The sequence below is a fragment of the Sedimentisphaera cyanobacteriorum genome, assembly GCF_001997385.1.
In the GTDB taxonomy this organism is placed as follows: Bacteria; Planctomycetota; Phycisphaerae; order Sedimentisphaerales; family Sedimentisphaeraceae; genus Sedimentisphaera; species Sedimentisphaera cyanobacteriorum.
The window spans coordinates 2825902-2883572 of sequence record NZ_CP019633.1 but is presented as its reverse complement, the minus strand read 5'-3'; the positions used below and the strand labels follow the sequence as shown (position 1 = coordinate 2883572).

General features: G+C 45.8%; 59 protein-coding genes (2 of these 59 only partly in view). 21 read left to right on the top strand and 38 right to left on the bottom strand.

The features are described 5' to 3' along the window. The 25 genes from L21SP3_RS11510 to L21SP3_RS11385 all read right to left on the bottom strand — a co-directional run. Positions 1-199, bottom strand: the start of a protein-coding gene (locus tag L21SP3_RS11510) for an RHS repeat-associated core domain-containing protein (RefSeq protein WP_077541671.1). It extends 605 nt beyond the left edge of the window; the window shows 199 of its 804 coding nt (coding positions 1-199); it begins with the start codon at positions 197-199; the stop codon falls past the left edge of the window. Between the two features lie 44 nt (positions 200-243). After that, positions 244-594, bottom strand: a complete 351-nt coding sequence (locus L21SP3_RS11505; RefSeq protein ID WP_077541661.1) for a hypothetical protein — start codon at positions 592-594, stop codon at positions 244-246. Positions 595-603: 9 nt separating this feature from the next. Next, positions 604-1212, bottom strand: coding sequence for an RHS repeat-associated core domain-containing protein (locus L21SP3_RS11500; RefSeq protein ID WP_077541669.1), 609 nt, complete (start codon positions 1210-1212; stop codon positions 604-606). 2 nt (positions 1213-1214) lie between these two features. After that, complete coding sequence (locus L21SP3_RS11495; protein ID WP_123785194.1) at positions 1215-1898, bottom strand: hypothetical protein; 684 nt, start codon at positions 1896-1898, stop codon at positions 1215-1217. Next, a complete protein-coding gene (locus tag L21SP3_RS11490) occupies positions 1889-2218 on the bottom strand; it encodes a hypothetical protein (RefSeq protein WP_077541665.1) in 330 nt (109 codons plus the stop codon). The genes L21SP3_RS11495 and L21SP3_RS11490 overlap by 10 nt, the downstream gene beginning before the upstream one ends. A 33-nt stretch (positions 2219-2251) precedes the next feature. Beyond that, positions 2252-3396, bottom strand: a protein-coding gene (locus L21SP3_RS11485; protein ID WP_390612105.1) for an IS3 family transposase whose coding sequence is annotated in 2 segments (ribosomal slippage) — positions 2252-3135 and positions 3135-3396 — 1146 coding nt in all. Because the reading frame shifts where the segments join, the coding sequence is not laid out codon by codon here. Between the two features lie 51 nt (positions 3397-3447). Further along, positions 3448-3924: an RHS repeat-associated core domain-containing protein gene (locus tag L21SP3_RS11480; RefSeq protein WP_077541663.1), complete on the bottom strand. Its 477-nt coding sequence runs from the start codon at positions 3922-3924 to the stop codon at positions 3448-3450. Between the two features lie 45 nt (positions 3925-3969). Next, complete coding sequence (locus tag L21SP3_RS11475; RefSeq protein ID WP_077541661.1) at positions 3970-4320, bottom strand: hypothetical protein; 351 nt, start codon at positions 4318-4320, stop codon at positions 3970-3972. Between the two features lie 60 nt (positions 4321-4380). Then, positions 4381-5379 carry an RHS repeat domain-containing protein gene (locus tag L21SP3_RS11470; RefSeq protein WP_077541659.1) on the bottom strand — a complete coding sequence of 333 codons (999 nt, stop codon included), beginning with the start codon at positions 5377-5379 and terminating at the stop codon, positions 4381-4383. A gap of 39 nt (positions 5380-5418) precedes the next feature. Then, complete coding sequence (locus L21SP3_RS11465) at positions 5419-6036, bottom strand: hypothetical protein (protein WP_077541657.1); 618 nt, start codon at positions 6034-6036, stop codon at positions 5419-5421. Next, positions 6036-6962, bottom strand: coding sequence for an RHS repeat domain-containing protein (locus tag L21SP3_RS11460; RefSeq protein WP_077541655.1), 927 nt, complete (start codon positions 6960-6962; stop codon positions 6036-6038). Before L21SP3_RS11460 ends, L21SP3_RS11465 begins: the two co-directional genes overlap by 1 nt. Next, positions 6928-7578, bottom strand: coding sequence for a hypothetical protein (locus L21SP3_RS11455; RefSeq protein WP_077541653.1), 651 nt, complete (start codon positions 7576-7578; stop codon positions 6928-6930). Before L21SP3_RS11455 ends, L21SP3_RS11460 begins: the two co-directional genes overlap by 35 nt. Beyond that, positions 7575-8120, bottom strand: a complete 546-nt coding sequence (locus tag L21SP3_RS11450) for a hypothetical protein (RefSeq protein ID WP_077541650.1) — start codon at positions 8118-8120, stop codon at positions 7575-7577. The genes L21SP3_RS11455 and L21SP3_RS11450 overlap by 4 nt, the downstream gene beginning before the upstream one ends. A gap of 6 nt (positions 8121-8126) precedes the next feature. Further along, the gene (locus L21SP3_RS11445) at positions 8127-8828 is read right to left on the bottom strand and encodes an RHS repeat-associated core domain-containing protein (RefSeq protein WP_077541648.1); all 702 of its coding nucleotides are present in this window, start codon (positions 8826-8828) and stop codon (positions 8127-8129) included. After that, positions 8829-9482 carry a hypothetical protein gene (locus L21SP3_RS11440; protein ID WP_077541646.1) on the bottom strand — a complete coding sequence of 218 codons (654 nt, stop codon included), beginning with the start codon at positions 9480-9482 and terminating at the stop codon, positions 8829-8831. After that, complete coding sequence (locus L21SP3_RS11435; RefSeq protein ID WP_077541644.1) at positions 9482-10273, bottom strand: RHS repeat-associated core domain-containing protein; 792 nt, start codon at positions 10271-10273, stop codon at positions 9482-9484. The genes L21SP3_RS11440 and L21SP3_RS11435 overlap by 1 nt, the downstream gene beginning before the upstream one ends. A gap of 48 nt (positions 10274-10321) precedes the next feature. Then, entirely contained in the window at positions 10322-10900 is a 579-nt protein-coding gene (locus L21SP3_RS11430; RefSeq protein ID WP_077541642.1) for a hypothetical protein, read from the bottom strand. 19 nt (positions 10901-10919) lie between these two features. Further along, positions 10920-11930: an RHS repeat-associated core domain-containing protein gene (locus L21SP3_RS11425; RefSeq protein WP_077541640.1), complete on the bottom strand. Its 1011-nt coding sequence runs from the start codon at positions 11928-11930 to the stop codon at positions 10920-10922. A 92-nt stretch (positions 11931-12022) separates the two neighbouring features. Beyond that, positions 12023-12607 carry a hypothetical protein gene (locus L21SP3_RS11930; protein WP_123785193.1) on the bottom strand — a complete coding sequence of 195 codons (585 nt, stop codon included), beginning with the start codon at positions 12605-12607 and terminating at the stop codon, positions 12023-12025. A gap of 37 nt (positions 12608-12644) precedes the next feature. Then, on the bottom strand, positions 12645-14018 hold the full coding sequence (locus L21SP3_RS11415) for an RHS repeat-associated core domain-containing protein (RefSeq protein ID WP_077541636.1): 1374 nt from the start codon (positions 14016-14018) through the stop codon (positions 12645-12647). After that, the gene (locus L21SP3_RS11410) at positions 14006-14683 is read right to left on the bottom strand and encodes a hypothetical protein (RefSeq protein WP_077541634.1); all 678 of its coding nucleotides are present in this window, start codon (positions 14681-14683) and stop codon (positions 14006-14008) included. Before L21SP3_RS11410 ends, L21SP3_RS11415 begins: the two co-directional genes overlap by 13 nt. A gap of 12 nt (positions 14684-14695) precedes the next feature. Next, the gene (locus L21SP3_RS11405) at positions 14696-19690 is read right to left on the bottom strand and encodes an RHS repeat-associated core domain-containing protein (protein WP_077541632.1); all 4995 of its coding nucleotides are present in this window, start codon (positions 19688-19690) and stop codon (positions 14696-14698) included. A gap of 97 nt (positions 19691-19787) precedes the next feature. Then, positions 19788-20072, bottom strand: a complete 285-nt coding sequence (locus L21SP3_RS11400) for a hypothetical protein (protein ID WP_077541630.1) — start codon at positions 20070-20072, stop codon at positions 19788-19790. 584 nt (positions 20073-20656) lie between these two features. Then, positions 20657-21046 carry an acyl carrier protein gene (locus tag L21SP3_RS11390; RefSeq protein WP_077541626.1) on the bottom strand — a complete coding sequence of 130 codons (390 nt, stop codon included), beginning with the start codon at positions 21044-21046 and terminating at the stop codon, positions 20657-20659. A gap of 29 nt (positions 21047-21075) precedes the next feature. After that, a complete protein-coding gene (locus L21SP3_RS11385) occupies positions 21076-21543 on the bottom strand; it encodes a 3-hydroxyacyl-ACP dehydratase FabZ family protein (protein ID WP_161488198.1) in 468 nt (155 codons plus the stop codon). Positions 21544-21846: 303 nt separating this feature from the next. Between L21SP3_RS11385 and L21SP3_RS12405 the strand changes: the two genes are divergently transcribed. From L21SP3_RS12405 to L21SP3_RS11365, 5 genes are all read left to right on the top strand, one after another. Continuing rightward, positions 21847-21924 carry a PEP-CTERM sorting domain-containing protein gene (locus L21SP3_RS12405; RefSeq protein ID WP_118084585.1) on the top strand — a complete coding sequence of 26 codons (78 nt, stop codon included), beginning with the start codon at positions 21847-21849 and terminating at the stop codon, positions 21922-21924. Positions 21925-22212: 288 nt separating this feature from the next. Further along, a complete protein-coding gene (locus tag L21SP3_RS11380; RefSeq protein WP_077541622.1) occupies positions 22213-22539 on the top strand; it encodes a hypothetical protein in 327 nt (108 codons plus the stop codon). A gap of 51 nt (positions 22540-22590) precedes the next feature. Then, on the top strand, positions 22591-23130 hold the full coding sequence (locus L21SP3_RS11375; protein ID WP_161488197.1) for an RNA polymerase sigma factor: 540 nt from the start codon (positions 22591-22593) through the stop codon (positions 23128-23130). Then, on the top strand, positions 23117-23593 hold the full coding sequence (locus tag L21SP3_RS11370; RefSeq protein ID WP_077541618.1) for a hypothetical protein: 477 nt from the start codon (positions 23117-23119) through the stop codon (positions 23591-23593). The genes L21SP3_RS11375 and L21SP3_RS11370 overlap by 14 nt, the downstream gene beginning before the upstream one ends. 4 nt (positions 23594-23597) lie before the next feature. Beyond that, positions 23598-24431 (top strand): hypothetical protein, encoded by an 834-nt coding sequence (locus L21SP3_RS11365; RefSeq protein WP_077541616.1) that lies wholly within the window; start codon positions 23598-23600, stop codon positions 24429-24431. A gap of 82 nt (positions 24432-24513) precedes the next feature. Here the strand turns inward: L21SP3_RS11365 and L21SP3_RS11360 are convergent, their stop codons facing one another. The 8 genes from L21SP3_RS11360 to L21SP3_RS11325 all read right to left on the bottom strand — a co-directional run bounded on the left by L21SP3_RS11360 (position 24514) and on the right by L21SP3_RS11325 (position 32617). Further along, positions 24514-25809 (bottom strand): UDP-glucose dehydrogenase family protein, encoded by a 1296-nt coding sequence (locus L21SP3_RS11360; RefSeq protein WP_077541614.1) that lies wholly within the window; start codon positions 25807-25809, stop codon positions 24514-24516. Positions 25810-25959: 150 nt separating this feature from the next. Continuing rightward, complete coding sequence (locus L21SP3_RS11355) at positions 25960-27105, bottom strand: LptF/LptG family permease (protein ID WP_077541612.1); 1146 nt, start codon at positions 27103-27105, stop codon at positions 25960-25962. A gap of 31 nt (positions 27106-27136) precedes the next feature. Continuing rightward, positions 27137-27364: a hypothetical protein gene (locus tag L21SP3_RS11350; protein WP_077541610.1), complete on the bottom strand. Its 228-nt coding sequence runs from the start codon at positions 27362-27364 to the stop codon at positions 27137-27139. Next, on the bottom strand, positions 27361-27804 hold the full coding sequence (locus L21SP3_RS11345) for a DUF6677 family protein (RefSeq protein ID WP_077541608.1): 444 nt from the start codon (positions 27802-27804) through the stop codon (positions 27361-27363). Before L21SP3_RS11345 ends, L21SP3_RS11350 begins: the two co-directional genes overlap by 4 nt. Before the next feature lie 45 nt (positions 27805-27849). After that, a complete protein-coding gene (locus L21SP3_RS11340) occupies positions 27850-29955 on the bottom strand; it encodes a nucleoside triphosphate pyrophosphohydrolase family protein (protein ID WP_077541606.1) in 2106 nt (701 codons plus the stop codon). 412 nt (positions 29956-30367) lie between these two features. Then, positions 30368-31060, bottom strand: coding sequence for a choice-of-anchor E domain-containing protein (locus tag L21SP3_RS11335; protein ID WP_077541604.1), 693 nt, complete (start codon positions 31058-31060; stop codon positions 30368-30370). Positions 31061-31262: 202 nt separating this feature from the next. Beyond that, entirely contained in the window at positions 31263-31766 is a 504-nt protein-coding gene (locus L21SP3_RS11330) for a PEP-CTERM sorting domain-containing protein (protein WP_161488196.1), read from the bottom strand. Positions 31767-31834: 68 nt separating this feature from the next. After that, on the bottom strand, positions 31835-32617 hold the full coding sequence (locus tag L21SP3_RS11325) for a hypothetical protein (RefSeq protein WP_077541600.1): 783 nt from the start codon (positions 32615-32617) through the stop codon (positions 31835-31837). A 740-nt stretch (positions 32618-33357) separates the two neighbouring features. Between L21SP3_RS11325 and rpsU the strand changes: the two genes are divergently transcribed. From rpsU to L21SP3_RS11250, 16 genes are all read left to right on the top strand, one after another. Beyond that, a complete protein-coding gene (gene rpsU / locus L21SP3_RS11320) occupies positions 33358-33531 on the top strand; it encodes a 30S ribosomal protein S21 (RefSeq protein ID WP_193432576.1) in 174 nt (57 codons plus the stop codon). 86 nt (positions 33532-33617) lie between these two features. Next, the gene (locus L21SP3_RS11315) at positions 33618-33929 is read left to right on the top strand and encodes a hypothetical protein (RefSeq protein ID WP_077541596.1); all 312 of its coding nucleotides are present in this window, start codon (positions 33618-33620) and stop codon (positions 33927-33929) included. Between the two features lie 351 nt (positions 33930-34280). Next, positions 34281-38825, top strand: coding sequence for a glutamate synthase large subunit (gltB, locus tag L21SP3_RS11310; RefSeq protein ID WP_077541594.1), 4545 nt, complete (start codon positions 34281-34283; stop codon positions 38823-38825). Then, a complete protein-coding gene (locus tag L21SP3_RS11305) occupies positions 38818-40230 on the top strand; it encodes a glutamate synthase subunit beta (protein ID WP_077541592.1) in 1413 nt (470 codons plus the stop codon). The genes gltB and L21SP3_RS11305 overlap by 8 nt, the downstream gene beginning before the upstream one ends. A gap of 131 nt (positions 40231-40361) precedes the next feature. After that, on the top strand, positions 40362-41411 hold the full coding sequence (queA, locus tag L21SP3_RS11300; RefSeq protein WP_077541590.1) for a tRNA preQ1(34) S-adenosylmethionine ribosyltransferase-isomerase QueA: 1050 nt from the start codon (positions 40362-40364) through the stop codon (positions 41409-41411). 13 nt (positions 41412-41424) lie between these two features. Next, the gene (gene abc-f, locus L21SP3_RS11295) at positions 41425-43386 is read left to right on the top strand and encodes a ribosomal protection-like ABC-F family protein (protein ID WP_077541588.1); all 1962 of its coding nucleotides are present in this window, start codon (positions 41425-41427) and stop codon (positions 43384-43386) included. Positions 43387-43396: 10 nt separating this feature from the next. Then, a complete protein-coding gene (locus L21SP3_RS11290; protein ID WP_227806774.1) occupies positions 43397-43942 on the top strand; it encodes a chromate transporter in 546 nt (181 codons plus the stop codon). Continuing rightward, positions 43939-44484 carry a chromate transporter gene (locus tag L21SP3_RS11285; RefSeq protein WP_077541584.1) on the top strand — a complete coding sequence of 182 codons (546 nt, stop codon included), beginning with the start codon at positions 43939-43941 and terminating at the stop codon, positions 44482-44484. Before L21SP3_RS11290 ends, L21SP3_RS11285 begins: the two co-directional genes overlap by 4 nt. A 188-nt stretch (positions 44485-44672) precedes the next feature. Continuing rightward, complete coding sequence (locus L21SP3_RS11280) at positions 44673-44888, top strand: hypothetical protein (RefSeq protein WP_077541583.1); 216 nt, start codon at positions 44673-44675, stop codon at positions 44886-44888. A gap of 52 nt (positions 44889-44940) precedes the next feature. Then, the gene (locus tag L21SP3_RS11275) at positions 44941-45867 is read left to right on the top strand and encodes an RluA family pseudouridine synthase (protein ID WP_077541581.1); all 927 of its coding nucleotides are present in this window, start codon (positions 44941-44943) and stop codon (positions 45865-45867) included. 1196 nt (positions 45868-47063) lie between these two features. Further along, complete coding sequence (locus L21SP3_RS11265; protein ID WP_077541577.1) at positions 47064-47708, top strand: hypothetical protein; 645 nt, start codon at positions 47064-47066, stop codon at positions 47706-47708. A gap of 55 nt (positions 47709-47763) precedes the next feature. After that, a complete protein-coding gene (locus tag L21SP3_RS11260) occupies positions 47764-48372 on the top strand; it encodes a type IV toxin-antitoxin system AbiEi family antitoxin domain-containing protein (RefSeq protein ID WP_077541575.1) in 609 nt (202 codons plus the stop codon). Positions 48373-48434: 62 nt separating this feature from the next. Further along, the gene (locus L21SP3_RS11255) at positions 48435-49160 is read left to right on the top strand and encodes a nucleotidyl transferase AbiEii/AbiGii toxin family protein (protein ID WP_161488195.1); all 726 of its coding nucleotides are present in this window, start codon (positions 48435-48437) and stop codon (positions 49158-49160) included. Between the two features lie 75 nt (positions 49161-49235). After that, positions 49236-49382, top strand: a complete 147-nt coding sequence (locus L21SP3_RS12040; RefSeq protein WP_161488194.1) for a hypothetical protein — start codon at positions 49236-49238, stop codon at positions 49380-49382. After that, a complete protein-coding gene (locus L21SP3_RS11925; RefSeq protein WP_123785192.1) occupies positions 49379-49639 on the top strand; it encodes a hypothetical protein in 261 nt (86 codons plus the stop codon). The genes L21SP3_RS12040 and L21SP3_RS11925 overlap by 4 nt, the downstream gene beginning before the upstream one ends. A 190-nt stretch (positions 49640-49829) precedes the next feature. After that, a complete protein-coding gene (locus L21SP3_RS11250) occupies positions 49830-50639 on the top strand; it encodes a KilA-N domain-containing protein (protein WP_077541571.1) in 810 nt (269 codons plus the stop codon). Between the two features lie 62 nt (positions 50640-50701). Here L21SP3_RS11250 and L21SP3_RS11920 read toward each other — a convergent pair whose 3' ends face one another. From L21SP3_RS11920 to L21SP3_RS11230, 5 genes are all read right to left on the bottom strand, one after another. Then, positions 50702-50920, bottom strand: coding sequence for a hypothetical protein (locus tag L21SP3_RS11920; protein ID WP_123785191.1), 219 nt, complete (start codon positions 50918-50920; stop codon positions 50702-50704). Beyond that, positions 50901-51323 (bottom strand): thioesterase domain-containing protein, encoded by a 423-nt coding sequence (locus tag L21SP3_RS11245; protein ID WP_077541569.1) that lies wholly within the window; start codon positions 51321-51323, stop codon positions 50901-50903. The genes L21SP3_RS11920 and L21SP3_RS11245 overlap by 20 nt, the downstream gene beginning before the upstream one ends. Next, on the bottom strand, positions 51320-53506 hold the full coding sequence (locus L21SP3_RS11240; protein WP_077541567.1) for an amino acid adenylation domain-containing protein: 2187 nt from the start codon (positions 53504-53506) through the stop codon (positions 51320-51322). The genes L21SP3_RS11245 and L21SP3_RS11240 overlap by 4 nt, the downstream gene beginning before the upstream one ends. 652 nt (positions 53507-54158) lie before the next feature. Further along, the gene (locus tag L21SP3_RS11235; RefSeq protein WP_077541565.1) at positions 54159-56009 is read right to left on the bottom strand and encodes a DUF5060 domain-containing protein; all 1851 of its coding nucleotides are present in this window, start codon (positions 56007-56009) and stop codon (positions 54159-54161) included. A gap of 154 nt (positions 56010-56163) precedes the next feature. Continuing rightward, a protein-coding gene (locus L21SP3_RS11230; protein WP_077541953.1) for a phosphoenolpyruvate carboxykinase (GTP) crosses the window boundary here: on the bottom strand, positions 56164-57671 show its 3' portion. Its footprint extends 301 nt past the window's final position; the window shows 1508 of its 1809 coding nt (coding positions 302-1809); the start codon falls outside the window, past its right edge; it ends in the stop codon at positions 56164-56166.

The window sequence follows — 57671 nt, the reverse complement described above, 5'->3', positions numbered from 1 at the left end:
TTAACTGGTCTATATAGCCGAGGGGGTCGCGGGAGTGGAATACGCCCAGGGCGGGGTTGTAGTATCTGGCGCGGCAGTAGTACAGGCCGGATTCGCTGTCATACCGCCGGCCGGCGAACATATACGGATTGCCGGCTGCACTTTCATCCAGCGGCTGGCCGTTCGGAGCTATACTGTCAATATGATCAACGCTAAACATTGTTTCTAATATTTCTCAAACAATTGGTCTTAAAAGTAAGCTACCTATCTATATTCAACATCAATAACATAATTATTTGCCAATTTTATTTCAAAAACCAATGGAATTCCCGTTATAATTATTAGATCATTTCCATTTATGATTATTTTATTGATATCATAAGTACCTACCTTTTCACTGTCATTCAGTGTATAATCAACAACCGGGCTCACGCTTATATTAAATAAAGGAATAAATTTTTTATTAAATATTTTTGATTTCACAAATTTACCTACAATAAAAGTAATTTTCGCTTTTTGTTGATTGTATTCAATAGTAGAAATGTCAATCCACAGATCATGAAGTAGATCTATGAGTTCATTGATAGTAGATATATGATTGTTAATTCTAATCATGCTAAACCCTCAACGTAAAGGAATTCTAAATATCTTGTGTGAATTTTTAACGCCTGATTTCCAAGTTGTAAACTGTATATGAGACCTTTTACCTAAACTACCAAATTTATGATGAGCTCCATGGATTTCGACTTTGCTTGAAATACCCGCTCTCCTCATCCCCAAAGCAGAATAAGCGGCCGTTGAGGAAATTCCTGCAGCAACTCTTGAAGCCTTGCCAGCGATTCCGTTTTCGCAAACCTTCTCGTCTGCAAGTTCGTTCAGCGGGCCAACTAATCCCATAGTATAGGCATCCGCTGCTATTACAGCCCCATCTAAAGCTCCTTTTCCAGCAGCTGCACCAACCTGTTTGACTTCATCCATACCCATTTCAACTGATAGATCAAAACCCTCACCAGCAAACATGTTAATGATTCCGCCAATCAGATTTTCACCATAGGGATCAATGAAGTTTACGGGGTTATTGGTGCAGTAGGCGTAGAGGTTCATGCTGTCGATATAGCCGAGCGGGTCGCGGGAATGGAATACGCCCAGGGCGGGGCTGTAGTATCTTGCGCGGCAGTAGTACAGGCCGGATTCGCTGTCATACCGCCGGCTGTAAACGAAATCGCTTAACATATTTAATTCTCCGGTTCAAAAAGCCATAGTGGGCCTTTATACTCAGCGGATGTCAGATAAAAATCCTCAGCAATTTGATCATAATAATCATCGCTGTAGGGATATACCTTACCAATATCACTGTTTTCTGAAATTATAATATATGAGAATTTACCAATTGTCCTGTTTCCATAAAAAATCTGAACAGCTTTGTTTCCAGAAGAGTTATAATACCACACGCTATGTGACTTCAAATCACCTGCCCACTCGGGAAAATTCAAATCTAAATCTGTATAATGTACCAGTGTTTCGGCTTTTTTTGTATCTGGCAAATTTATGAGCACAGAATTCTTTATTTTTGAAACTGGTATTTTACTGCTGCCCTTTATTGCTCCCATTTTAAGATAGTACCCCCACTGTCCTAACATCAAGCTTATTATAAAGGCCAGTGCTATAAATAGAAAAAATACGCCCCCTATCCTCACTGCCTTTCTTTTGTTAAACATTCCTCCGATAACCACGGCAATTAAAGAAGCAGAGATTCCTATCTTCCAAAACAAACCCCATATAAGCATAAATGCTGTCGCAGAAGAGAGGAGAAAGCTGCTGGAAGTAAGGGTTAGGCCGGCAGCATAATTAACCAGATACAAAAAAAATACTGTGATTAGCGATGATAATGCTGTTTTATAGAAACTCTTTAAAGCCATATTCCACCTCCCAAGTAGGGCCTATTGAAGCTTTGGTTTACGCGAGGAAATAGGTAATTAAATCTGTTATGCCCATAGTCATAAAAAAAACTTTCTCCTTCAGTAGCTGAATGACCATGCCAAAATCTGTTCCATATTTCTGGCATAGATTTTGGCAAAGCTTTTTGAGCGCCAGCTGCCCCAACACCGATATAATTAACTTCTTCACCAGTATATTTTTTTCCGTTCAAAACATAGTAGTGGTTTGAATAATTTTCAAAATACTTAGTATCTTGTGTAAATGGACTAAATGGGTTCCAATAATTAAGTCGCCTTTTCATATGTGCCTCTCCCCTGTCTTTGAACAGTAATAATTAGACAAATTCCTTCAAACAGCAGTTTTTTCCTTTTGCCCCTTCAGAATTATTTTGAGGGGTGAAAGGCAAAAAACTGCGAACATACTCTACAGGAGTTTTCTCTCCCAGTGATTCGTGCCCACGCTCATAATTATATTCTATAAGCCAATCTAAAGTTAAATTACGAGCTTCTGATAAATTCTTAAAACTGTACATATCAAGTATATCCTCTCGATAACTCCGATTGAATCGTTCAATAAAACTGTTTTGCTGAGGCTTGCCTGCTTCTATACGGCGGTGCCTGATTCTGTTTCGGCAGCAGAACCTGCGAAATTGAAGGCTCCTAAATTCCGGCCCATTATCGCTGCGAATAAAGCGGGGGAAACCCCGATCAGAGCCTATTAATTCAAGGCTACGAATTATGCGAAGCGAAGGTAAGCTCGTGTCGATCTCAATATCCAATGCCTCACGGTTAAACTCATCGATAACGTTGAAAGCCCTGAATGGCCGACCATTACTCAAACTATCGCTCATAAAATCAATACTCCATATCTCATTAGCTCTCGTGGCTTCTGGCATAGGTTTACGCTCTATTTGCCTTATCAAATTCTTTTTACGGTTGTTAAGCTGAAATTCATTTTCCTTATAAACACGATAAACCTTTTTGTGATTCCAGCTATATCCCTTGCGGCGGATACTGTCGAATATCTTTGGAAATCCGCGTCGAGGACGGGAATCTATTACCAGCTCTATCTGTCTTTTTACCTCAGCATCATCGTTTCTTGAAGGAGTATAGTAAAAACTGCCCCGGCTGATGCCTGCTGCTTTACAAGATGATTGCACGCATAAGCCCTTAGAATGTGCCTGCCTGGCAAAATCCTTTCGCTCGGCAGGCTTTAGAAGTTTTTTTCTATTAAATCCTTGAGAACGTTATTCTCTAATGATAAGTCCGCATACATCTTTTTGAGCTTGCCGTTCTCTCGCTCTAACTCGCGTAAACGCCTTATCTCACTGCCGCCAATACCAGAATACTTGCTCTTCCAGTTGTAAAATGTGGCACGGGATATGCCGTATTTCCTGGTCAAATCACTGACCTCTAAACCGGCTTCTGACTCCTTGAGAATCGAAAGTATCTGGCTTTCACTAAACCTCGATCTTCGCATTTTAAGTTCCTTTCTAAATATTTGAGTTGGTTTATATTATTCAGGAACCGTCTAATTTAAAGTGTTCAATTCTATGGGAGAGCTACACATATAATTGTCAAGATATTTGTTTAAGCCTTGTTCTGTCAATTTATGGGGGTTTGAAAGACTTCCTTCATCATTCCCTTGTGGAGTTGGAGGAACGGGAGGATTATACCAATAGTTATAAATATCTGTAATTTTATCTGGTCCCATATAGACGTTTTCCCCGTTGTTGTTTAACATGTCATAAGTAAGCCCCCACGGATCGACGAAGTTTACAGGGTTATTGGTGCAGTAGGCGTAGAGGTTTATGCTGTCGATATAGGCGAGGGGGTCGCGGGAGTGGAATACGCCCAAGGCGGGGTTGTAGTATCTTGCGCGGCAGTAGTACAGGCCGGATTCGCTGTCATACCGACGGCCGGCGAACATATACAAATTGCCAACTGCGCTTTCATCCAGCGACTGGCCGTTCGGAGCTATACTGTCAATATGATCAACGCTAAACATTGTTTCTAATATTTCTCAAACAATTGGTCTTAAAAGGTAAGCTACCTATCTATATTCAACATCAATAACATAATTATTTGCCAATTTTATTTCAAAAACCAATGGAATTCCCGTTATAATTATTAGATCATTTCCATTTATGATTATTTTATTGATATCATAAGTACCTACCTTTTCACTGTCATTCAGTGTATAATCAACAACCGGGCTCACGCTTATATTAAATAAAGGAATAAATTTTTTATTAAATATTTTTGATTTCACAAATTTACCTACAATAAAAGTAATTTTCGCTTTTTGTTGATTGTATTCAATAGTAGAAATGTCAATCCACAGATCATGAAGTAGATCTATGAGTTCATTGATAGTAGATATATGATTGTTAATTCTAATCATGCTAAACCCTCAACGTAAAGGAATTCTAAATATCTTGTGTGAATTTTTAACGCCTGATTTTCAAGTTGTAAACTGTATATGAGACCTTTTACCTAAACTACCAAATTTATGATGAGCTCCATGGATTTCGACTTTGCTTGAAATACCCGCTCTCCTCATCCCCAAAGCAGAATAAGCGGCCGTTGAGGAAATTCCTGCAGCAACTCTTGAAGCCTTGCCAGCGATTCCGTTTTCGCAAACCTTCTCGTCTGCAAGTTCGTTCAGCGGGCCAACTAATCCCATAGTATAGGCATCCGCTGCTATTACAGCCCCATCCAAGGCTCCTTTTCCAGCAGCTGCACCAACCTGCCTAACCTCATCCATGCCCATTTCAACTGATAGATCAAAACCCTCACCAGCAAACATGTTAATGATTCCGCCAATCAGATTTTCACCATAGGGATCGACGAAGTTTACAGGGTTATTGGCGCAGTAGGCGTAGAGGTTCATGCTGTCGATATAGGCGAGGGGGTCGCGGGAGTGGAATACGCCCAAGGCGGGGTTGTAGTATCTTGCGCGGCAGTAGTACAGGCCGGATTCGCTGTCATACCGCCGGCCGGCGAACATATACGGATTGCCGGCTGCGCTTTCATCCAGCGGCTGGCCGTTCGGATCGCTTATCTCCACGCTGCCGAATGCGTCATAGCTGTATCTCTCAGCAATCCCGTTCGGCTCGGCCGAATACAACATCACCACACTGCCCAGCTCATCGGCAAAATAGCCGCAGTATTCTTCCGCAAAGGCGGCATCCCGCTCTGCAATGTAATACTCGCTCAGATAGTAAGCGATGTCTTCGATGTTGATCATATTAGGCTCTGTATTGTCAACGTAATCTGCATTTGCAGCATAGCATAAATCGCCCTCGGCGCAAAGCCACGCCTCCGCCAAATCGCTCATGCTTTCTGTCCAGCCTGCACCCGCCGGCCTTGCCACATCAATCATACAAACCACCTCATCAATCCCCGCTCCGTAAACAAAGCGTTTCTGCAGGCCGCCCGAGCCGTCGTATTCCGCTATCACGCGATGCCCGGAGTATGCAAAGCTCTGCTGAAGCTACTCTTATCTTTTTTCGCTTTCATTCTTCTGCTTTATAATAAAAGTGATTAGCTCATTTATGCTCATATCACTGAAAAACTTATCGTTTTTTAGCCTTGATTTATCTTTGTTTTTATGTATTCGAGATTTAACAAACTTTTCTAATTCTTTGCGGAATGACTCTGGAACAGGCAATTTTGACTGCCTATGAACAAAATACATAGTTTGCATTTCCGTACTATCAGTTTGCAAATAATTACCATTAGCATCAAATGCCGTAATGCGGTTAGTATCTTTCAGAGAATAATTCAAATATTCACAAGCCGCAAGGACAGTTTCAAAAATTCGGATTTTTTTATCATAAATAAGTACCGGAGGCTTTACTTCCGACAAAAGTATTTTGATATACAATTCAAACTCCTGCCGGAAATATGCCTCGTATTTTTCATCTTTAGTTCGAATATCGCTGTCGTTAGCATAATGCTGGAGCTGGTGTATGATTGCATCAATATCCTTATCCGTAAAATTACAGGAGCATTCCTCTCCCCATTGATCAAGAATATATTGCGCACTAACCTTGCCGTTCAGCATATCCTCTACTAATTTGGCTAACTTTACCTTTATGCTAAATAAATCAGTCATTAAAAACCTCCATCGTAAGGACGGTGATGTTTAATATTAGGCGGTCTATGATAATGCCACTTAGTACCTCTACCAGGAACAGGCCCTTTGTCAAGCCTGAAAATTGGTCGGCCAGTCCTATAATTTCTGAACTGTAGCCATCTTGTTCCTTTATGCCCTTCAATTATAATATCACTGCCAGATATTTTCATCCCCAAAGCAGAATAAGCGGCCGTTGAGGAAATTCCTGCAGCAACTCTTGAAGCCTTGCCAGCGATTCCGTTTTCGCAAACCTTCTCGTCTGCAAGTTCGTTCAGCGGGCCAACTAATCCCATAGTATAGGCATCCGCTGCTATTACAGCCCCATCTAAAGCTCCTTTTCCAGCAGCTGCACCAACCTGTTTGACTTCATCCATACCCATTTCAACTGATAGATCAAAACCCTCACCAGCAAACATGTTAATGATTCCGCCAATCAGATTTTCACCATAGGGATCAATGAAGTTTACGGGGTTATTGGTGCAGTAGGCGTAGAGGTTCATGCTGTCGATATAGCCGAGCGGGTCGCGGGAATGGAATACGCCCAGGGCGGGGCTGTAGTATCTTGCGCGGCAGTAGTACAGGCCGGATTCGCTGTCATACCGCCGGCCGGCGAACATATACGGATTGCCGGCTGCGCTTTCATCCAGCGGCTGGCCGTTCGGATCGCTTATCTCCACGCTGCCGAATGCGTCATAGCTGTATCTCTCAGCAATCCCGTTCGGCTCGGCGGAATACAACATCACCACGCTGCCCAGCTCATCGGCAAAATAGCCGCAGTATTCTTCCGCAAAGGCGGCATCCCGCTCTGCAATGTAATACTCGCTCAGATAGTAAGCGAGGTCTTCATAGTCGCAATATGTGCATATTTTTTTAATCCTGGCCCCAATCCAATCTATCAAATTCATTAAAATTGTTGATTTTTATAAAATTATTATTGTTTAGAGAGCTGCTTAAATGCAAATTTCTATCATATAGATAAAGATGCTTCCCTTTGTATTCCTTGCTTAATGCTTCTTTGCTAATTAGCTCTTTTGGGCTATCTGTTTCAATAAAAAGTACAGTATCATTAACTATTTCAGATGGTTTCCTTCCGACAAGCGACTTATTTATCGCAAAATTTGTCCCTTTTTTCGCTGTAACATAAAAGCTTATCGGTGTAGATCTCGAATAAATTGAAATTTCATTGTACCAACTGTCCTCAAAGATCATTGCTTTGTCTTTCCTGTTATTGATATATTCTTCTAAGCAAGTTTGCAAATGTCTTGCATTTAAATGAGCCTTAATATTAGAGGTAACATGAGAGAAAGAGCAATGAAGAACAATTGAAAGAGCAAGCGATATACTTATTGAGGCATAAATCATGGATAAAATTGTCAGTTGCTTATTGGCTTTTTTTAAGCCAATTATCCTCAATATGCTAAAAGCAACTGAAGCTGCTATAAAAAAAAGCCCTGCTATAGAAGGCAACCTTGTTAGCAACAACAAAAGGATGCCTGCAAAATCTATATTATTAAGTTTCATAAGCTCTCCTTAATCTTTGATGTTTTGTAATAATCGGGGGTGGGAAAATACAGAGGGTCATCCTGCTTTTCATATTTACATAAGCAATATACTTCAAAGAACCTATAAAGCAGGTATCTACTGTGAATATCGTTTTTTTTGTAAATATTAAGTGTTTTTCCTTTGTTTTCTTGGTTACTCTTAACTATCTCCCATGTACCTTTCAAAATAGAATCACCTTCCGAAATCTCAACACTTCCATTTGAGAAGAAGCTTATTTTTTTCTTATTAGGGTTTTCCCATATACCTGCTATCATTCTGTTTTCAGGTTCAGGTTCCAAAGCGGCATAAATTTTAGTGTATTTGCCAGAGACGGACCCAAAATACAGTAAAAACGTAACCAAGAATGTGCTAAGAATGAGGAGTTTAGAAGCTGCGTTTCGCCATACTTTTTTCTTATAAGTCTTAAGCAGAATTGCGGCAATAAAAGATACAACAACAAGGCTGATTATCAAAAAGGGCAACAAAGAACGTATAAATATGTAGTTTTCGATTGAAATCACAGTATTTTACTCCATCTCTTCTGACCAAGATATGTTTTGATAAATATTTGACGCCGGCAACGGAAGGTCATACCCAAACTGCCCCAAAGCACCACCAAAAAATGATCCCAAACTATTTGTATCTGTCACAGTAAAATGTAATTTGCCTTTATTTTCAGTAATATGAACATTATATGAACCCATAAATTTTTCAATCCAGCTTTCATTGCTTAAATAATAGCTTGCAGGGTCATTATATTTATAACTAGCGTCGTATGTATAATTACCTTCATTTTTCTTTGGGTCTTTTCTTTTTTCTTGATAGTATCTTTCTCTAGCAAAGTTAACGCCAACTGCATCTTTCATTGCTTCAGCTATATTTGTTTCTTCTCCACAATAATAATGATCAGGGCCTGCTCCTGTAAACCAAAGAAATGACAATGTGATGCAATTGTCTAAGACACTGCCTGCAGCATCTACCATATTTCCATTAGGATTTAGGATTTCATAAAAAAGCCCCCACGGATCAGCGTAGTTCACCGGATTATTGGTGCAGTATGCATACAGGTTCATGCTGTCGATATAGGCGAGGGGGTCGCGGGAGTGGAATACGCCCAAGGCGGGGTTGTAGTATCTTGCGCGGCAGTAGTACAGGCCGGATTCGCTGTCATACCGCCGGCCGGCGAACATATACGGATTGCCGATAATATTTTTGGCGAGTTTTGACATTTACATACTCAGTAAAATAAGAAGCAGAAGGGCGAAAAATCTGCCTAATACCAATAATACACAACAAACAAAAAAGGATAACAATGTTAGCCCCGGAAATAAAAAGGTTTGTTTAGGGGGAACATAATATTTGTGAATTTTAACGAGAAATTTTTGCAAATCATTTATCGGGCTGAAAGGCCTGTAAAGAATAAGCCAACTCAAAAATGACCAGACAAGAATAGCAAATATTCGATTTCCGAAATTCAAAGAGGCTTTATCAGGGTTCTTGGATAATTCTTTCAACGGAACACATTTCATGTTCAATCCGTCCTTTATCTGGGCTTCAAGCTTTATGGATTTTTCACTGCCACAAACGCACAATACACCGCTGTTTTTTCCGTTATCAAAATACAAATAATTTTTGGGCGACTTAAAGAAAATAAAAGTTTCAAAATGCAAATTTACAACTTTGGCATTTTTGAACTCAGGAAGAATTTCTGCTGCTGCATCTCTTATCATATTCTCGTATTTACTATGTTTGTCAGCATTATTCAAAATGGAAAATAATTGCGGAATAAATATTAAAAACAAGAAAAACAAAGATATCAAGAGCATTAAGACCCGTTCGCCCTTATTGGCTTCTTCGAGAAGTTCAGTAAGTTTCTTTTTCATTATTCATCTCCCCAAACATATTTGAAACCGGCCCCAGCAAATCCACTAAACCCTAACCTGAATGAGCTCGCTCTAATATCAGTATAACCGATCACATATCCATCTGTGGCAGCATTTACCTGATCATCCTTGACGCATTTCGTGGTATCAATATTACTTTTAGCTTCAATCCCTGTAGCAATATTTCCATAGCCTACGTTAGCTTTAAATTCGGCTCCCATACCATCTTTTGAAGGGGAAGAATTTTCTAAGTGTAAAGATGCTGACGCACCCACTCCAATTCCAGCATTCAATCCTACATGCCATTTTCCTGAATTATAGCCAAAGTTTAAATTACCTGCTAATCCATATCCTATAGTTATGTTAACTGTCCACAACCCCCACGGATCAACTCTGTTCACGGGGTTATTGGCGCAGTAGGCGTAGAGGTTCATGCTGTCGATATAGCCGAGGGGGTCGCGGGAGTGGAATACGCCCAGGGCGGGGTTGTAGTATCTGGCGCGGCAGTAGTACAGGCCGGATTCGCTGTCATACCGACGGCCGGCGAACATATACGGATTGCCGGCTGCACTTTCATCCAGCGGCTGGCCGTTCGGATCGCTTATCTCCACGCTGCCGTATGCGTCATAGCTGTATCTCTCAGCAATCCCGTTCGGCTCGGCGGAATACAACATCACCACGCTGCCCAGCTCATCGGCAAAATAGCCGCAGTATTCTTCCGCAAAGGCGGCATCCCGCTCTGCAATGTAATACTCGCTCAGATAGTAAGCGAGGTCTTCGATGTTGATCATATTACGAAAAAGCCTATTCAACAATATTAAAATTTTACTTCTTCGGACTTATACTACTGGTACCCATTCTGAAATCAACTTAGGCTGAAATTCAAATTCTATTGTATCCTCTGTAATTATATCTCCATCCAAAATACACACACGTACTTTTAACAATACTTTGTTCTTACTCTTAAAATCCAGAGAATAAGCCTGTTTACTTGTATATAAATGATAAAAGATAGCGTTAAAAGTCTTTTCCCAGCCTTCATTTTCCGCTTTCATAAAAATCGATGTTTCATTATTGTTTTCAAGTATTATCACATCTTTTAGAAGTACTTGCTTCCGTTTGTCTATGCTATAAAATGAAACATAAATTTGGTAAGGACCTACAGATTTATTCTTGATGTGCGACGTGGGCACTAACCGTGAATGGACAAAAATTCCATCTAAAGAACATTCAGGATGGCTCAAAATTACTTCGGAGCTTAAAGGAAATTCTAAGCCTTCAAATTCTGGGCATATATAACTTTCAGCTCTTTGCGTATGAAACGTCCCAATCCTCCATAGAAATAAGACAGCAATGCCTACAATTAAGATAGAGAAAAATAACCGGCGACGAATCTTATATTTGTCATATCTTTTCATGATCTATTGCCTTTATTTGCTAAAACCATAATCCACTAGCAGTCTTAAAAGGTTGAGATATTGACGATGCACCATAAGTACCATATATTCTTTCTGACGGCGTAGTAGGATCAGTTGGCGAATTACCTTCAATGTAATAAGGCACCATATCCAAGATAAAATGTGTAAACCAATTTGTGCCGTAATTGTAGGTTCCGCGATTTGCGGGATTGGTTAGAATATTTCCATCACTATCATACACGACTTCGCATTTGCCGCTGGGCGAAATAAATTTGCGATTGTTTCCATTGCCTTGCCCCATTTGGTGATACATAGCCTGCAATCCAATTAATTCTTTCCAACCTCTATCAATAGCAATCTGAGGATTTTTAGGCTGCCATGTATTGTAAAGATCCCTCTTTCGGTGCATTTTTATTAGTTTTACATAATCAGACGATAAATTTAATTGCTGTTTTCTTGGGTGAATTATTTCATAACACAAACCCCATGGATCAACGAAGTTCACAGGGTTATTGGTGCAGTAGGCGTAGAGGTTCATTGAGTCGATATAGCCGAGGGGGTCGCGGGAGTGGAATACGCCCAGGGCGGGGTTGTAGTATCTGGCGCGGCAGTAGTACAGGCCGGATTCGCTGTCATACCGACGGCCGGCGAACATATACGGATTGCCGGCTGCACTTTCATCCAGCGGCTGGCCGTTCGGATCGCTTATCTCCACGCTGCCGTATGCGTCATAGCTGTATCTCTCAGCAATCCCGTTCGGCTCGGCGGAATACAACATCACCACGCTGCCCAGCTCATCGGCAAAATAGCCGCAGTATTCTTCCGCAAAGGCGGCATCCCGCTCTGCAATGTAATACTCGCTCATATAGTAAGCAAGGTCTTCGATGTTGATCATATTAGGCTCTGTATTGTCAACGTAATCTGCATTTGCAGCATAGCATAAATCGCCCTCGGCGCAAAGCCACGCCTCCGCCAAATCGCTCATGCTTTCTGTCCAGCCTGCACCCGCCGGCCTTGCCACATCAATCATACAAACCACCTCATCAATCCCCGCTCCGTAAACGAAAAAGAAACCTGATCCTTTTAACCCTCGTAGACATTATTTAGCTCTTTCCAACCTTATTATACCAGAGGAAAATGCTCTTTTATCCACTTGTAAATAAAATTATATTCTAATGATCTTTTAATCTTATTCCCGTTCACATCTGTATGCTCAATTTCAAGTGCAAGAACAAATGGTTTCTTACTGTTTAATTCAAAATTTTCTTTGCTATCAAAGGCAATTAGATTCAAATCAGAAACTTTATAATTTTCTTCGGGATTAAGTGAGAGAGATTTATTTTCAGAATTGTCCCCTCCAAATTTCAATTTAGCTTCGGTTATCTTTATTTCAGAACCGCTCTCTGCCGGCATCCAAATTTGAACTATCAGCTTGTAAGTAACATTAGGCCTACTCAATTCCTTGGGACTTTCGTGTTTAGATAAAAATGGTTTTATAAAACTATCCCTAACCTTATAGTCGAAATCAGAGCTCATTGAATCCAAATCTGGGGGAATATCTACTTTTTCTAGCTCAGGGCACACGTATTGCCGAGAAATATGCGTTGAAAACACATAGAAAATTAAGTACGGCTTTGCTATAAATAGCATTGCCAAACCAGCCAAGCCAATCCCAAAAATCAAACTTATTACTTTTTTCTTAGACATCGCTAACTCTTTGAAGATTAATTAAAGTTTTAAAGTATCACTGCAATTCGCCTTTGTATGTGCCCAAAATCCTGTCATATTTATCAGTAGGATCATCAGGCGAATTACCCCATAATATATATGGCTCAATATCATATTTATAATGGTTTATAGCATCAGAAGCTGGATAAAAGTTGTATGTTCCCTGGTCAACAGAATCTGTAACTAAATTTCCATTATCATCATAGACGGTCTCACATTTTCCACTAGGAGAAATCCATTTTTGGTTTCGTCTACTAGCTTTAGGGCCTTGTTTATGGTAAATATCTTTAGGCCAAGAGACTTTCCGCCATCCTGCCTTTTCCGCCGCTTTTGGGGTTTTAGGTTGCCAAGTGTTATATTTATTTCTTCTGTAATGCTTAGTTCTCGTAATTGAAGGCAGTTCCCCCCAGGGATCAACGTAATTTACGGGATTATTGGCGCAGTAGGCGTAGAGGTTCATGCTGTCGATATAGCCGAGGGGGTCGCGGGAGTGGAATACGCCCAAGGCGGGGTTGTAGTATCTTGCGCGCCAGTAGTACAGGCCGGATTCGCTGTCATACCGCCGGCCGGCGAACATATACGGATTGCCGGCTGCACTTTCATCCAGCGGCTGGCCGTTCGGATCGCTTATCTCCACGCTGCCGTATGCATCATAGCTGTATATCTCAGCAATCCCGTTCGGCTCGGCCGAATACAACATCACCACACTGCCCAGCTCATCGGCAAAATAGCCGCAGTATTCTTCCGCAAAGGCGGCATCCCGCTCTGCAATGTAATACTCGCTCAGATAGTAAGCAAGGTCTTCGATGTTGATCATATTAGGCTCTGTATTGTCAACGTAATCTGCATTTGCAGCATAGCATAAATCGCCCTCGGCGCAAAGCCACGCCGCCGCCAAATCGCTCATGCTTTCTGTCCAGCCTGCGCCCGCCGGCCTCACCACATCAATCATACAAACCACCTCATCAATCCCCGCTCCGTAAACAAAGCGTTTCTGCACCCCGCCCGAGCCGTCGTATTCCGCTATCACGCGATGCCCGGAGTATGCAAAGCTCTGCTGCAGCTCGCCCTCATTATCGCCAACGCCTGAGGCAGATGCCCTGCTCACCCGTCGGCCGAATAAATCATAGCCGTACAGCGATACGCTCGCCTCATTCGGATCGCCCGCAAGCCGATAATACGCCCGAAGCCTGTCCTGCGGGTCGTAGATGTAGTAGTCATCCCCGCAGCGGGAGAGATTTCCGTTCCCGTCATACTCCACCGCCTCAGAACCCACAGAGCTGTATCGCCCCATACCGTTCGGATCGGCGGCGTAGGCTTCTGTCTCAGCGCCAATTGTTACGCTCTCTCGCATCAGCATATTGTTGTATTCGTATTCTATTGCATCCATGCATATATACCAGAAACTACCTCCACAGAAGAATTAAATTTGCTAATTTCAGCCATCACTTTTTCGGTGTCAGTACCATAAATAATGCCGTGGCTGCCGAGCAGACCACCTCCCCAATACATTATCACATAATATTTCCCGTTTTCTGTCGGTTCTATAAAAGCCTCCTTACATTGAAATTGACCGACCTTAGAAAGTGAACCCATATCAGCTTTCCCACAGTCTATGATTACACTCTCATTTTCATTTAAAGATATTTGTTTTTTTGTCCATCTGTGCAGCTCTTCTGTAATGAGTTTTGTTTTTATTCCATCACAGAATCCTTTAAATTCATAATAAACAAGGCCTCTTTCAAAGTAAAACAAAATCGAAGCTGATACGATAAGAACGGCGGGAAAGAACCACTTTACCTTTTGTTTGTGGATTAACTTTTTTATTATGGCATAGAGCACTGCTGCCAAAAACCATAAAACGGCGATAATAGGCACAATAAATAATAAGAAAGATTTTCCAAAAAAGTCGGGATTCATACCCTGTAAACTATAGCCGTATTTGTAATATCCAATCTTTAGATAAAGGCCGGTTGCCAGTATTACCAGCGAAATGATGACACTCAATATCATCGCCCGGTTTTTGAGATGCGATTTAACATACCTTTTAAGCATAATATAACCCAACTATTCGAATTTGTAGATGTTCCTATAATAATAACTGTACCCCCATTCAGCGAAGAAATAATCGTTTTTATGCGGTAAATGCTTGTATTGTGATATTTTCCAACCAAATATCATAGCCTTCATTTCAGTTTTTGTTAAGCCGTCTCTTGCAGAAGCCATACCAATAGCGATATAGTTTACAGAGGAGGGATTACATTCTCGCCCATAATATTCTTGTTTTTTCTCTGGTACAACGGTTTTTAAATTATAATAGGGAGAGTCAGCACTCATATAATCAGAGGATGTTAAATTGCCTGCTTCGGAATGTTTTAACCTTTGTTCCCAATACATATCAGAAGCAAGTTTTAAATCTTTTCTTGTAACATTTCTCTTTCTAAACATATCTATTTCTTTTTTTGTGTATAATCCTCTTGGATCAACGTAATTTACGGGATTATTGGTGCAGTAGGCGTAGAGGTTCATTGAGTCGATATAGGCGAGGGGGTCGCGGGAGTGGAATACGCCCAAGGCGGGGTTGTAGTATCTTGCGCGGCAGTAATACAGGCCGGATTCGCTGTCATACCGCCGGCCGGCGAACATATACGGATTGCCGGCTGCGCTTTCATCCAGCGGCTGGCCGTTCGGATCGCTTATCTCCACGCTGCCGTATGCATCATAGCTGTATATCTCAGCAATCCCGTTCGGCTCGGCCGAATACAACATCACCACACTGCCCAGCTCATCGGCAAAATAGCCGCAGTATTCTTCCGCAAAGGCGGCATCCCGCTCTGCAATGTAATACTCGCTCAGATAGTAAGCGATGTCTTCGATGTTGATCATATTAGGCTCTGTATTGTCAACGTAATCTGCATTTGCAGCATAGCATAAATCGCCCTCGGCGCAAAGCCACGCCTCCGCCAAATCGCTCATGCTTTCTGTCCAGCCTGCACCCGCCGGCCTTGCCACATCAATCATACAAACCACCTCATCAATCCCCGCTCCGTAAACAAAGCGTTTCTGCAGGCCGCCCGAGCCGTCGTATTCCGCTATCACGCGATGCCCGGAGTATGCAAAGCTCTGCTGCAGCTCGCCCTCATTATCGCCAACGCCTGAGGCAGATGCCCTGCTCACCCGTCGGCCGAATAAATCATAGCCGTACAGCGATACGCTCGCCTCATTCGGATCGCCCGCAAGCCGATAATACGCCCGAAGCCTGTCCTGCGGGTCGTAGATGTAGTAGTCATCCCCGCAGCGGGAGAGATTTCCGTTCCCGTCATACTCCACCGCCTCAGAACCCACAGAGCTGTATCGCCCCATACCGTTCGGATCGGCGGCGTAGGCTTCTGTCTCAGCGCCAATTGTTACGCTCTCTCGCATCAGCATATTGTTGTATTCGTATTCTATTGCATCTGCCTCAGTCAGCCAGTAGTTTTTGTCGTAAAAATACGATTTTGTGTTATTGTTCTCATCTGTTTTTGATACAGTATTTCCTGCCAGATCTCTCCCGTATTCGATATAATTAACACATGAACCGCCAAGAAAATGCTCAATCGAATCGAGGTAAATCCCTCTGTTGTCGTCAGCCTGAGAGCTGAGGTCTTCATAGTCGTAATAAGTGCAGGCCCCGCCTACCGTTTCCTTCACAGCCACTCTTCCGCTTGCGTCTCTTGTATAATCAAGCAGTACCTTGCCAGCCGAATCTGTTATTTTATCAAGTCTGCCTGCTGCATCATAATCATATTGAGTGAAATATCCGTCTGGATATATGAGCTTTGTGATTCTTCCGGCTGGTGAATATTCGTATGAGGTAGTCCGGGCGAAACTGTCCGTTTCAGTTTTCAGTCTGCCGGAAGGATAGTATGAGAAGGAATTTTCACCTGCCTTTGTAATCCTGCCCATAATATCATATTCAAAGGTTTTTGCGGGGATCAGTCGAAACGCATCAAAGGTAACCGTGCCGCTTATATTTTCTACATCAATGCAGCCGTCGCTGCTGTCTGAAAAGGTGCAGCTGCCAACAGTAATCCACATCCCGCCGTTTGAGTTTTGCTCAATATCGATTATTTCACAAGGCGAGCCAGAGAATTCTGAGATATCTTCATATATACTGAACCGTACTGTCCCGCTTGAGGCAGGGAAGTAAACCTGAACGATATAGCTGCCTGATTCGGATATTGTGAAGGGAAAATTAGCCCCGTTCTGGCTTGTTTGTGCAAACTGCCCGCCGAAGCTGTTCGGATCCCAGATGCTGGCCCAGTCGGAATCAAGCATTGAAAATATCCCGTTCTCGTCTTTCATTAATGCGTTTGAGCTGTCTGCCGGCAGCACGGCTTTGGCTGAAAGCTTTCCTGAGAGGTTGTAATCATAGAGGATTTTATCACCGGATGGCCGGGTTTTTGTTGTTATCCTGCCTGCGCAGTCGTATGAGAACTTCTCCTTGCCGGAATCTGGATAAGTGATTTGCTCCAGCCTGCCGTATCCGTCGTAATCATAAGCGGTTATCCCGCCCTCCGGATCTGTTGCAGATTCGACCCTTCCGCCTTCATCATAGCTTATATTAGTAACATTCTGATTGCCCGCTGCGGGGTCGTAGTCTTCAGGAAAAGTGATTGATTTTAGAAGATCACGGGAGTTGTATGAATATTCCTTGTTCTTAAACCCGTCTGCGGAAGCCTTGGGGTCTTTAACGAATTGCCGCTTGTCGTTGTTATTGTAGCCGATTGTTGTTATTCTTCCGAGGCTGTCTGTGATGGCTGCAAGCTTGTCTGTGATGGTGTATCCGAAGCTGTAGTTTATGGCAGTGTTTTCATTATAGCTTGCTCCAAGCTGCGTGCTCACAGTTTCTACAAGCCCAAGCGGATTGTATGCAATTTTTGCGATTTCGCCTAATCCGTTTTGGATTTCCGTAAGCCTGTCTGCATCATTATAACTGTAATCCGTTGTTACCCCGTCAGGGTCGGTTGCCTGCTCTATCAAACCGGAAGTAGTATCAAAAGAATATGAATACTGCAATAAGGGATCGTAGTTGAAATTGATAATAAGCTGGCTCTTTTGGCCATCTTCATTATAGCTGTATTCATAATTGAGGGTGTTTCCGTCGGGAAGTTTTATGTAATCATAATTTCCGCGTGAGTCGTATCCAAGCTGATAAGTTGGATTTTCAACAACGTAGTCAAGGGAGTTTGGATCATACACTGTAGCCGCCGGCAGCTCAATTTGTGTTAGAGCGTCTCCTGTATATGAAAACTGATACGTCAATCCGTCCGGAGTGGTTATGGAGCAGAGATTGGAGTCTGCTCCGCCGGTGTATGTGTATGAAGTTGTTATGCCCGGGTCGTTTTCGTTGGCTTTATGGGTTTCGCTTGTTGTATTTCCGTATTGATCGTGCGTATATGCGATTATTTTGTTATCCGGCAGCACAATCTTCTTGATTAGGCAGGGAGCCTCTTTCTCCTCCAAACTTCCGTCAAGCTCAAAATCATAGATGTAGTCTGTTGTAAGCCATGTGCTTTCATCACTGTAAACCTTTCGTTTGTCAATTAAGCCTGTTTTTGTGAGGTAATGCATTACTGCATTCCCTTCCCTGTCGGCTATTACAACATAGTTCGGATCGTTTTCAGGGAAATTGTATGAGCTAGTAAAGCTGCCGCTGCCGTATTGCTGGGATACAATTCTGCCTTCGCTGCTGTAAGTATTGTCATACCATATCTGGCCTTGAGCATCTGTTTTGGTTTTGAGCTGATGGGGATTTGATCCGGCTGGATTTGTATATGTATATTGGGAAACACTGCCCTGAGAGCCTCCCTCAGGGGAAGGGGAAGCAACAGATGTTAGCTCAAAGTTTGAATTGCGGCTATAATGCCATTGCCTGTCTCTGTCGTCTTCGATATAATCCAGCATATAATCTGTGCTGGTGTAGTAAAAGTTTATTTCTCTGCCGACATCGTTTGTTATTGATTGCAGCAGCCCCTCTTTTTCTTCGGCATAATACTCAAAATCAAGACGATTGCCGAAGCGATCTTCCATATATTCTAAAGGATAAGTGATTGAATCAGATAGGGCAGAGCTGAATTTCCATCTCTCTCCATGTTTCTTGTGCAGGATGAAATATGCCTCGCCGGAATCGACGGTTTTGTATAATTTTAATTCCGGCGAGGATTGGCAGGTAAAAGGTACGCTCTCATCCGCTCCCGAACTTCTGGAAAAATTATACGTTGTTGCGCCAGAGATGATTTTCAGATTGTCCGTCTCGCTTGGACAGTTTGAACCTGAGCTCTCCTCCACAGTATCCTGGAGGAATATGTTGTAGTTGTGCGTCCAGTTCCGGCCTACCCTGCAGCTGTATGGACTGATGGGATAATCCTTTGTATAATTGTATGTATCTGTTCCGATCTTCGTAAGAACCCTATATGGTTCTGAAGTGGAAAGAACATTTCCGTTTGGATCATAAAAGTTAACTTCCGGGTACCACCAGTAATGATAATAACTACACGCTACATCAAAATTCACACTGCCGCTGCCTACATCATTAAATACAACTTTGCCGTTATTGGGAGCATTTTCAGGTAACTCGAAAAAACAGTCCGTTTCTGTTAAGGGAGTTACTTTATCAACAACCATAAAAGTATAGTTAGCTTGATCATTTGGGTCATTTATACCATAGAGATTAACAATTGATGGAATATTGAGAAGGTTAGCGGTTTTGGTAATCTTTTTTTGTACAGAGCAATCGTTTTTCAATACATTGTCATCTGTTCCCGCTAAATATTTTGTGTTTTTTAGTGGAACATTGAACCTATGTTTAAACCCTCTGTCAAAGCTTTCTCCAAGATACAGCCTATTAAACTCAATATCCATTGTATTTCCATGGATTTTCAAGTCAGTTATTGATTCAATACTTTTGCCGCTCTCTAAGTGAATAGGATCTCCAGCTACGGCATCACCAAGCTTTACGGAAACATTAGGGTCATCTTTTGCTATATTTATCAGGTCGTCTTGCGTGTCAAAACAGATCATTTTAACATTCCCAGAACCGCTGGCATCACCAAGTTGGCTTGTTGCTTCATCAGCTGTAATAATAGAGTTTGAGCTATCACAGCCAAAAATTTCATAATCACCAAAATATAAATGCTTCTATCTTCTGTCCGTACCAAAAATTTGTATATGTAAGGTCTCCATGGTCCCAATCAAAGCTCCAATCCTCTAAATAATTGTTAGCGTCTATTGGATATCCATACTGGTTGTATAATGCAGCCTTTTTAGGATAATTATACTGCCCACCTCCATGCGATTCATCAATAGTCAAGCGACATTCAACATCTACATAATATATAGGACTTTGAAATGTTCCTAATGCATCTTGCCATGTGATTAGCAAAATAATTACCGCTATAATCATCTTTTTATTAGCCAGAATCCTATTCTTTTAAAAAATAAAAAGTCTCGTTACAGGGTTCGCAAAAGAAAAAAACTGTAGCCAGCATTGCCAAAAACTTAGAAGTCATATATTTTTCCTTGCAAAATCTTAATTACTAACTTGTTTTTAGATTAAGCAGATTGAAAGATAAAATCAAGAAAAATTTTCAGATTCCCCAAAATTTCCCAAAGCCACCAATTTAGAGAAGTACCGAGCAGCGAAGTTGCCCGAGATAGTGTAAAATCCTAAATCTTCAATATTGAATCATCTCTTCTCTGATGCAGATCCGGGGCTAAACACAGGATCACTTTTATTTTCTGAGTGCGCAGATTTCAGAGATTTTATTAATGAAATTGAAGCCTTGAAAGAAAATAACTTACAAAAAAAATTGGTTTTATTGCCCTTATCTGGTAAAGAATTTTCCAAGAGCTGCGAGTTATGAGAAAAAACGCAATCGGCCTGCTGCAACTAAAAAGGCCTGCCCCACTTTGCCAAGCCCCAAAAAAAAATCAGAAGCTCCGCAGAGGAAGCTTCTGATGAGAATCTTTGCGTTTGTAAACTGCGTTTTAGTTTACTTTGCCTTCGACGAATTTCACAATTGAATCAACAGTGAAAAGGTCCGGCAGCTTGTTGATATCAGGATCTGCTTCAAACTCACTAAAATCGGTATGCGGCATCTTATCCTTGAGCTCAGCGAGGCCGGCTTCTGTTAGTTTGCCGTCCTGCACATACTCGCCGTTTTCCATTATTGAATCAGCGGGAAAAAGCTCTTCCCTCGGAATCTTGATATCGAAAGCCTTCTCAAGATTAAACGTAATATCGAGAAAATCGATGCTCTCAGCTCCTAGGTCTCCCATCAGCGTTGCTTGGGGGGTTACCTCATCATCATCGAGCCCCAGCGCTTCAGCGAGAACTTCCTGCACCTTCTCAAAAATTTCATCACGACTCATCGCCATTTCTAAATCTCCTTACTTTCTGTTTATTGTTACTGCGTAAGCAGCTGCCATCTTTTCTTCAAATTATCGATTACTTCCTTATCCGCCCTGTCCATCTCTGGATTTTCATCAGCAAGGTTGAAGTGTTTGAGGTCTATCCTTGCCTCAACCACCGCTTCCTCTCCTGCAACTCCGGAAGCCTTGAAACTGCTGGTTTTATCATCGAGGCTCTTAACCTCAACAGTGTAACGTATCGTGCTGCCCGGGGCTGCAAAAGACTTGTATTTTACGTTTCTGGCCTTTTTTAGCAATACCATACTGTTGGAGTAGTTCTGATATTCCCTCACCAGCCACGAGGCAGACTCAATCATACCCTGAAGGAGAAACACTCCGGGCAGTACGGGAAATGCGGGAAAATGGTCTTGGAGGTATTCCTCTGCAAGAGCGACGTTCTTCACCGCTTCCAGATGCCGGCCTGAATCTATATCTGTTATTTTATCTATTAGTGAAAACTTCATAATCTCAGAGATTTTAAAAAAAAGATTGTACCTTTCCAGCATTTTTTCGTTTTTTGAGGCGATTATCTGCGGGAAATAATCAAACAGCACGATCAGGGGCTGATTTTGAGCAGTATTGACAGGATAACGTTGTAAGCTGAGTCATAATTCATCTTAAACGCTAATCTTCACTAACTTCACGCTTATAATTATATCATATTCTCCGAAAGCTACAATGTTTAGCTTTGAATTACATCGGAGGTTGAAAAATTCAAAGCTCGTAACTGCTGCAAGCAAGATTGATTCTGCAAACGGTATGGCACTATAGTTCCCGAACCAACCTCGATAAGCATTTTTGTCATGCTCTCCGCAGGGCTTTTCCGCAAGAGAAGCAATGCCTGACGATTCGGCCTGAAAAGCCTGCTGCAGTGCAAAAAAAAAGCCCCGATAGGATTGCTTTTCCCTTCGGGGCTTTTAAACTTTTCGCCGAACGGTTATGAAACCTTGTTTCTTACCTTCCAGCGAGCCTTTCTTTTCTTACTGCCGACTTTACGCCTGCGTCTTGGCTTACTCATTTATCGCTCCAGTTTATCGTTCTGCAAATATTTCTTATTTTATCTTTAGAACTGGGAGGATATCGGTTACACTTTAAAAAGCAAGAACTTTTTTAATTTTAAAAAGGAGCAGGTTATGATTCAATGTAAAGACTGTAAATACTGCAAAGAAGGGGCAAACGGGGAGCTTATTTTTCTTTGCAACCCATTCAAGTATATCGTAGAACCGGAATGCCTCCAGAAATGGCAGATTATGAAACTCAACGAGATGCTTTCAATTCAGTCCTCGCAGGCAAGGACAAACTCCAAGCTGAACGACATACAGGACAAGATAATCAAGTATGTGGAACGGGAAATAGACGACTTCGAAGACACTGAAGGTTGGAAATATTTTGAAGACCAAGACGATGCACCGGAAAATCCAGATTGGGACGGCGAGGATTACGAGAAATATGATTTCTGATTATCCTGATTTTTTTGAAATAATTTTATTCTGGGAAACGTCTTTATAACCGTGAACGCCGGGGAAATCAACAAAGAGCAATTAATAGCAGGCTGCAAGAGAGGCGAGCAGGAAGCTTACCGGCAGCTGGTTGACATATATTCAGACAAGATATATGGATACTTTGCATCATGCACGAGAGATCCCGAGGCTGCAGAAGAGCTTTTGAGCGACTTTTATTTTAAGCTTCTCAAGAGCATTAAGAGCTATAAAAACGGTTCTTTTGAGGCGTGGATTTTTAAGATCGCCGGCAGCGTTTACTACGATTATTTAAGAAAAGTCATCAGGGAACGAGAGAACTACAGCAGGTATCGTGAAGAAAAAGAATACTTAGACCGGCAGCACGAATCGGACGAAACGGAAACAGACTTGGAAAAGGCAGTTTCAGAGCTTGATGAGGACAGCAGGAATCTTGTAATGCTGAGGTATTATTCGGATATGAGCTTCAAGGAAATAGCAGAGGCAACGGGCAAGCCTGTCGGAACAGTTCTGACGAAAATCCACAGAGCCCTAAAAAAAATGAAAACGGTGATAGAAAATGAAAGCAGATAACGAAAAATCAGACTTCGAAAAACTGGGCGAGATTAAATCGCTTGAGCGTGAGGTTTTCGAATCTTCGCATTTCAGCAAGGCAGCAGACTTTACTCTCGAAGAAGAGCTCAAATCTTCTTTGAAAGATAAGCTTGCAGGCAGGCTTGCCGAACAGAGAAAGGCAAGATTGTTTATTCGAAGCGGGTGGGCGGCAGCAGCGATTCTCGCTGTTGCGTTCTCAGCTTCTGTAAGCCTTATGAATCCGGACAGCATTGTTCGTAAAGAAGCGATAAGGCCAGAGGCTTCTCTTGAAGCCTCAGCAAGTGAATTCTGGCAGACCGACAGCCAGCTGAGCCTTATTGAAACAAAACTTGAAAATATAGAATACAGCCTTGCAGACGAAGACGAAACCTCCGGCGAAATAGAAGGCGAAATTGAATCAATAAAACAGCAGCTCAGCTCTGAGCAATTCTGGAAAGGATAGTCAAATGAGAAAAACGGCTTTATTTCTAATTCTTACAGCTTCTCTGCTCTTTGCAGATGAGGTGTTTGATGAGCACGCCGAAGGGGAGCTCCACGGCAGAATGAAAAAGCATACTGAGCAGAAGTATGAGAGGATTCTCGATGAAATTGCAGAGAAAGACCGCCCCCGAGCTGAAGAGCTCAGAAAATTGAGAGAAGAAAATCCCAAAGCATTTCACGAAGAAATGAAGGATATTATAAAGGACAAAATGGGCAGGCCTGATTTCCGAGGGCCTGAACACCGCCATGGAGAAGGACGGTTCGAACCGGGCGAGAGGTTTAGAGCAAAATTCAAAGAAAGGTTTGCCAAACGCAACGATGAATTTATTGAATGGCTCGAGGAAAACTTCCCTGAAGAGGCGGAAAAAATGAAAAAGGCCTTCGAGGCAGACCCTAATTCCGCATTCAAAAACACGGCATATATAAGAAGCAAATACAGGCGCATCTTCGAGACAGAGAAAAGAAATCCTGAAATGGCAGAGCTTATGAAAAACGATCTCGAGCTCAAACAGCGAAGAGAGCAAATCACAGAACAGCTCCGTTACTGCGAAAATGAACAGGAAATGAAAGAGCTTGAGGATGAACTGAGGGACATTGTTTCAATGAGACTCAATGTGATTCTTGAAAAAAGACGGCTCAAACTCGAAGACTTGCAGAAAAAACTCCAGCAGATCGAAAAAGAAATAAACAAGCAGCAAAAAGACCTTGAAGCCCTCGACGACCAGCGGGACTCCTTAATAAAAAACCGCTTAGAAGAACTTATTGAAGAATCGAAAAGACAAAAGGTGAACTGGGAATAATCGCACCGAAACCAAACACCTCCCCGCTTGAGCTCACATGCTGAAGCGGGGGATGGATAGATGCTACAACCAGCCTTTGATTTTATCGTCCTATGCTGTGGTATTCGATGCCGCAGCCGGCGACGAAGTCGGGGCTGTAGAGGTTTCGGCCGTCGAAGATTACAGGCCGTGAGAGTTTTTCTCTGATAGTATCAAAGTCCGGCGATCTGAATTCCTGCCAGTCGGTAAGCACTGCCATCACATCGGAGCCCTCGAGCGTCTGGTATGCATCCTCGCACATCTCAACCGCCTTGCCAAGCTCTCTTGATGCGTTTTCCATCGCCTCCGGGTCGAACGCCTTAACCTTGATGCCTGCTTCGATAATTTTATGAAGGCATCTGACAGCCGGCGACTCTCTGATGTCGTCTGTTTTGGCCTTGAAAGCGAGCCCCCAAGCGGCTATCTGGGTTAGGCCGTTTTCTTTGCAGTATTCTATAATCCTCTCAGCGAATCTGTCCTGCTGGCGGTAGTTTGCAGCCTGCACAGATTTGGCGATAGTCATCTCAATGCCCTGCTCATCCCCCATATACGCAAGAGCCTTCACGTCTTTCGGGAAGCAGCTTCCGCCATAGCCGAGGCCTGCAAAGAGGAATTCCTTGCCGATCCTTGAATCCGAACCGATCCCGATTCGAACCTTCTCGATATCCGCCCCAAACTGCTCACACAGACCTGAAAGCTCGTTCATAAACGTAATTCTGGTTGCGAGCATAGCGTTTGCGGCGTATTTAGCCATCTCTGCGCTAGCCGGGTCCACAAAAATCATCCTGCTGGATTTACGCATAAACGGGGCGTAAATATTCGTCATCAGCTCGAAGATTTCAGTTTTGGTTGTCCCTATTATCACCCTGTCCGGCTTGAGGAAGTCCTGCACAGCAGAGCCCTCCTTCAGGAATTCAGGATTGCTTACATAATCGAATGGGTGGTTCGTATTGGCTTTGATGATGTCCGAAACCACCTTATGCGTTCCCACAGGGACGGTGCTTTTGGTAACGATTACATGCCGGCCTGTCATATACTTTGCGATGGCCTCGGATACCGCTTTCACAGCAGATATATCAGCCGAGCCGTCCGCACTGCTCGGCGTTCCAACGCCGATAAACGTTACGCCGGAATTCTGAACGCCGTAGGCGATATCCGTGGTGAATTCGAGCCTGCCCGCCTCAGTGTTCCGCTCTACAAGCTCCTCGAGTCCGGGCTCGTATATCGGGATTACCCCCTTCTTCAGCCCTTCAATCTTGTTTCCGTCTTTATCAACGCATATTACGTTGTTCCCGCCTTCTGCAAGGCAGGCCGCTGCTACAAGCCCTACATATCCGACACCGACAACTGATATCTTCACTTTTGCTCCTAATCGTAATTGGAAATGCCGTTAAATCATTCAATAAAAACCGTGCTGATAAAGATAACCTGCAACCGCTTGCCTGTCAATAAAACCTTTAGGCAGTTCTATTGTTCAAACTGCTGTTTCACGGAAATTGCTTTGAATTTTCTAAGTTTTTATTGAGCTCATCTCAACCACCGCTACAGGCATAAACACAATAACGGGCAGTGCTGCCCAGAAATCAGGCATTATTTTTCCCATAATCGGTTCCGTTGCCACTATTTTGCAGGCGAAGGTGAATATAAAGCAGGCGGCGGTAATGCTGAAGCTCTTTAATGCCGCAAACTTCATCTGCTTTTTGTCCCTGCACACCAGCACAGGCAGAGCCACCATCAGCATCACGAAATTGATAATCGGATCAGTAAACCGCGAATACCTCTGCACATAGAGCCTTGCCCTGTCTCGCACTCTCGCCCCGCTCTCAGCAAGGCGTGCAAGCTGGGCAGAGCTTAGCAGGTCGATATTTTTTTGCTTGTTCCGCACAGGGATGGTTTCCGGGGTGAGGTCGGTATTGTAGCTGTAAACCATTTTTTTCGTGGTATCGATCCTGCTTCCGGATTCTTTGCTGAAAAGCTCAATCTCTGTTCCTTGCTTATAGAGCGTTTTGCCGTCTTCGTCCGTGCCGGCCTTAGTGTACAGCTTCCATTCGCCTTTGCCCTTATACACGGCCATATCAGCCTTAATCCAGCCCTCAGCTGTATTTTCGTCGTCTTCTTCGGGGCTCAACACTACTGTGAGGTCTTTCATATTTTTATCGGCTTCGGAGAAACTGCCCGCATAAACAATATTCCCCGAGCTGTCTGCAAGGCATTCCACAGACATCTGACTTGCCTCATTTATGCTGTCGTGTGAGCGGACAATCATATTAGCATAGCCCGGGATTATCAACTCCTGATCGATCACAAGAAGGCCAGTCATCAGTGCAGCGGCGGCAAGTATAGGGGCTATCACGCGTTTGAGGCTTATGCCCGAGGCCATTATTGCCACAAGCTCATTATCCCTTGTCATACGTCCGAGCGTGAAGGCGGCAGCGAAAACCGCTATAACACCCGCAAAATCGCGGAAATAAACAGCACTTTGAACTGCATAGAAAGTGAATATATTGTTAAGCATCGGGATGAGACCTTCGGTTTCAGCAAACTCATCGAAGTTTACGAAAAGGTCTATCAGCATCCTGAGGCCTACAAGAACAGCCGCAGAGATGATGTATCCGGCGAAAAAATTCCGGGATATGTATTTATCGATTGTTTTCATTTTCGCACGGACTCTCCGAAAGAAACCCGAATCAGCAGAATAATTCCACTATGCCGAAGATTATCAGTGCCAGAAGCACCATAACCCCCGCTGCGCAGAGCGAGAGCCGCAGGGTTTCCTTGAAAATCTTCGCCCCGTCGAATACGGTATTCTTCTCGAGCCTTACAACAAAGCAAACGATAACCAGAAGAGGAATCGCCCAGAGAAACTGCTGCGGATTGCAGCTGATATCGATTGGGGCGGTGAAAGAAGCTATCATTTTTCCCCCTTTCCGGCATCTTTGTTCTGCTTTTCGGGTTTATTGAAAGCTCCGTCGCCGTGGAGGGCAACAGCAGAAGCCTTGAATATGCAAATCAGATTAAGCAGCCCTGCAAGGCCCGTATAAAGCTGGCCTATTTCAGCAGGCTTTCCGTAAACAGGGTATTCTCCGGAAGCAGTAATATTGCCTATAAACGCCACAACGGGCGAGAAAATCATCTGCGGATAATACCACCATATAGAATTCACCCTGTCGATAACGCCTATCGAGCCGATATAGAGCCCCGCAGCGAAAAGCAGAGTAAGGCTTATGAATATCGCAGCGGCTTTCTTCTTCTGCCTTACCAGAAAATACCCGCCGCCGGGTACAACCCAGCCTACCAGTGCAACTGATGCGGCAAACATAATCCTGTCGGCCAGTGTTGAATTTTTTTGAGCCAATTTACGCTCCTGAATTAAAGACCGCTCCCTGAGAAAAGGCCTGCATCAGCCTTCATTCTGAGCTTCGGGCGTCTGCTGTTCTTCGTCTTCTGCAAACTCAAATCCCGTTCTTGAAACAAGATTTTCCGGATTAAGGAAAACAAGCGCAGCCTCGCCTGAATAAACTGATTTAATGCGGTCTGCCTCGGCCTTTTTATCTTCGAGCGGCTGGGCAGGAGTTATATCAACGTTCTCAACAGCATAAACAGTTTTCTTCGAGGGCACCTTAACAGAGTTTGGCAGATTCCCGCCTGCAATCCCGTGCATCGCCTCGTAAAGATTGTGGTCTTTGAGAAGACTCACATAAGCCCTCTTTCCGGAAGCACGCATCCCGCTTTTAACCTTTGTTTCGTAGAGCTGGAGCTGAGAAATGCGGGATTTGTCTGAGAGCTTCTTTACCGTAAGGTTTGTGCTGTTTTCCTCGTTGTAATCTTTCAAAAACTCGCTCCAAGGCTTATCGTCAGCGGACTGAATGAATGCGTTTGCCTTTTGCTCCGCTGTTTCCATACCTGCAAGGTCTTTAAAGTCTTCGCGAACCTCGTCCCTTACGGTGTAGAATTCCTTCTGGGCATCTGTTTCATTGATCAGTGAGCCGGTTATCTCGAATGCCACCTCAATATCCTCGGGCACATAAGACTCTTTGAAGTCCACAACCCTTATAAGTGCCTTATTCTGCGGCCACATATTCTCGAGCGGACCGATATTTTCGTAGATTTTCGGCGTTTTGCGGTCGAACTCGCTGAGGTTCTCAGCTTCAAGGCCCTTCACAGAAAATGTTAGCTTTACGATATTAACCGGCAGCCTTCTCTCTTTAGAAAGCGAGAGCCTGCCGAGGTTGCGGTCTGAGGTGAGCCTTTCTCTGCTGAGCCAGCCGGTGCGGCCGGAATAGATCTTTATTCCGTACTTCTCGCTAACCTCCTCAGCGGCCTGTTTATAGCTGCCGGAGAGCTCCTGAAGCTTTTCGCCGGAAAGATTTGAAGGATTCCTGTTTTCATAGCCGGCCTCGATTAAATCGGCAAGGTCGTTAAAGATCTTCTTCATTAAGGCGTCTTTGCGCATATTGATAATATCGTTCTCAACCTGCCTTATTACCTTCGAATAGGGCTGAGTTACCTCAATCTTTTCAGAATTTTCATCTTCCGGATTTTTCGGCTTCTGCTGGGTGTATTTAGATTTGTTATCTGAATAATATTCTTCCTTTTCGCTCTCAGTGGGCTTTTCGACAGAATCTTTAACATCCTGACTCTGAACAATGAGATAGTCCAGCTTTACACAGTCTTCAATCTTGTATCCAAAGCCGTATGGGTTGTCGCTGCTGAAGCTCTGGTCTGTAAAGCTCTTATACTTTTCGAAAAGCTCTTCCATTTGTTCCTGAGAAGGCTCGCCCGCCTGGTCGGTGTACTTGCTTGCAGGGAAATTCACGTACTGAGCGGAAAATTTCTCGTTTTTGAATCCAGCTGCTGCCTCGAGGTCTTTTGCCGTTATGTTGCTGTTTCTAACGGCCATATCCACATAGTTCACAACTGAGAGCATCTTTGCAAACACTTCCACGATATCTTCCTGAGGCGTTTGCATCTTACGGCTTGCTCTTTTAATGATAGTACCGGCTCTGTCTCCCATATACTGGACAAGCAGCTTCTGTGCATTCTTTGAGGAAACAGAAGCTCCATATTTGTACACCTCTTTGTTAAGCATCATCCAGGCAGAGACTGGGTCTATCTGTTCTGCATTGAAAAACTTATCAACAACCTTCTCGCTCACTGTGAGGTTGCCCTGCATAGCGGCATACTTGAGCTGTGTTTCGAGCATTGAAGACGTTCCGCCGTCCGGGAACAGCAGGTTCGCTGCTATCAGCCCGTTGAGGCCGGTCTGTTGAAGCAGCCGCCCGCCGCCTACAGCGCGGAGGACTTCAAGCTCATTTGCCGCTGCCACCCTGTCTTTAGCGCGGATCTCCGTTCCGTCGGCGAACACGGCCACAACCTTCCTGCTCGGGCCGCGGGAGGAGAGAACCTGCTGAAGCGCAGTTCCACCAAGGAAGGCTATCATTATCAATACCAACAGCCAAACCATTATGGTATGGCGTCTTTTCTTAAACAGTCTTACGATATTCATTTATCTCTTGTCTCCGATATTTGCTTAATCAGACAGCTTATATCACGTTACGCTATGTTATAGCGAATTTTAGAAGTATATGCAAGAGAACTCAAGATTCAAGACAATTACGCCGCAGTGAAAACGAAACTTCAAATTATCTCGAATTTAATTTCATTCTCCACCGCCACGCAGCTGAAAATCAGGCAGCAAAAAGCGGATATTTTTTTACTTAATGCAAGCAGATATGATATCCATTAGTGAAAAATTAGTGCAGATTAGCGGTTTGAAATATCAAGCGGTATTCTCTGGCACGGCAGAATACGCTTTGCTGATATAAATGGAAGGAACCTTGGAAAGAAGATTCGAAACAAAAAAAAACGGGACGTTTTTTCAAACGCCCCGATTTTCGTTAAAGCTTGGGTCTAACGCGTTATGCGCTGCGACGGCGTACGAAGAGGCCGCCAAGACCGAGAAGTGCCATTGTCATGGGCTCTGGGATATACTCGTAAGTTACCTTAGCGAAGCCTTGAGCATTTGGGCTTGAGCCTTCGAAGTGGCCGTTTTCGCCTTCAAATGTAGCTCCGGTAAGCATACTTGGAGTAAAACTCAAAGTGAATTCCTCATCGCCGGCAGAAGCTTCATACTGTCCGAAAACAGCGCTAGCTATTTCCTGAATAACGTATTTCTCAATTTGTCCAGGGAGCCAGTCTGCGTAGTCGTCTCCGGTTGTTATGTTGAACTCGCCTACAGGATCTCCTGATGTAGCTTCAAGCTCGAAAGCCTGTGTTTCGTTAACGCTGATATCAGCGCCTGTGATAGCCTGAAAGCTGCTGTCAACAGTTGAAACAGATGAGCTGAAGGTTATAGTATTGAGAACTTTACCTGTGCCCGTTTGGGGTTCAGTAGAATCGTTATCAAGCTGAACTTCTGCGTTGAGAGTTCTGGTTCCAACCTCGAGGGTAATGCCGGTAAGGCTGCCCTGAGAGGTATCGAACTTATCAAGAGTAAGGTCAGTTTGAGCTTCGTCCGGGAGAGCTGTCCATGTGGTTTCGTTAGATACGCTCAAGGCCATAGCCATAGAGCACACGCTAACTACTGCCAGCAAAGTGATTATTTTTTTCATAATTATTAACTCCCGCTAAAAATTAACGTTTTCGATTGCCCCAACAAGCCTGTCAGACCTGCCGATTCGCTGAAAGCTGCCTGTGCGATTCGGCCTGTCATCTCCCAAATTCTGAAACGAACACCGAACTCATCGGTTAAGCGAAGCGGCCAACAAGACCGCTCCGCCTCGTTTCAATGTCGGGGTCAACGCTCAAAGTTAATTAAGCGCTGCGACGGCGTACGAAGAGGCCGCCAAGGCCGAGAAGGGCCATTGTCATTGGCTCTGGAACTACGTTGTAGCCAACATCAGCAGGATTGCTTGTTGCCCAAGAACCTGAAGATGTAATTGAATAAGCCCCGCCCTGCTCTGTAGCAAGAGGTGCATTAGCAATGAAATCAATAGAGAAGACATCACCTGGCTCAACGCCGAATCCTACTGTAGAATCATAAGATACTTCAATAGATTCGCCTACCTGAGCTACACTGCTATTGGAGAACATAGGTGTTTTGATGTCAGTAAAAGATCCATCAACATAGTCGCCGTCTTCTATTGTACCAACAAAAGACATTCCGCCACCATTAATAGTAGCATCATCAGACAAAGTCAGTGTAACTGTTGCACCCTGAACAATATCCCATGCCTGAAGGCTTTCATTCCAAGAGCCGCCTGTAATATCCCAGCTCGCAGCACCGAAAGCCACAGTTGCAACGAGAATTGCAGACAATAATACAAATTTTTTCATTTTAGAAACTCCTAATATAAAACTTTTAGTTAATAGTTAATAAACCTTAGTTACTCGCATGGGATAACGTAAGGTGCGCCGGCCATACCAAGCTGCTGCATCATATAGTTCATATCAGCAGTATCAACTTGGCCATCCTGTCCGGGCTCTCCATTAGATCCATCCCACATATCGGCTGCTTCAATTCCTTGAGCTGCGGGGTCAGCGATAACATAAGGTGCTCCAGCCATACCAAGCTGCTGCATCAGATAGTTCATATCTGCAGTGTCGATCTGTCCGTCTGAACCAGGAGCGCCTTCGCCACCGTCCCAGATGTCGCCGTAGCAAATTGGTTCGCCGCCGCCGTCGGTGATATCGAAAGTGATGGGCAGGTTAGTGTCCATAGCACCATCATAATCAACAACGCCGCCGCGGAGAGCATTTTCGCCAAGTGTAACGGTTGCCGCGCCACCTGTAGTTACAACGATGTCGCCAGAAGTAGAAGGTACGTCTGTTTCGTCGTCTTCAAGACCGCCGGCACTTATGCAGAAAGAAACGCATGGCAGAGCATTAGTGCCTGCAGCGTCCTGATAAGCGATCGGGCTGCCTTCGCCGTAAACATAGCTTTCGCCCTCTTCGTTGGCGTAGTCCATGAAAACATCGAAGAATGAAGGAATAGTAACGTCAGTTACGCTCACGTCTGAATCAACATCCAGAGCGAACCCTACTACAGCAGCATCCGCTGTGTAGCTGATAGTTGCAGTGCCGTCGCCGTTATCAACAGCATCGAATGTAACCGACCCTGCCATAGCAACAGCAGCAACTGCGAGCAATGCAAAGAAACAATTTTTCATTTGAAAAACCTTTCCATAAAAATTAGTAATTCTTTTTCCCGGGGCACCGTGCCCCGATACAAAAATAAAGTTTTAGATTTGAAACCGAATATCACAACCCGATTCCCTGTTAGGCAGCTAAGCAGGGGCTCAAAGCCGGATACTCAATTTCAGCATTCTTCCCGCAATACGCTTGCGAAAAGAATACTACAGGATTTAATTTAGCAAATCCAGGGGCGAGTTTCAAGTTTAAAAGCTGTTAAAACAGCGAAAAGATGAGATTTTTTAATTTTGCGAGGCTCTTCAAGTGTTTTTTCGTGCTCAGTCGTGATTAGTCCCCAGTATATGAGGATTTCATGGATACGAACAGCGGAAGAATGGAGGGAATGGCTGAAGAACCGGGGGGACACAGCGGAGGCACGCAAGTGCCCCGCTAACGAAGCGAAACGTGAAGAACCGACGGCACACGGGAAATCTTTTCGGAGCGTAAGCTTAGCGGGCGACTTGCGTCGCTCCGCTGTGGTGCGTGAAATTATTTCGCAATGAATAATTAGCGGGTCCGCCACAGCGGGCGGTACTGTAATATGAAAAATATTTTCGCTGCGTAAAATGGGGCAAAAACAATTGATTAGTGAAAAAATTACGCTGAGCAGCAGAAAAAGCTTGATTTTTTATGAATATGATTTATAAATCGTCGTTCTCAGTTTATATCTGAAGTTTATTTTTTAGTATTTCCGTTAGATTGAAAGGAAAAGATTTATATGATCAAAGTTAAAGCGAGGGCTGGCGAATCAGTTCAGCAGATGGTTAAGAGATTCAAGAAGATGTGCGAAAAAGAGGGGCTCATCCGTGATATGAAGCGCCACAGCTACTACGAAAAACCATCTGAGAAGAACCGCCGCCGGAATAAGCGCAAGCCCACCCGCGCACTTTAATCAATCTTTTCTTAAAACGGGTAAAGATAGATTTCAGAGGATAAGCTGTAAGCTGTCCTCATTTTTCTTTGCGCATAGGAGCAAATATGAAAGGCAAAATTATCAAAACCCTGCTTCTGAGCCTTGCGATGTTTATTGCAGGCTACCTTACAGCAGTGTACAGCCTTGATAAGGACGGCGCAGCGGAGGGGAAAAACCAAAACCTCACAGAAAGCATTGAAAACATATCATCAACGGTTAAATCAGCAGCCTCAGAACACGGCGAGCAGGCCCTCAGAATGATGCGGGACAGAATCAATAAAATGCTCGAAGAAAAAGATGGGCAGAGCGTACAGGCCGGCAGTGAAGAGAGCTCTGAGACATCCGAGACCTCCAATAACAAAAACGAGACACCTTAAGCATTTCAAAATTGTAGGCAGGTACATTTTTGTAACTCAATCGGGCGGTCAATCTACGTTTTTGTATAAAACCGCCAAGCAGTCTTCCCTTATGCACTCAAAGCAAATGCAGGGACTGTGTTTTTTGAACCGCTAATTCACGCCTCAGAGAACTCATAAGGGCTTAAAAAAGGCATTGATGCCTGCATAGAGATGATTCAAGCCTTCTTTGAATGGAATTTATTCAAAAACTGGCAAGCATTAACCAGCGTAAGGTTAGTTAGGTGGCACGGGAATTGTATGCGCTGATGGGATGGTTTGAAGAACCATGTAAATCCCAATTGCTTTTAACCTTTATTTTCGGGGGACAGAATGAACAACTTTCCTGAAGACCAAGGCCTTTACTCCGCCCGGCATGAGCACGAGAACTGCGGCGTTGGGGCTGTGGCCAATATAGACGGCCAGCGAGAGCATAAGATAGTAGAGTATGCCAAGAAGATTCTGCTTAATCTCCATCACCGCGGCGCAGCAGCGGCAGATGAGGTTACAGGGGACGGGGCAGGTATTCTTATGCAGATTCCGTATGGCTTTTTCAAGGAAATCGCAGGCTTCAATATTGCAGAAGAATCCAGATTCGCAGCTGGAATGATTTTTCTGCCTAAAGATGAAGCCAAGAGAAATGCATGCTGCGAGATACTTTCGAAATCTCTTGATTCCTGCGGTATAAAGATATCCGGCTGGAGGGATGTTCCTGTATGCAGGGACTCACTTGCAGATATCGCCCTTTCAGCAGAGCCTGAAGTGATGCAGGTTTTTCTCGAGGCCGATTACTCTGGTGAAGAGTATGAAAGGAAGCTATACCTTGCAAGACGCAGAGCTGAGAACTCTGTAAAGAGCAGGTTTGCGGATATAGGCAATGATTTCTATATATGCAGTCTTTCGTGCAGCACGATCTGCTATAAGGGAATGTTTATGGCTCATCAGCTCTTCAGCTACTACCCCGAGCTTAGCGATGAGCGGATGAAAACTTCCATCGCTGTGGTTCATCAGAGATACAGCACCAACACCTTCCCGAGCTGGCCGCTCGCCCAGCCATTCCGGTATATGTGCCACAACGGCGAAATAAACACGCTCCACGGAAACCGGAACAATATGAAGGCGCGTGAGTATGCGATGGAATCGGAATACTACGGGGAGGACATCAAAGACCTGTTCCCTGTTTTGGAGGAAGACGCCAGCGACTCTGCGACCTTCGACAACTGTCTCGAGCTTCTGGGCAGAACGGGCAGGTCTCTGCCTCATTCGCTTATGATGATGGTGCCTGAGGCATTCGGGCTGCAGTATCACATGAGCACGTACAAGCGGGCGTTTTACGAATACCACGCCTCAATTATGGAGCCGTGGGACGGTCCTGCTGCAATTCTATTTACAGACGGTAAAGTTCTCGGCGGGACTCTCGACAGAAACGGGCTCCGTCCGTGCAGGTATGTGGTAACCGAAGAGAACACCGTGATAATGGCGAGCGAGGTTGGGGTGATTGAATTCGCTCCGGAAAAGATTCGCACCAAGGGAAGGCTTCAGCCCGGAAAGATGTTCCTGGTTGACACAGAAGAAAAGAGGATAATCACAGACAACGAAATAAAGAGCAACATATCCAGAGCGCACCCGTACGGCAGATGGCTCGCAAACAACAGAATCGAACTCCGCGGGCTTTTCAGTGCCTGTTCGGGGATTGCCGAGGTGAACCCGGAAGACACCTATCAGCAGCTCCGATGCTTCGGCTATACTAAGGAAGAATTCAAGATGGTAATCGAGCCGATGGCGCTGAACGGCCAGGAGCCGGTGGGTTCTATGGGCAACGATGCCGCCCTTTCGTTTCTCTCGGATATGCCCAAGAGCCTGTTTACATACTTCAAGCAGAGATTCGCTCAGGTTACCAACCCGCCGATCGATCCAATGCGTGAGGGGCTGGTAATGTCAACGATGCAGTATATCGGGCGAAAGAGGAATCTGCTCAGCGAAGACCCGAAACACTGCAAGCAGGTTCGCCTGCCTCACCCTCTGGTTACCAACGATGATATGAATATGCTTCGAAAGGCGAGCAGAGAGGATTTTGTTGTCTCAACTGTGGAGGCAGTTTTTGATGCGAAGTCAGAAGACCCGGGAAGAGCATTGTCTGAAGCGTTGGATAAGCTTATAGACGATATAGAAAACGCAATCAGGCAGGAGGATGCCTCGATTATCATAATAAGCGATAAGGGCGTAAGCGAGAGCCTCGCCCCGATTCCTGCTCTGCTTGCGGTAAGCGCTGCGCATCACGGGATGCTCAAGCGGAAGCTCCGCGGTCAGGCGGCAATTGTTCTTGAAAGCGGCGAGCCGCGTGAAGTGAATCATTTCTGTCTGCTCAGCGCTTACGGAGCGGATGCTGTGAACCCGTATCTTATGATTGAGGCTGTAGGGATGTTCAGCAGGACGGGAGAATTCTCCGAGAAGCTCCCTACAGGCCAGCTTCTGGACAACCTGATCAGCGCTTTTAAGAAAGGCATCCTCAAAACAATGAGCAAGATGGGGATATCCACGATAAGGAGCTACAGGTCTGCCCAGCTCTATGAAGCGGTAGGGCTAAACAGCGAGATGGTGGATAAATACTTCTGCGGTACAGACTCACGCATTGAAGGTGTGGGGCTGGAACATATTGCCAGGGAAACCATAGAAAAGCACAGGAAGGCCTTTAAGCCAGACCTGTCCCAGCCGGAGATTGAATTTGGCGGAGACTATCACTACCGCCTTCAGGATGAGAAACACGGCTGGACTCCAAAAGCTATTACAAGGCTTCAGCATGCAGTAATGAGCAATGACAAGGAAGCTTATGAAGATTTTGCAAAGGAAGTAAACGAGAACGACCGCAATCTCTGCACAATTCGCTCGCTTTTTAAATTCAAGAAGGCTGAGCCGATTGATATATCCGAGGTAGAGCCGGCGGAGAAAATCGCAGCCAGATTCTGCACGGGAGCAATGAGCCACGGGTCTATAAGCAAAGAAGCGCATGAATGCCTCGCCATAGCGATGAACAGAATAGGCGGAATGAGCAACACCGGCGAAGGCGGGGAAGACCCAAAGCGATACCAGCTCGATGAGAACGGAGACGATAAGAACTGCAAGATTAAGCAGGTTGCCAGCGGGCGGTTCGGCGTTACGATAAACTACCTCGCCCATGCAAAAGAAATACAAATCAAGATGGCTCAGGGTGCAAAGCCGGGCGAAGGCGGACACCTGCCCGGCAAAAAAGTAACCGAGGAGATAGCCAAGCTTCGTAATTCGATGCCCGGGGTGTCGCTGATATCGCCCCCTCCGCACCACGATATATACTCAATCGAAGACCTCGCCCAGCTCATCTACGACCTCAAATGCAGCAACCCGGAAGCAAAGGTCTCCGTGAAGCTGGTATCAGAAGTGGGCGTGGGTACAGTAGCAGCGGGCGTTGCAAAGGGCAATGCAGACGAGGTGCTTATCAGCGGCGGGGACGGCGGGTCCGGAGCAACTCCGCTCTCGTCGATAAAGTACGCAGGCGCTCCATGGGAGCTCGGATTAGCCGAAACCCAGCAGACCCTCGTTTTGAACGGGCTTAGAGACCGGATAAGAGTGCAGACTGACGGGCAGCTTCGAACCGGAAGGGATGTAGTGATAGCAGCGATGCTCGGCGCAGACCAGTACGGCTTCGGCACCAGCGCGCTTGTCAGCCTCGGCTGCCTTGTTATGAGGAAATGCCATTTGGGAACGTGCCCTGCGGGAATAGCAACGCAGGACCCGGAGCTTAGAAAATGCTTTATAGGCAGGCCGGAGAATCTTGTGAACTATATGATGTTTGCTGCAGAAGAGGTAAGGCAGATTCTCGCAAAGCTCGGGGCAAAGACCCTTGAAGAGGTGATAGGACGGTGCGACCTTCTTGAAATGAACGAGGCCGTCGAACACTGGAAGGCCAAGGGTGTGGACCTATCGAAGATATTCTACAAAGCAGAGCCTTTCAACACCGACATAAGCCTCACGAAAAGGCAGACTGACAAGCTCAAAGGCCACAGCGACTGGGAGCTGATTGAGATGGTGAAGGATTCAATAGAAACCGGCAAGCCTGTGGTTAAAAGCTGCAAAACCGTAACGCAGAACAGAACGCTTGGAACTATCCTCAGTAATAGAGTTGTGAAGAAATGGGGGCTTGGAGGCTTAAAAGACAACACCATAACCTTCAACATCTCCGGCTCGGGCGGACAGAGCTTCGGGGCATTCTTAACCAAGGGGATAACGCTCAGGCTTGAAGGCGATGCAAACGACTACCTCGGCAAAGGGCTCTCAGGCGGAAGGATTATCGTTAAAACGCCTGAAGGCTCGCCGTTTATCCCGCACGAGAATATAATAGCGGGCAATACGCTGCTCTACGGAGCTACCGCCGGAGAAGTGTTTATCAACGGCGTTGCCGGCGAGAGGTTCTGCGTGAGAAACAGCGGTGCAACCGCGGTGGTTGAAGGCGTGGGCGATCACGGATGCGAGTATATGACAAACGGGATGGTGGCAGTGCTGGGGAAAACAGGCTGCAACTTCGCTGCGGGCATGAGCGGCGGTATTGCATACGTTTTCGATGAAGCCCAGCTCTTCGACACCCGATGCAACCTTGATATGGTGGATATCGAATTTGTGCACCATCAGGAAGATAAGCAAACGCTCTACAACCTGATCACAAAGCATTACGAGGAAACCGGCTCGGAAAGGGCTGAGTGGATTCTGAAATCTTGGCGCGATATGGTGGGCAGGTTTGTGAAAGTGATGCCTGTGGACTACCGCAAGGCGCTCGAGAGAATCAGAGAACGTGAACAAAGACAAAACGATAACGCTCCTGCAACTGAGGAGGTGTATAATGGGTAATCCAACTGGATTTATGCAGTATAAGCGCAAAGAAGAAGGGCACCGCCCTGCTGAAGAGCGCGTTAAAGACTACAATCAAATTATGGTTCCGCTTACGCCGGATGAGCTCAAAAATCAGGCAGCCAGATGTATGGACTGCGGCGTTCCTTTCTGCCACGGCTGCGGCTGCCCTCTGGGCAACAGGATCCCTGAATTCAACGATTACGTTTACAAGGGAAACTGGAAAGAGGCCTGCCGAGTGCTGCACAGCACGAACAATTTTCCTGAGTTTACAGGGCTTGTATGCCCCGCCCCGTGCGAGGCAGCCTGCACAATCGGTCTTCGGGATGACCCGGTAACGATACGGCATATTGAGTATCAGATTGTTGAACACGGCTTTGAAAAGGGCTGGATAAGGCCTCTGCCTCCGCGAGAGAAAACGGGCAGAAAGGTTGCTGTGGTTGGCTCAGGGCCTGCGGGGCTCGCTGCCGCTCAGCAGCTTGCAAGAGCCGGGCACAGCGTAACACTTTTCGAGAAGGAGCCGGCTTTAGGCGGACTGCTGCGATACGGAATCCCAAACTTCAAGCTCGAAAAAGGGGTTATCGACCGCAGGATAAATCAGCTTCTGGAAGAAGGTGTGATTATCAAAACCAACGTTGATGCAGGTAGAGACATTACAGCAGAACAGCTTGAGAAGGATTACGATGCAGTGTGTCTTACGATGGGTGCCTGGGTGCCTCGTGATTTGAAAGTTCCGGGAAGGCAGCTTGGCGGAGTGCACTTCGCTATGGAGCTGCTGAGCCAGCAGAACAAGGTTATCAGCGGGGAGCCTGTAATAGAGGCTATTTCGGCGAAGGATAAAGTGGTCGTAGTGATCGGCGGCGGGGATACCGGAAGCGACTGCGTGGGCACGTCAAACCGCCATGGAGCAAAGGAAGTTCATCAGTTTGAGATCCTGCCCAAGCCGTCTGAATCAAGGCCTGCGCATCAGCCTTGGCCTTTCTGGCCTCAGATTATGCGAACCTCCACAAGCCAGGAAGAAGGATGCTCGAGAAAGTGGGGCGTTGCCACGAAGGAAATCCTCGGAGACGGGCATAAAGTTACAGGCCTTCGGTGCGCGAACGTTGAGTGGAAGAAAGACGAGGCCGGGAAATGGCAGATGGAAGAGAAATCAGAATTTGAAATGAAGGCTGATTTAATACTGCTTGCGATGGGTTTTCTGCACGTTGACCACAGCGGGCTCGTGGATCAGTTCGGGCTTGAGCTGGACGAACGGGGCAACGTAAAGACGGATAACTTCCAAACCAGCTCGAACAGCGTATTCGCCTCAGGGGATACCATAACCGGCGCATCGCTTGTTGTGAAGGCGATAAATTCCGGTCGGCTGATGGCAGACGCCGTTCACAGGAAGCTTCGAGCAGACTAAGCTTAAAAACTGCAAATATCACGCATACTCCCCGGAGCTGAAAGGCTTTGGGGAGTTTTTGCTTTAAGGGGTGGATAAATCAGCCCCTCAAGACTATAATACCCGCTCTTTAAATTCTCGGAAGCATACAAATGAAAACAAAAGACCTTGAATATTATCTGCCGGAAGAACTGATCGCACAAAAGCCTGCTGATGCAAGAAGCAGCTCTCGGCTTCTCGTTTTGGATAAGCAAAACGGGACGCTCGATGACAGGCTTTTCAGCGATATCGGCGATTATCTGCGCGTAGGAGACTGCCTCGTACTCAATGACACGAAGGTTCTCTCGGCTCGCTTCTTTGCCAAACGAGAGACAGGAGCCTCGCTTGAAGGGCTTTATCTCGGGCAGGCAGGCGAAAATGCATGGCATATAATGCTTCGAAACGCTAGGAAGGTGAAGCCGGGTGAGAAAATTCTGCTCTTGAACAGGGATAAAGAGGTGTATATGAAGGCTCTTGCCTGCCACAGAATGGGCGACGGGAGCTGGTTTATAGAGCCCGAAACCGACCGGCCTGCAGAGGAAGTGCTCGATAACATAGGATACGCCCCCCTGCCGCCATATATATCCCGCCCGGGCGGGGGCGAGAACCCCGAGATGGACAGAAAACGCTATCAGACAGTTTTTGCGAAAAAGGAAGGGGCTGTTGCAGCGCCTACAGCAGGCCTGCATTTCACCGAACAGATCCTCAGCTCTCTCGAAAAGAAAGGCGTTCATACTTCAAGGGTTACGCTTCATGTGGGCGCAGGAACGTTTAAGCCCGTTACAGCGAGCGAGCTCTCCAACCACGAGATACACAGCGAGAAATACAATCTAAGCAAAGATGCAGCTGAGAAGATAAACGCCGCAAAAGAAAACGGAGGCAGGATAATAGCCGTGGGGACTACAAGCGTTAGAACGCTGGAGACGGCTGCCGCAGGCGGAAAGCTCGAAGCCTGCTCGGGCGAAACGAGGCTATTCATTGTGCCCGGGGTGAAATTTAATATAGTTGATGCGATGATTACAAACTTCCATCTGCCCCGCTCCACACTGCTTGCGCTTGTGGGGGCGTTTGCGGGGATGGATAAGATTATGACAGCCTACAAACACGCCGTAGAGAAAAGATACCGCTTCTTCTCTTACGGCGATGCGATGCTTATATACTGAATCGAGAGGTTAAATGCCGCTTCTGCAGCTTAAAAACATAGAGAAATCATTCGGAACAAACAAGCTCTTTTCAGGGCTCGATATGAAGATATACCGCAAGGAAAAAATCGGTCTTATCGGCAACAACGGCACAGGAAAAACAACGCTTTTCAAGATGATCCTCGGGAAGGAAACCCCCGACGGCGGCGAAATCCTCAGCCGAAAGGATTATTCTATAGGGTATCTGCCTCAGGAGCCTTTCTTCGAGAAGGAAAAAACCGTAATAGATATAATGCAGGAAAACCTCTCGCACATCTACGAGCTCGAAGAGCAGGTGGAACAGGCAGCCTCAGAGCTTGAAACTAAATCCGGCCAATCGCTCGAGAAGGCTATGGCCAGATATGAACAGCTCAGCCTGAAATTTGAACTCGCCGGCGGATACGACATCGACACGAGGATTAAGATGATTCTCTCTGGCGTAGGTCTGGGCGAGGAACTGTACGGGAACAAGGTTTGTCAGCTCAGCGGCGGGCAGCTCTCCCGCCTCGGACTTGCCTCAGTGCTGATAACTGGCAGCGACCTTCTGCTTCTGGATGAGCCGACCAACCACCTCGACCTTGCAGCAACCGAATGGCTCGAAAATTTCCTCAAAAACTATCCCGGCGCCGCTCTGATCATAAGCCACGACAGATTCCTGCTCGATAAGGTGGCAGTGAAGATCGCTGAGCTTGAGAATATGAAGGCCACATTATGGAAAGGCAATTATTCCCAGTTCCTCGAAAGCAAAGAGAACGACAGAATCCGCCGAGAACGCGAGCAGGAAAAACGCCAAAAGATGGTGGATAAGGAAATGGACTTCATCGCGCGCAACCGCAACGATGTGGGGATGAGGCGCGTAGCGAGGGGCAGAGCCAAACGCCTTGAAAGACTTCTCGAGGAGAATCCGGACTTTCTCGAAACTCAGCAGAAAATCCGCACGCTCTCCTTCAGCTTCGAAGACATCAAAAACTTCAGCCATAACGTGCTCAAGTGCAGATCGCTGAGCAAGGCATACGGAGAGCTAAAGCTCTTCTCAGAGCTCAATTTCGACCTCACTCTCGGCCAGAGCCTCGCAGTAACCGGCCCAAACGGGACGGGCAAGAGTACGCTTTTGAAGATTGCTCTGGGCAAAATCGCTCAGGATACCGGCAAGATAAAATTCGGCAATAATCTGAATGTGGGCTATTTAGACCAGCAGGGAGAAGAGCTTTTGCCAGAATCATCCGTAATCGATGAGATCCTCCGGCTGAGAAAAGACCTCAAGCCCGAACAGGCAAGAAATGTTCTCGGGGCGTTCCTCTTTTTCGGGGACGAGGTTTTCAAGAGGGTTGAGAATCTCTCCGGAGGCGAGCGAAACAGACTTATGCTCTGCCGGCTGGTGCTTGAAAGGCCGGATGTGCTGGTTCTCGACGAGCCCACAAACCACTTGGATATCGCCAGCAAGGAGGCCCTCGAAACCGCCCTTCAGGAATTTGAAGGCACGGTAATTTTCGTAAGCCACGACCGATACTTCATCGATAAGATATGCGACCTGCTGATGGTGATTGGGGTTGATGAATGCGGCAGAAAACAGATGGGCAGGCACGAATTCTTCGGGCCGGGTGAAAAGCTCTACACCGAATATTACAACACCGCTGCCAGACGCGCGCAGGATGCCCTGAAGAAAAAATACAGCGAAGAATCCACCAAATCGCAAACGCCTGTACGCAAAAACAAAAGGCACAAAGAAAGGAAAACCGCGCCCGAAGAGCTCAAACCGTTTAACAAGTACAGGCCGGAGGATATTGAGGATTTTATTATGGAAAAGGAATCCCTTATCGAAGAGCTCAAAGATAAATTCGGCCTTGAAGAATACTACAAAGATCACAAAAAAATGGGCGAACTTCAGGAGCAGGTAAACATCGCCGAGAGCGAGCTGGAACTGCTTTACAAGGCGTATGAATGGAAATTAGGGTAAGGTGAATGCCTTGGAAAAGAATATACTCGGCAAACTTCTAATCTCTTTCGCCCGTGTGGGACTCTTTACTGTGGGCGGGGGATATGCAATGCTGCCGATGCTCAGCCGTGAGGTAGTTGGAAAGCGGGGCTGGGTAAGCGAGGAGGAAATGCTCGACTACTACGCAATCGGGCAGGCAACCCCGGGCGTTATCGCAATAAATGTGGCGGCGTTTGTGGGATACCGTCAGGCAGGCGTTCTCGGCACAATCTTCGCAGGCATAGGCGTAGTTGGGCCTTCTGTGATAATCATCTCGCTGATAGCTGCGTTTCTATCGGGCTTTCAAGACTATATATACGTGCAGAAGGCGTTTGCAGGAGTGCGTATTGCTGTTGCTGTAATGATAATATACACGCTCGTTAATATGGGCAGAAGAGCAATAAAGGATTATACCGGCGGCCTGCTGGCCGCGATAGGTTTTACTGCTGTAACACTGCAGATCATCTCGCCGGTGCTGTTTGTGGCGGCGGTTATCTTTTATGCGTTAGTGCGGGAAAGGCAGAAAGGCGGAGAATGATTTATCTGAACCTTTATACTATATTTTTCATAACAGGGCTTTTCACCTTCGGGGGCGGGCTTGCATCTCTGCCGATTCTTCAGGATTTTCTCGTGGAAGGCGGCTGGATAAGCCAGCACGAATTCGTTGATATGATAGCTGTTTCCCAATCCACTCCCGGCCCTATAGGAATAAATTTAGCCTCATACATCGGCTATACCGTGGGCTCGTTCCCGGGAGCGGTTATAGCATCGACAGGACTTTTAACCCCTGCATACATAATCAGTATCCTAATTATACGCTCAATCTCAAGCTATTCTGACAACAGATATGTAAATGCAGTAATGAAGCGAATAAGGCCGGCAGTGATAGGGCTTATCGGTGCAGCGGTTTTCTTTATCGCTTCAAATGCGCTGGCCGGACCAATAGCACAATCCGGGGATATCCTAAACTTCCGCTGCATAATCCTCTTCGCCCTGTTTGCACTGCTGAGATTCTTCCGAAAGCTCCACCCTGCGATTTTCATTCTCCTCGGAGCCTTGGCAGGCATCGCTTTTCTGTGAATTGTTTTTTCAAAACCATCGGCAAAGCAGCAAAAACGCCGAGCTGTTCGGCTTGCCGAGCTGATTGATTTGTCAAATTGCGGGCGTTAACTGGGGGCGAATACAAGTGCAGTAAATCCATTGACAGCATAAATTGTTATGGTTTAATATTTTGCAGGCAAATATTCATTTTCTAATTGAGGTTGATTATGGAAAACAAAATAAAACAGCTGGCAGAAATTCTGGATGACGCGCCTTCTTTCAGCGACAATCAAATGAGAGCTGTTTACTTCAAAGAATCGCCTAAAGACGGGCATTATTATCCTTCCTCAATTGTTTTGGTTAATTCAGAAAATTTTAACAACTTAAATCTGCCGAGTGATTGGGGAAGCAAGCATGAGGCTGTGGAGCTGTATATAGGTTAGATTATCACACGCCGCAAGGCTTTTATATAATTCCCGGAAGAGACTATTAACTTTGGCACAGGCAGAATCAGAAAGACAGATCCCGTTTATCCCCGGCGAAGAGCTTGAGATGAGAGTCGGCGGAGGCAAGCAGGACGTGCGTCTCGACAGCTACCTGTGCAGCAGGTTCGGGCAGCTCAGCCGGCAGAAGATGCAGCGGGTAATCCGTCAGCAGGAGATTCTCGTGAACGGCGTAAAGGCCAAGCCCTCCCGCAAGCTCTGTTCGGGCGATTTAATAAAGCTCACCCTCCCCTCCCGAGAGATCGAACCTGAGGCGATGGAGCTTGAGGTCATTTATGAGGATGAGGATGTGGTAGCGGTGAACAAGGCCCCGGGCGCTATCGTTCATCCGGGCAGGGGCAACCCGAACGGCACGCTTCTCAACGGGCTTTATCATTATGCCGCAGGGAGATTCTCGCCTGATGTTGTGCACAGGCTCGACAAGGACACCTCAGGAGCTGTTGTCTTCAGCAAGCACGCCCGAGCAAACGCCTTCCTTTGCGAGCAGTTCCAAAAGCGAACAACGCACAAGATTTACAATGCGATTGTAAGCTCGAATTTCGCTGAGGATGAGGGCATTATAGACGTCCCGCTCGGAGACCACCCAAATGAGAATATCCACAAGCAGGCGGTGCGTCCGGACGGAAGGGACGCAAAAACAGCTTACAGAGTTGTTGAACAGATGGGCGATTTTGCTCTTGTCGAAATCGAGATATTCACTGGCCGAACGCATCAGATTCGCGTTCACCTTGAACATATAGGCTGCCCGCTTGCAAACGATCCGCTCTACGGCGGCCGGCTTCTTGAGTCCCCCGAACTCAAAAGAACCGCCCTGCACAGCAAAAAACTTGAGCTAATCCTTCCGTGCGGGAAGAAACGGGCGATCTCTGCAAAAATCCCTCGAGATATGCAGGCCTTCCTTGAGAGCCGGAGGGCTTAGATAATCTGCTTGAGTTATATGCTGCTGACTTCGCAGTTTTAGCCGAATCATATAATTCACATCATAGCGAAGCACCCTATAAGAATTTGTTTTTAATTGATGGCCTTAGCGCATAAACGATGACTCGTGTTTATTCCGAATCGAAGTTTATTATCCACAGATTTTATGTTTTTTTACCGCGAAGCCCGCGAAACACACGAAGGGGATATTTTTTTAGTAAAATTTTTATCCACAGATGGCACGGATGGCACAGATGTTTTTATGAATGTAAGCGATTGCAATAAAACAATTTATAACAAAATCTTCGCGCCCTTCGCGTCTTTCGCGGTTCAAGCAAATTACCCGCCAAAAGATTTCTCTCCGCCTTTTCCTTATTTAATATTTATCCTGTCAATCCTGTTAATCCTGTTAAAAAAAACTCCCCTCCGCTTCCTCCGATATCTCTGTGTAAAAACTTCAGCCCCCGCATTGGCGGAGAATATCAAATTGCGGGGCAGCTCTCCGGCGGGTGATGAGCAAGACCGCCTCAATTAAGAATAATTTAACCACCGATTTAAAAGGAATGTTAAACATTGAGCCTGTCCGCCGCAGGCGGAGAGTTAGCGGAGTTATCGGAGAAGATATAATATATTAGTGAAAAATCAGAGCAGATCAGCGGCTGAAAAAACTTCTATCCAACTTTTCAGTACCAAATATTTTTCATGTTACTCCTATAAATCCCGTCTAAAAAATCTCGCCTCCGTTTCCGCTCTGTTTGCTGCCCACTTATTCCGTCCCGCCGCAGGCAGTGAAATAAGCGGACAGCCAGTATCTACTATAGGCTGGCCGCAGCATTTACGGACTGAGCCAGCGGTTCGCTGCTTAATAAAGCAGCGTCGTACAGCGGTGTTCGCCGTGGCGGACCCGCTAGGATAGCGAAACGTGAAGAGCCGGCGTTAAGCGAAAAATCTATTCTAAAAGAATGCCTAGCGGGTCCGCCGCAGGCGGACTCCGCTGTAGTACGGGGGATGTTTAACATTGAGCCTGTCCGCCGCAGGCGGAGAGGCAGCGGCAGCTGCAGGAGAAAAACTTTCCCCTTATCATTGCCTGGAACTAAAAAGATTCTGTCTAAAATTATCCCCTTAGTGCTTCTTAGCGTTTCTCAGTGGCTGAAAATCTAATCAGCTAAAAACCCTCTCGTTTCAGAAATCGCCGAGTTGAATTCTCTTGAAAGCGATTCCGAAATCCAGTATGATAATGCAGGCAATATGATTTATGACGGCGGGAATAAGTATGAATATTCTGCCGGAGGTGCGTTGGTCTCAGTTGAATCGGGAGGACAAGTGATCGAATACAAATACCATGCGTTGGGGCGCAGGGTTGTGAGAAGCTCGGGCGGCGAGGAAACGTTCTGCCTGTACGACCCGCTCGGCCGCTGCGTGAAGGAGCTAACCACCACCGATTCGGGCGAAACGCTCGCCGCCGGGGATGAATACGTTTACGGCAATGGTTTCGCTGAGCTGATTTCGGTTTGCGATGCTTCTGGCGGCGTGGAATACGCCCTCACCGACGCGCTGGGCAGTGTGGTATGCTTGGCCGGCTCGCCAGCATACATAAGCCGGATTTGCGAAGATGCTGGGACGCACAGCGTAACGCCGCAAGGCGTACGCTTCTCACCCACGCTGCTTTTTCCATTAGGATTTTGGCGGGCAGCTAAGAGCTGCTCCGCTGTGTGGCGATGGCTTTTTTCGCAAAAGGAGCCAAATCGCGCATACTCGCCCGGCCTCGGCCGCTGCGTGAAGGAGCTCACCACGACCGATTCGGGCGAAACGCTCGCGGCGGGGATGTCAAAATCAAGTTGACTAAGTGTTGATATATGTTAATATATATGGACATTTAGTCAACAAGGTATTGCAAATGGGAATAAAGGCTCAAAAACTAATTGAACATCTCAGACAGTATGGAATGCTCAAAACAGGAGAAATCGTTGAGCTTGGCATCTCGAAGGAGTATCTTCGAAAGCTTACGGTACAAGGAACTGTGGAGAGGGTTTCCCGCGGCCTCTACAGTCTGCCCAACAATGATTACTCGCCGATGCAGAGCATTGCTGAGGCTTCGAAACAGGTGCCTAAAGGGGTAATTTGCCTTCTTTCTGCCCTGCGTCTTCACGGATTTACAACACAGAATCCATTTGAGGTCTGGATTGCGATAGAAAATCGTTCCCGCAAACCCGAAATTAAAGCTTCTGCAAAGGTGAGATATGTGCGGTTTTCGAAAAGGGCATTTACCGAAGGAATACAGGAGAAACGGATAGATCAGCTTAAGGTGCGAGTTTATTCGCCGGCAAAGACGGTGGCGGATTGTTTTAAATATCGCAACAAGATTGGGCTGGATACAGCTCTGGAAGCCCTTAGAGAAGGCTGGCGGGAAAAGCATTTTACAATGGATGAGCTTTGGAAATACGCCAAAGTGTGCAGGGTGAGCAATGTGATTCAGCCATATCTTGAAAGCATTACTGCATTATGAGCAATCGGGAAAAGAAAAACATAGCTGATTCCATTTTACAGCGTCTAAAAAATTATTCGCAAATGCAAAGGGAAGATCGCGGCCTTACGCTGACAAATTATGCAATAGAGCGTTTTCTTTATCGATTGAGCAATTCTCAATATGCCAACGATTTTGTTCTCAAGGGAGCGCAGCTTTTTCGGGTATGGGGGAATAATCCTTACCGGCCAACGAGAGATCTTGATTTGCTTGGGTTTGGCAATCCTGATGTTTCCCGGCTGGAGGAGGTTTTCAGAAATATTTGCCGGATCGAAACTGATGTGCAGGACGGAATCACATATAAAGCGGAATCTGTGAGAGGGCAGGCAATTCGGGAAGATAATATGTATGACGGCGTAAGGATTAAGCTTGAATACAGAATAGGGCGTACGGGAGAATTTATGCAGATAGACATTGGGTTTGGTGATGAGGTTTATCCGCCTGAAAAGCAGGCCGCTTTCCCTGCAATACTTAATATGCCGGCACCAAAGCTAAGGACATACTCGTATGAGCTGGCAGTAGCTGAAAAGATTGAAGCAATGGTAACTCTGGGGTTTGCGAACAGCCGTATGAAAGATTTTTACGATGTGTATCAGCTTGCCGGAAAATTTGAATTCGACGGCAAACTGTTAGCTCAGGCGATTCAAAACACATTTAGGCGAAGAGGTACAGCAATCCCCGAAGAACTGCCTACATCTTTTACCAGAGAATTCTATGAAGACAAATTGAAACAGAGCCAGTGGGATGCTTTATCTCAAAAAATAGCCTAAAAGAGATATCTTTTCCATCAGCAGCAGACAAAATAAAAGATTTTATTCTTCCGGTGCTCAGAGCTTTGTCAGAAAATGAAAGTTTTGAACTTATTTGGAAACCCGGCAGGCAATGGAGTAAAGAAAGAAAAAATTGGAGCAGCTGTTAATATTCATTATGAAATTGCAGCTGTTGAGATATGTATAAAAGAGAGTAAAATGCATCTTCTGGAGGATGAGTGATTCAGTACAAATATGATGCGTTGGGGCGCAGGATTGTGGGAAGCTTGGCCGGCTCGCCGGCATACATCAGTCGGATTTGCGAAGATGCTGGGACGCACAGCGTAACGCCGCAAGGCGTACGCTTCTCACCCACGCTGCTTTTTCCATTAGGATTATGGCGGGCAGCTAAGAGCTGCTCCGCTGTGTGGCGATGGCTTTTTTCGCATAAGGAGCCAAACCGTGCATACTCACCCGGCCTCGGACGATGCGTGAAGTAGCTCACCACGACCGATTCGGGCGAAACGCTCGCCGGCGGGGATGAATACGTTTACGGCAATGGGTTTTGCGAGCTGATTGCGGTGTTTTTGCATTGCGTTTTGTTTTTCGATATTATATATTGAGCGGGTTTTTGAACGAGGTTCATAGCAGGTTTCAGCGTGCTTAAAATAAAAGCATGGAGAATGATTTATGAAGAAAATCAATGTATCCGGCAGTGAAATAATGCTTTACAATGTTGACCGTGAGAACTACATCTCGATAACAGATATTGCAAAATACAAAAACCCCGACTCGCCAGCCGATATCATTAAAAACTGGATGAGGAGCAAAAATACGATTGAGCTTCTTGGGCTGTGGGAGCGAATCCACAATCAAAACTTCAAACTGGTCGAATTCGACCAGTTTAGGAATCAGGCCGGCTATAATCATTTCGTGCTTTCGCCCAAGAAATGGATAGATTCAACAAATGCGATAGGCCTTCAGTCCAAACCGGGCAGATATGGCGGCACATTTGCACACGCAGATATAGCGTTAGAATTTGCGTCCTGGGTGTCGGTAGAATTCAAATTTTATCTGCTGAAGGAATTTCAGCGGCTCAAAGAAAACCAGACGCAAGAGCTGGATTGGTCGGTTAAACGAAGCCTAACTAAAATCAACTACCGCATACATACTGATGCGATTAAGGAGCACCTGATACCGCAGCAGATTGATAAGAAACAGGCCTCTTTTCTATATGCAAGCGAAGCAGATGTTTTAAATGTTGCCCTTTTCGGAATGACCTCCGCACAATGGCAGAAAGCCAACCCGGATGAGAAGGGAGATATCCGTGATAATGCTAATGTGATTCAGCTGGTATGTTTGGCAAATTTAGAAAATCTTAATGCTCTGTTTATATCTGAACGCCTGCCGCAAAATGAAAGACTTGAAAGACTAAACGAGATTGCAATAAAGCAAATGAAACTGCTGGTAGAAGAAGCGAACCGCAAATTGCTGAGATAAAACCAAATGAGAATCAAAATAAACACTGTTAGTGGTTTTAAGCCATAGCAGTTTATTCGAAATCAGAAGTACTGGATTTGCGAAGATGCTGGGACGCAAAGCGTAACGCCGCAAGGCGTACGCTTCTCACCCACGCTGCTTTTTCCATTAGGATTTTGGCGGGCAGCTAAGAGCTGCTCCGCTGTGTGGCGATGGCTTTTTTCGCATAAGGAGCCAAACCGTGCATACTCACCCGGCCTCGGACGCTGCGTGAAGGAGCTCTCAGCCCTTAATCTGATCAACCATTTTCCTGAGTCTTACAGCGATTTCCGTATTTTCCTTCATCAGGTCTTTATGTTCGCCCGGTATAGCTTCGAGCTTCAAATCATCAACCACAAATTCCCAGCCGAGTTTCGGGCCTCTGAGTTTCCAAAGTTCGCTGCCCATAGCCTTAAACAGCACGGCTTGGCCTTTATAAGTTCCAGATTTATACTCATAAGCGGCGGATAGATTACAGTCGTACACTTCCGCTCGATTTGAAACATATCTGTTTTTGAATTCTTCGTCCTGCTCGTTGAAATGGGCGCCAATCACATCATCTGCAAGGTCTGATTCCTTAGTTTTCAGTCTCTCTATGATTTCTTTGCTCATCTCGGCTGGCCCGAGGGCGATAAGATTTTTTATAACCGTAAGATGCTGCCTCATTTTTTCCCGCCGGCAAGTTTTGCGGGAGCGTCTATGAGGGCTAAAATGCTCACGTTTCTGCCTTGCTTCTTGAATATTCTTGCCATCTCGTAGGCGATCCAGCCGCCGAAGCACCACCCCACAAGCGCAAACTTTCCTTCCGGCTGGATATCATTGAGCAGCTTAACATATCTGGCAGCCATCTGCTCGATTGTTTTGTCTGCCTGATCAATATGCCAAAGCCCAATAGACTGAAAACCGAAGCAGGGCTGGTCTTCTCCGAGTTCGTGCACTATATTTGCATACGCCAGAATGTCGCCGCTGGTGGAATGCAGGAAATAAATCGGCGGCCTGCCTTTCTCGCCTTTGTTGAGCGACACAATGCACTTTTCGTCGGAATTTTCTGCCCCGTCAACCTTGAATTCCAGAAAGGCGGCCAGCTGTGCGATCACCGGATATTTAATCACCTTTTCAAAGTCGAGCGCAAGCCCGCGTTTGCTTAGGAGCGTTTCCATCTTAATAGCCATCAATGAATGTCCGCCGAGGTCGAAGAAGTTTTCATATATTCCGAAGTCTTCTCTTCGGAGGATTTTTTTCCACGTTTCCCAAAGCACTTCTTCCATTGGGTTTCGCGGCATTACAATCTGATCTGTTCTGGAATGCGCCTCAATTCGGTTTTCTACAACATCTGCGAAGAGTTTCTTTCTGTCAATTTTTCCGTTTACATTCAGCGGCATCTCCTCCAAAACGTAATACCCGCTCGGTCTCATGTAGGTGGGCAGTTTTGAGGCGAGAAAATCAGTAAGTGATTCAACGCTGAACGGCTTTGCCTTCGGCTCAGCAAAGCAGTAAAGCCTGATCCCATCCTCTTCTTCGGAAGCAACCACAGCAGCAGAGTTTACATTTTCGCTGTCGAGCACAAATTTTTCAATCTCGCTGAGCTCCACCCTGAACCCACGGATCTGAACCTGCAAATCCCGCCTTCCCACATAATCGATATTCCCGTCCGGCCGTCTTTTTGCAACATCGCCGGTTCGGTACATCCGATTGCCCTTTATGATTGGGTCGGGAACGAATACCTCGGCCGTTTTCTCCGGCATACCTGCATACCCTCTTGCAACGCAGTCCCCGCTGATGCAGAGCTCGCCTTCTTCGCCTTCTTTTACGGGGTTTAACTCATCATCAAGTATATGTATCACGCAGTCGCCCACTTCGCTTCCGATGTGAGGGTATTTGCCGTCGTCCTCCGAACTGACCAGCCCTGCTGTAACAGTAACTGTGCATTCTGTAGGGCCGTACTCATTGTACAGATTGAACGGCAGATTCGGCAGAGGCCTTACTCTGAGCCTGTCGCCCATGGTTCGCATAGTACGAAGCGAACACTCATCAGGCCACTGCATACGAATAATCTTTTCTGCTACGGGAGTTCCAACGAGGCCAACGGTTATACCTTTTCGGCACATCCAGTCGATCATATTTTGAGGCACGTAAACTGCTGAAGGCGGAGCAATGCAAAGCCTCGCCCCAACTGATAAAGTGCTCCATATCTCAGACACTGAAACATCAAAGCTGAAGCTCGAAACAAGACTTGCCACGTCTTTGCTGGTAAGTTTGTGGAATTCTATATTCCAGTCTATCTCCTGATTAAGATTTCTGTGCTCTATTTCCACACCTTTGGGTGTGCCTGTCGAGCCGGAGGTGTACATTGAATAGGCAAGGCTTGTTGGGGAACAGTTAAATGATATATGCTCTTCAGGAGGTTCGGATTTGAGGATTTGTTCAATATCTATCTCTATAACTTCAAACCCCTCAGCCCACATTGGCGCATTGCCTTTAACGCAGAATATAATATTCATACAGGAATTTTCTGCTATGTATATAAGCCTTTCGTCCGGATAATCTGCATCAAGGGGCACATAAGCCGCACCAACCTTCATCACAGCAAACGCAGAGACGACAGCCTCAACGCTTTTTCCGCAGCTTATCCCAACTTTCTGCTCAAGCTGGATGTTTTTTGCAAGGAGCTTTTCAGCAAGGACATCTGAAATCAATATCAGCTCTGAAAATATAATCGAATGATTCTCGTCGCTCACTGCTGTTTTATCAGGGAACAGCCCTGCTGCTTCCGTTACCCTTTCGGTAACGTTTAGGGTTGACTTTTGTGAGGATTGCTGTGCTTCTGCATAGCTTTCAAAATTTGTCATTACAAACTCCGTTTTTGCCAATTGTTTGAAAGCGTATTAATGAATTTCGAAAATTTAATTTTTGCGTTTTTTCAAAAACCATAATAAGCTATGAAAAATATTTATCAAGCTATTATTTAACAGATAAACATAAAGGTGTGCGACAATATTTTTTGGCAGAATTCAAATCATCACGCTGAAATGCTTTGCAGAATTTATTGCTGTCTATATTGCCCTGAAACTCGCTAAGGATTATTTGTCTGCGGGTTTTGCTGGCGACTAGGGGCGGCGAACCTGCGCGAGCGATCATCTCTCCACAGCGAAAAGATTCTTCATATTACAGCAAAGCGGAGTCCTCTTTGCATCGCCGGGGCAGCTCGCTATTTCTTGTGGTAAAAAAATATATTAACCACGGAGGCACACGGAGGGGCACAGATGTTTTATGATGTAAAGCCTTTATATAAAACAATTTATAACAAACCTTCGTGCCCTTGGTGTCCTCGTGGTTTAAACCAATCCCATGAGGTTCAAACAAATTACCCGCCCAAAAAACCCGTCAAAATCCTGTGAATCCTGTGAAAAAATTCGTTCCTTTCGCAGACCTCGCCGTTTGAAAAAATGAATCGGCAAATTTACGGATTATTTCCGCGTCCGCTTAATGGGCATATTAAGATCATTCCTTCTGAGGGAATCGGCGGCTCCAATCGTAAAGAAGCAGGATCCCGTCTATGCCCCAAGGAGATTTGAATTTGAGCATCCCGCCTTTATGTTTCTCAATATCGCTGAGTATTTTCCATTCACCGGTTTTAGAGTTCAACCAGCCTGCTTTATAGAGTTTTTCACTCGGCGCTTTTACTGCAAATTCTTTTTCAGTTAATGCCTGCACGACAAGACAGTTTCTCCCTTCATTATCTTTACCGTAAAGGCATCTGTTTGGCTTTGAAACTAAATCCTCCCTGCACTGCATATTCTCAACCGGCAGAGCCATTCGGCCTGAGCGGTTTTCGCCTTTGAAAAAATCGAGTGCAATCCGGCAGCAGTTCCAAAAGGCGTCTCTGCTGCGAAAATCCTCGCAGGTGAGGTCTGAATGTGCGTGTTTGTAGCCGAAGTACCATTCATTGCCCCAGCCGCCGGCCATAAACGTGCCCCAAATCGCATTCCGCCTTGCATCATCGTGCGAATTGCCCGCGTCATTATCCGGCCTTAAGGCATGCTGGGCATCTCCAGGCTCATCGCAGGCAACAGCCCAAACCTTCCCTGCCTTCTTTGCCTTCTGTATATAGCTCTTCACTCGAGGGTAAACATTTCTGAAATCTGGCTTGTTAGTTTGTACGGACATCCCCGTAAGCCTCGAACCTTCTCCCATAAGGTCGTGGTGCGGATTTCCCATATTATGAATTACGATGTGATGATGGTACGGGTCGTTCTGGAAGAAGTATTCTGCCCAGCTCTTTTTCTGGCTTGTGGAAGCATTGTTTACCTCTTCGCCGAGATTCCAGTTGATGGCCAGATGGTGGCTGAATCTGGCTATAAGCTCGCGGTAGTAGAGCTTTCGCTGCTTGCCTAAATCGCCGCCGTCAAGGAGCAGCTCATTCTCTGTTTCCTGCGTTTTAAAGTGCAGGAACATCCCCTTTTTATCGGCATATTCGAATACTATCTCCCATTGTGCAAGCTTTGAGCAGTCCATTCTGAACCGTTCGTTGTAATCGGTGTATGGAAAAACGTTTCTGTCGTCGCCTTTGATATTCATCGGAATAAATGAAAATGCGTTTAGCCCTTCGCCTGCCAGATAGTTTATCGCTCCGATTATTTCAGTTCCCTTTTTGTCCTGCCAGTACGGATCGCCCGAGTCCCAATCTTTTGCATGGGCAGACCAGCTTTTTACCAAATGATCCTTCCGGCCGTCTGTTTTGAAATTGCCATCGAAATCTTCGTATGCAAGAAAGTTTTCGGGAGCGTCTGTGCCCTGTTTGATGAAGTATTCTCCTGAGCCTGCAAACTTGAGAAATGTTTTGCCCACATACTCAAGCCGGCCTTTACCGCGGAAATCTCTGCCAGATTTATCCGACGGAACTACTTTGAATCTTCCCGAAATTCCGTGATAAGGGGCAAGAGGTTTGCCAGCTTCCAGTTTTTCCGAAACCGCTGCATTTTTCCCCTTGCGGAATGAAATCTCGTATGTCCATTTACCGTGCTTATCCGGACACAGGTGCGCACACCATTTATTACCGTTCTGTGCTGAGGAGTTTGCGGAGTCTCCGTCTGCAGCAAAATACCCGGGCACCCTGTATTTCAGCCCGCTTTTTTCGTGCTTGAAAACAACGTACATTCTGTAATCGGTGAAAGGATTGGGCGTTCCGTTTTCGCTTGCCTGTGGTCCTTCAAGCGTGAGTGTGATTTTGTGCCACTGGATAAGCCTTTCGGGGCTGTCGAACGGGCCAGCTAATTCAGGGCTTGCTGAAACGAAACCGCAAATAAGCAAAAAAGCAATTGGAGATAATCTGAACTTCCCTGTACACAGCATAAATCAACCTCAAAACTTTAACAATTTTACGAATTTGCAGCCATTTTATAATCTTATTCTTTCAGGTCAATTATATTATCCATCTTCAGCAGCGCAATAAAAAAGGCCGGGTCAATTAAGAACCGGCCTTATTATTTGTAAGCAGTTTTATAGCTTAGCTCTTGAGACGCTGTTCGAGGCGGTCAACCTGAGCGACCATACGGTCAGGAAGTTTATCGCCCATAGTTTCGAAGAACTCTCTCACGATAGGCAGTTCTTTCTTCCAGCCTTCAGTATCTACACTGAGGATCTTGTCCATCTCTTCATCGGTAAGATCGATGCCGTTGAGATCGAGGTCTTCCTTCTTAGGCATCTTGCCGATAGCAGTGTCATAAGCGCCGGCCTTGCCGTCAACACGCTCACACATCCACTTGAGAACGCGGCTGTTTTCGCCGAATCCAGGCCAGATGAATTTGCCCTTTTCGTTCTTCTGGAACCAGTTCACATAGAAGATCTTCGGAGCATTTTCGCCGAGCTTATCGCCCATATCGAACCAGTGCTGCCAGTAGTCTGCCATGTGGTATGCACAGAACGGAAGCATAGCGAATGGGTCGCGGCGTATAGCCACGCCAGAATCGAGAGCAGCGGCAGTTTTCTCAGATGCTGCTGTAGCACCCATGTAAACACCGTGATCCCAGTCCATAGCTTCTGTAACCAGCGGAACAAGCTCGCTTCTGCGACCGCCGAAGATAAAGATATCGATAGGAACGCCAGCAGGGTCTTCCCAGTCTGGACAGACATTTGGGCACTGAGCCGCTGGAGCTGTGAAACGAGCGTTCGGGTGTGCACCCTTCTCGCCTGATTCAGGAGTCCATTCTCTGCCTTTCCAGTCGATGCCGTGCTTGCATTCGCCGTCGCCGTCTTCCCACCATACATCGCTGTCGTCTGTAACAACGCAGTTGGTGAAGATTGAATTCTTTTCGCAGGACTTAACAGCCATCGGGTTGGTTTTGCTGTTTGTTCCTGGTGCTACGCCGAAGAAGCCGGACTCAGGATTGATTGCGCGAAGCTGGCCGTTATCGTCCATCTTCATCCAAGCAATATCATCGCCCACGCATTCAACCTTCCAGCCTTCTACTGTTGACTGAAGCATTGCGAGGTTTGTTTTTCCGCAAGCACTCGGGAATGCAGCAGCGATGTGGAATTTCTTTCCTTCCGGATTTGTTAGGCGGAGGATAAGCATATGCTCAGCCATCCAGCCTTCTTTCTTAGCCATAACTGAGGCAATCCTCAGGGCAAGGCATTTCTTTCCGAGAAGTGCGTTTCCGCCATAGCCTGAGCCGAACGACCAGATCTTCTGTTCTTCTGTAAAGTGTGAAATGTATTTCTTCTCAACAGGAGCGCAAGGCCACATGCCGTTATCGCTTTCGCCTTCAGCAAGCGGCTTGCCGACAGAGTGCAGGCAGGGAACGAAGTCGCCCTGTCCGAGGGCCTCGAGAACTTTATCGCCAACTCTTGTCATAATGTGCATATTGCAAACAACGTAGCCGCTGTCTGTGATTTCGAAACCAATCTTAGATATCGGAGAGCCAATCGGGCCCATAGAGAAAGGAATAACGTAGAGAGTACGGCCTTTCATGCAGCCGCTGTAGAGATCTCTCATTGTACCTTTGAGCTTGTCCG

What these genes read in the sequence shown, in the direction of transcription:
- L21SP3_RS11505 (WP_077541661.1), bottom strand. Translation starts at nt 594, where the DNA reads ATGATTAGAATTAACAATCATATATCTACTATCAATGAACTCATAGAT.
- L21SP3_RS11500 (WP_077541669.1), bottom strand. Translation starts at nt 1,212, where the DNA reads ATGTTAAGCGATTTCGTTTACAGCCGGCGGTATGACAGCGAATCCGGC.
- L21SP3_RS11495 (WP_123785194.1), bottom strand. Translation starts at nt 1,898, where the DNA reads ATGGCTTTAAAGAGTTTCTATAAAACAGCATTATCATCGCTAATCACA.
- L21SP3_RS11490 (WP_077541665.1), bottom strand. Translation starts at nt 2,218, where the DNA reads ATGAAAAGGCGACTTAATTATTGGAACCCATTTAGTCCATTTACACAA.
- L21SP3_RS11480 (WP_077541663.1), bottom strand. Translation starts at nt 3,924, where the DNA reads ATGTTTAGCGTTGATCATATTGACAGTATAGCTCCGAACGGCCAGTCG.
- L21SP3_RS11475 (WP_077541661.1), bottom strand. Translation starts at nt 4,320, where the DNA reads ATGATTAGAATTAACAATCATATATCTACTATCAATGAACTCATAGAT.
- L21SP3_RS11465 (WP_077541657.1), bottom strand. Translation starts at nt 6,036, where the DNA reads ATGACTGATTTATTTAGCATAAAGGTAAAGTTAGCCAAATTAGTAGAG.
- L21SP3_RS11460 (WP_077541655.1), bottom strand. Translation starts at nt 6,962, where the DNA reads ATGAATTTGATAGATTGGATTGGGGCCAGGATTAAAAAAATATGCACA.
- L21SP3_RS11455 (WP_077541653.1), bottom strand. Translation starts at nt 7,578, where the DNA reads ATGAAACTTAATAATATAGATTTTGCAGGCATCCTTTTGTTGTTGCTA.
- L21SP3_RS11445 (WP_077541648.1), bottom strand. Translation starts at nt 8,828, where the DNA reads ATGTCAAAACTCGCCAAAAATATTATCGGCAATCCGTATATGTTCGCC.
- L21SP3_RS11440 (WP_077541646.1), bottom strand. Translation starts at nt 9,482, where the DNA reads ATGAAAAAGAAACTTACTGAACTTCTCGAAGAAGCCAATAAGGGCGAA.
- L21SP3_RS11435 (WP_077541644.1), bottom strand. Translation starts at nt 10,273, where the DNA reads ATGATCAACATCGAAGACCTCGCTTACTATCTGAGCGAGTATTACATT.
- L21SP3_RS11430 (WP_077541642.1), bottom strand. Translation starts at nt 10,900, where the DNA reads ATGAAAAGATATGACAAATATAAGATTCGTCGCCGGTTATTTTTCTCT.
- L21SP3_RS11425 (WP_077541640.1), bottom strand. Translation starts at nt 11,930, where the DNA reads ATGATTGATGTGGCAAGGCCGGCGGGTGCAGGCTGGACAGAAAGCATG.
- L21SP3_RS11930 (WP_123785193.1), bottom strand. Translation starts at nt 12,607, where the DNA reads ATGTCTAAGAAAAAAGTAATAAGTTTGATTTTTGGGATTGGCTTGGCT.
- L21SP3_RS11415 (WP_077541636.1), bottom strand. Translation starts at nt 14,018, where the DNA reads ATGGATGCAATAGAATACGAATACAACAATATGCTGATGCGAGAGAGC.
- L21SP3_RS11410 (WP_077541634.1), bottom strand. Translation starts at nt 14,683, where the DNA reads ATGCTTAAAAGGTATGTTAAATCGCATCTCAAAAACCGGGCGATGATA.
- L21SP3_RS11405 (WP_077541632.1), bottom strand. Translation starts at nt 19,690, where the DNA reads ATGATCTGTTTTGACACGCAAGACGACCTGATAAATATAGCAAAAGAT.
- L21SP3_RS11400 (WP_077541630.1), bottom strand. Translation starts at nt 20,072, where the DNA reads ATGATTATAGCGGTAATTATTTTGCTAATCACATGGCAAGATGCATTA.
- L21SP3_RS11390 (WP_077541626.1), bottom strand. Translation starts at nt 21,046, where the DNA reads ATGGCGATGAGTCGTGATGAAATTTTTGAGAAGGTGCAGGAAGTTCTC.
- L21SP3_RS11385 (WP_161488198.1), bottom strand. Translation starts at nt 21,543, where the DNA reads ATGAAGTTTTCACTAATAGATAAAATAACAGATATAGATTCAGGCCGG.
- L21SP3_RS11380 (WP_077541622.1), top strand. Translation starts at nt 22,213, where the DNA reads ATGATTCAATGTAAAGACTGTAAATACTGCAAAGAAGGGGCAAACGGG.
- L21SP3_RS11370 (WP_077541618.1), top strand. Translation starts at nt 23,117, where the DNA reads ATGAAAGCAGATAACGAAAAATCAGACTTCGAAAAACTGGGCGAGATT.
- L21SP3_RS11365 (WP_077541616.1), top strand. Translation starts at nt 23,598, where the DNA reads ATGAGAAAAACGGCTTTATTTCTAATTCTTACAGCTTCTCTGCTCTTT.
- L21SP3_RS11355 (WP_077541612.1), bottom strand. Translation starts at nt 27,105, where the DNA reads ATGAAAACAATCGATAAATACATATCCCGGAATTTTTTCGCCGGATAC.
- L21SP3_RS11350 (WP_077541610.1), bottom strand. Translation starts at nt 27,364, where the DNA reads ATGATAGCTTCTTTCACCGCCCCAATCGATATCAGCTGCAATCCGCAG.
- L21SP3_RS11340 (WP_077541606.1), bottom strand. Translation starts at nt 29,955, where the DNA reads ATGAATATCGTAAGACTGTTTAAGAAAAGACGCCATACCATAATGGTT.
- L21SP3_RS11335 (WP_077541604.1), bottom strand. Translation starts at nt 31,060, where the DNA reads ATGAAAAAAATAATCACTTTGCTGGCAGTAGTTAGCGTGTGCTCTATG.
- L21SP3_RS11325 (WP_077541600.1), bottom strand. Translation starts at nt 32,617, where the DNA reads ATGAAAAATTGTTTCTTTGCATTGCTCGCAGTTGCTGCTGTTGCTATG.
- rpsU (WP_193432576.1), top strand. Translation starts at nt 33,358, where the DNA reads ATGATCAAAGTTAAAGCGAGGGCTGGCGAATCAGTTCAGCAGATGGTT.
- L21SP3_RS11315 (WP_077541596.1), top strand. Translation starts at nt 33,618, where the DNA reads ATGAAAGGCAAAATTATCAAAACCCTGCTTCTGAGCCTTGCGATGTTT.
- gltB (WP_077541594.1), top strand. Translation starts at nt 34,281, where the DNA reads ATGAACAACTTTCCTGAAGACCAAGGCCTTTACTCCGCCCGGCATGAG.
- L21SP3_RS11305 (WP_077541592.1), top strand. Translation starts at nt 38,818, where the DNA reads ATGGGTAATCCAACTGGATTTATGCAGTATAAGCGCAAAGAAGAAGGG.
- queA (WP_077541590.1), top strand. Translation starts at nt 40,362, where the DNA reads ATGAAAACAAAAGACCTTGAATATTATCTGCCGGAAGAACTGATCGCA.
- abc-f (WP_077541588.1), top strand. Translation starts at nt 41,425, where the DNA reads ATGCCGCTTCTGCAGCTTAAAAACATAGAGAAATCATTCGGAACAAAC.
- L21SP3_RS11285 (WP_077541584.1), top strand. Translation starts at nt 43,939, where the DNA reads ATGATTTATCTGAACCTTTATACTATATTTTTCATAACAGGGCTTTTC.
- L21SP3_RS11280 (WP_077541583.1), top strand. Translation starts at nt 44,673, where the DNA reads ATGGAAAACAAAATAAAACAGCTGGCAGAAATTCTGGATGACGCGCCT.
- L21SP3_RS11260 (WP_077541575.1), top strand. Translation starts at nt 47,764, where the DNA reads ATGGGAATAAAGGCTCAAAAACTAATTGAACATCTCAGACAGTATGGA.
- L21SP3_RS11255 (WP_161488195.1), top strand. Translation starts at nt 48,435, where the DNA reads ATGCAAAGGGAAGATCGCGGCCTTACGCTGACAAATTATGCAATAGAG.
- L21SP3_RS12040 (WP_161488194.1), top strand. Translation starts at nt 49,236, where the DNA reads ATGAAAGTTTTGAACTTATTTGGAAACCCGGCAGGCAATGGAGTAAAG.
- L21SP3_RS11250 (WP_077541571.1), top strand. Translation starts at nt 49,830, where the DNA reads ATGAAGAAAATCAATGTATCCGGCAGTGAAATAATGCTTTACAATGTT.
- L21SP3_RS11245 (WP_077541569.1), bottom strand. Translation starts at nt 51,323, where the DNA reads ATGAGGCAGCATCTTACGGTTATAAAAAATCTTATCGCCCTCGGGCCA.
- L21SP3_RS11240 (WP_077541567.1), bottom strand. Translation starts at nt 53,506, where the DNA reads ATGACAAATTTTGAAAGCTATGCAGAAGCACAGCAATCCTCACAAAAG.
- L21SP3_RS11235 (WP_077541565.1), bottom strand. Translation starts at nt 56,009, where the DNA reads ATGCTGTGTACAGGGAAGTTCAGATTATCTCCAATTGCTTTTTTGCTT.